At 61.4% G+C, this 50,104-nt stretch carries 57 protein-coding genes and 3 pseudogenes; 29 read left to right on the forward strand and 31 right to left on the reverse strand.

Annotated features, from left to right (window positions below; translation table 11 throughout):
• A pseudogene (locus ACIQU6_RS33945) lies at positions 1-84 on the forward strand (transposase); the annotation flags it as partial.
• A 184-nt stretch (positions 85-268) separates the two neighbouring features.
• On the opposite strand, the gene ACIQU6_RS33950 reads toward ACIQU6_RS33945, so the two are convergent.
• Genes ACIQU6_RS33950 through ACIQU6_RS33960 form a run of 3 tightly spaced genes read right to left on the reverse strand, consistent with a single transcriptional unit; the run spans position 269 to position 827 of the window.
• Positions 269-448 (reverse strand): hypothetical protein, encoded by a 180-nt coding sequence (locus ACIQU6_RS33950; RefSeq protein ID WP_403485584.1) that lies wholly within the window; start codon positions 446-448, stop codon positions 269-271.
• Positions 449-498: 50 nt separating this feature from the next.
• Positions 499-621 carry a hypothetical protein gene (locus tag ACIQU6_RS33955; protein WP_403485585.1) on the reverse strand — a complete coding sequence of 41 codons (123 nt, stop codon included), beginning with the start codon at positions 619-621 and terminating at the stop codon, positions 499-501.
• Entirely contained in the window at positions 618-827 is a 210-nt protein-coding gene (locus ACIQU6_RS33960; protein ID WP_403485586.1) for a hypothetical protein, read from the reverse strand. Before ACIQU6_RS33960 ends, ACIQU6_RS33955 begins: the two co-directional genes overlap by 4 nt.
• A gap of 84 nt (positions 828-911) precedes the next feature.
• Here ACIQU6_RS33960 and ACIQU6_RS33965 point away from each other — a divergent pair, with 84 nt between their 5' ends.
• A complete protein-coding gene (locus ACIQU6_RS33965; protein ID WP_403485639.1) occupies positions 912-1,766 on the forward strand; it encodes a Scr1 family TA system antitoxin-like transcriptional regulator in 855 nt (284 codons plus the stop codon).
• On the forward strand, positions 1,763-1,951 hold the full coding sequence (locus tag ACIQU6_RS33970) for a DUF397 domain-containing protein (protein WP_403485587.1): 189 nt from the start codon (positions 1,763-1,765) through the stop codon (positions 1,949-1,951). The genes ACIQU6_RS33965 and ACIQU6_RS33970 overlap by 4 nt, the downstream gene beginning before the upstream one ends.
• A 101-nt stretch (positions 1,952-2,052) precedes the next feature.
• Here ACIQU6_RS33970 and ACIQU6_RS33975 read toward each other — a convergent pair whose 3' ends face one another.
• Positions 2,053-3,015: a hypothetical protein gene (locus ACIQU6_RS33975; RefSeq protein WP_403485588.1), complete on the reverse strand. Its 963-nt coding sequence runs from the start codon at positions 3,013-3,015 to the stop codon at positions 2,053-2,055.
• A gap of 166 nt (positions 3,016-3,181) precedes the next feature.
• Here ACIQU6_RS33975 and ACIQU6_RS33980 point away from each other — a divergent pair, with 166 nt between their 5' ends.
• Positions 3,182-3,523, forward strand: a complete 342-nt coding sequence (locus tag ACIQU6_RS33980; RefSeq protein WP_403485589.1) for an Lsr2 family protein — start codon at positions 3,182-3,184, stop codon at positions 3,521-3,523.
• A 352-nt stretch (positions 3,524-3,875) separates the two neighbouring features.
• On the opposite strand, the gene ACIQU6_RS33985 is transcribed toward ACIQU6_RS33980, so the two are convergent.
• Both ACIQU6_RS33985 and ACIQU6_RS33990 read right to left on the reverse strand, forming a co-directional pair.
• A complete protein-coding gene (locus tag ACIQU6_RS33985; protein WP_403485590.1) occupies positions 3,876-4,178 on the reverse strand; it encodes a hypothetical protein in 303 nt (100 codons plus the stop codon).
• Positions 4,179-4,219: 41 nt separating this feature from the next.
• The gene (locus ACIQU6_RS33990; RefSeq protein WP_403485591.1) at positions 4,220-4,465 is read right to left on the reverse strand and encodes a hypothetical protein; all 246 of its coding nucleotides are present in this window, start codon (positions 4,463-4,465) and stop codon (positions 4,220-4,222) included.
• A 2,650-nt stretch (positions 4,466-7,115) separates the two neighbouring features.
• Between ACIQU6_RS33990 and ACIQU6_RS33995 the strand changes: the two genes are divergently transcribed.
• From ACIQU6_RS33995 to ACIQU6_RS34025, 7 genes are all read left to right on the forward strand, one after another.
• Positions 7,116-7,466: a hypothetical protein gene (locus tag ACIQU6_RS33995; RefSeq protein ID WP_403485592.1), complete on the forward strand. Its 351-nt coding sequence runs from the start codon at positions 7,116-7,118 to the stop codon at positions 7,464-7,466.
• A gap of 405 nt (positions 7,467-7,871) precedes the next feature.
• Positions 7,872-8,354: a hypothetical protein gene (locus tag ACIQU6_RS34000; RefSeq protein ID WP_403485593.1), complete on the forward strand. Its 483-nt coding sequence runs from the start codon at positions 7,872-7,874 to the stop codon at positions 8,352-8,354.
• 336 nt (positions 8,355-8,690) lie between these two features.
• A complete protein-coding gene (locus tag ACIQU6_RS34005; RefSeq protein ID WP_403485594.1) occupies positions 8,691-8,870 on the forward strand; it encodes a hypothetical protein in 180 nt (59 codons plus the stop codon).
• Positions 8,871-9,109: 239 nt separating this feature from the next.
• Complete coding sequence (locus ACIQU6_RS34010) at positions 9,110-10,150, forward strand: DUF3987 domain-containing protein (protein ID WP_403485595.1); 1,041 nt, start codon at positions 9,110-9,112, stop codon at positions 10,148-10,150.
• A gap of 71 nt (positions 10,151-10,221) precedes the next feature.
• A complete protein-coding gene (locus tag ACIQU6_RS34015) occupies positions 10,222-10,827 on the forward strand; it encodes a hypothetical protein (protein WP_403485596.1) in 606 nt (201 codons plus the stop codon).
• 98 nt (positions 10,828-10,925) lie between these two features.
• A complete protein-coding gene (locus tag ACIQU6_RS34020; RefSeq protein WP_403485597.1) occupies positions 10,926-11,312 on the forward strand; it encodes a histone-like nucleoid-structuring protein Lsr2 in 387 nt (128 codons plus the stop codon).
• Positions 11,313-11,417: 105 nt separating this feature from the next.
• Positions 11,418-11,723 carry a hypothetical protein gene (locus tag ACIQU6_RS34025; RefSeq protein WP_403485598.1) on the forward strand — a complete coding sequence of 102 codons (306 nt, stop codon included), beginning with the start codon at positions 11,418-11,420 and terminating at the stop codon, positions 11,721-11,723.
• Positions 11,724-12,289: 566 nt separating this feature from the next.
• Here the strand turns inward: ACIQU6_RS34025 and ACIQU6_RS34030 are convergent.
• The 24 genes from ACIQU6_RS34030 to ACIQU6_RS34145 form a co-directional block, all read right to left on the reverse strand.
• Positions 12,290-12,553, reverse strand: a complete 264-nt coding sequence (locus tag ACIQU6_RS34030; protein ID WP_403485599.1) for a hypothetical protein — start codon at positions 12,551-12,553, stop codon at positions 12,290-12,292.
• A 9-nt stretch (positions 12,554-12,562) separates the two neighbouring features.
• Positions 12,563-13,534: a peptidoglycan-binding protein gene (locus tag ACIQU6_RS34035; protein ID WP_403485600.1), complete on the reverse strand. Its 972-nt coding sequence runs from the start codon at positions 13,532-13,534 to the stop codon at positions 12,563-12,565.
• 67 nt (positions 13,535-13,601) lie between these two features.
• The gene (locus ACIQU6_RS34040) at positions 13,602-13,817 is read right to left on the reverse strand and encodes a hypothetical protein (RefSeq protein WP_403485601.1); all 216 of its coding nucleotides are present in this window, start codon (positions 13,815-13,817) and stop codon (positions 13,602-13,604) included.
• 29 nt (positions 13,818-13,846) lie between these two features.
• The gene (locus ACIQU6_RS34045; RefSeq protein WP_403485602.1) at positions 13,847-14,407 is read right to left on the reverse strand and encodes a hypothetical protein; all 561 of its coding nucleotides are present in this window, start codon (positions 14,405-14,407) and stop codon (positions 13,847-13,849) included.
• 2 nt (positions 14,408-14,409) lie between these two features.
• On the reverse strand, positions 14,410-15,534 hold the full coding sequence (locus ACIQU6_RS34050; RefSeq protein WP_403485603.1) for a hypothetical protein: 1,125 nt from the start codon (positions 15,532-15,534) through the stop codon (positions 14,410-14,412).
• A gap of 1 nt (position 15,535) precedes the next feature.
• A complete protein-coding gene (locus ACIQU6_RS34055) occupies positions 15,536-16,432 on the reverse strand; it encodes a hypothetical protein (RefSeq protein WP_403485604.1) in 897 nt (298 codons plus the stop codon).
• Positions 16,422-17,183, reverse strand: a complete 762-nt coding sequence (locus ACIQU6_RS34060; RefSeq protein WP_403485605.1) for a hypothetical protein — start codon at positions 17,181-17,183, stop codon at positions 16,422-16,424. The genes ACIQU6_RS34055 and ACIQU6_RS34060 overlap by 11 nt, the downstream gene beginning before the upstream one ends.
• The gene (locus ACIQU6_RS34065) at positions 17,183-18,088 is read right to left on the reverse strand and encodes a hypothetical protein (protein WP_403485606.1); all 906 of its coding nucleotides are present in this window, start codon (positions 18,086-18,088) and stop codon (positions 17,183-17,185) included. The genes ACIQU6_RS34060 and ACIQU6_RS34065 overlap by 1 nt, the downstream gene beginning before the upstream one ends.
• A gap of 141 nt (positions 18,089-18,229) precedes the next feature.
• On the reverse strand, positions 18,230-19,237 hold the full coding sequence (locus tag ACIQU6_RS34070) for a phage distal tail protein (RefSeq protein ID WP_403485607.1): 1,008 nt from the start codon (positions 19,235-19,237) through the stop codon (positions 18,230-18,232).
• 4 nt (positions 19,238-19,241) lie between these two features.
• On the reverse strand, positions 19,242-20,480 hold the full coding sequence (locus ACIQU6_RS34075) for a siphovirus ReqiPepy6 Gp37-like family protein (protein WP_403485608.1): 1,239 nt from the start codon (positions 20,478-20,480) through the stop codon (positions 19,242-19,244).
• Positions 20,481-20,491: 11 nt separating this feature from the next.
• A complete protein-coding gene (locus ACIQU6_RS34080) occupies positions 20,492-20,989 on the reverse strand; it encodes a hypothetical protein (RefSeq protein WP_403485609.1) in 498 nt (165 codons plus the stop codon).
• 85 nt (positions 20,990-21,074) lie between these two features.
• A complete protein-coding gene (locus ACIQU6_RS34085) occupies positions 21,075-27,761 on the reverse strand; it encodes a CHAP domain-containing protein (protein WP_403485610.1) in 6,687 nt (2,228 codons plus the stop codon).
• A gap of 18 nt (positions 27,762-27,779) precedes the next feature.
• On the reverse strand, positions 27,780-28,172 hold the full coding sequence (locus ACIQU6_RS34090) for a hypothetical protein (RefSeq protein ID WP_403485611.1): 393 nt from the start codon (positions 28,170-28,172) through the stop codon (positions 27,780-27,782).
• 17 nt (positions 28,173-28,189) lie between these two features.
• Positions 28,190-28,489, reverse strand: a complete 300-nt coding sequence (locus ACIQU6_RS34095) for a hypothetical protein (protein WP_403485612.1) — start codon at positions 28,487-28,489, stop codon at positions 28,190-28,192.
• Between the two features lie 85 nt (positions 28,490-28,574).
• A complete protein-coding gene (locus tag ACIQU6_RS34100) occupies positions 28,575-28,904 on the reverse strand; it encodes a hypothetical protein (protein ID WP_403485613.1) in 330 nt (109 codons plus the stop codon).
• Between the two features lie 8 nt (positions 28,905-28,912).
• On the reverse strand, positions 28,913-29,659 hold the full coding sequence (locus tag ACIQU6_RS34105; RefSeq protein ID WP_403485614.1) for a hypothetical protein: 747 nt from the start codon (positions 29,657-29,659) through the stop codon (positions 28,913-28,915).
• Positions 29,660-29,722: 63 nt separating this feature from the next.
• Positions 29,723-30,109, reverse strand: coding sequence for a hypothetical protein (locus ACIQU6_RS34110; RefSeq protein WP_403485615.1), 387 nt, complete (start codon positions 30,107-30,109; stop codon positions 29,723-29,725).
• Positions 30,099-30,455 carry a hypothetical protein gene (locus tag ACIQU6_RS34115; protein WP_403485616.1) on the reverse strand — a complete coding sequence of 119 codons (357 nt, stop codon included), beginning with the start codon at positions 30,453-30,455 and terminating at the stop codon, positions 30,099-30,101. The genes ACIQU6_RS34110 and ACIQU6_RS34115 overlap by 11 nt, the downstream gene beginning before the upstream one ends.
• A gap of 896 nt (positions 30,456-31,351) precedes the next feature.
• Complete coding sequence (locus tag ACIQU6_RS34120) at positions 31,352-32,401, reverse strand: hypothetical protein (protein WP_403485617.1); 1,050 nt, start codon at positions 32,399-32,401, stop codon at positions 31,352-31,354.
• 21 nt (positions 32,402-32,422) lie between these two features.
• Positions 32,423-32,992, reverse strand: a complete 570-nt coding sequence (locus ACIQU6_RS34125) for a hypothetical protein (RefSeq protein ID WP_403485618.1) — start codon at positions 32,990-32,992, stop codon at positions 32,423-32,425.
• A gap of 79 nt (positions 32,993-33,071) precedes the next feature.
• The gene (locus ACIQU6_RS34130) at positions 33,072-34,508 is read right to left on the reverse strand and encodes a phage portal protein (protein WP_403485619.1); all 1,437 of its coding nucleotides are present in this window, start codon (positions 34,506-34,508) and stop codon (positions 33,072-33,074) included.
• On the reverse strand, positions 34,495-36,063 hold the full coding sequence (locus ACIQU6_RS34135) for a terminase TerL endonuclease subunit (RefSeq protein ID WP_403485620.1): 1,569 nt from the start codon (positions 36,061-36,063) through the stop codon (positions 34,495-34,497). Before ACIQU6_RS34135 ends, ACIQU6_RS34130 begins: the two co-directional genes overlap by 14 nt.
• A gap of 16 nt (positions 36,064-36,079) precedes the next feature.
• Positions 36,080-36,382, reverse strand: coding sequence for a hypothetical protein (locus ACIQU6_RS34140; RefSeq protein ID WP_403485621.1), 303 nt, complete (start codon positions 36,380-36,382; stop codon positions 36,080-36,082).
• Between the two features lie 113 nt (positions 36,383-36,495).
• Positions 36,496-36,849 carry an HNH endonuclease gene (locus ACIQU6_RS34145; RefSeq protein ID WP_403485622.1) on the reverse strand — a complete coding sequence of 118 codons (354 nt, stop codon included), beginning with the start codon at positions 36,847-36,849 and terminating at the stop codon, positions 36,496-36,498.
• Between the two features lie 906 nt (positions 36,850-37,755).
• Here ACIQU6_RS34145 and ACIQU6_RS34150 point away from each other — a divergent pair.
• From ACIQU6_RS34150 to ACIQU6_RS34225, 16 genes and pseudogenes are all read left to right on the forward strand, one after another.
• Positions 37,756-38,430, forward strand: coding sequence for a hypothetical protein (locus ACIQU6_RS34150; RefSeq protein WP_403485623.1), 675 nt, complete (start codon positions 37,756-37,758; stop codon positions 38,428-38,430).
• A gap of 55 nt (positions 38,431-38,485) precedes the next feature.
• Positions 38,486-38,944, forward strand: coding sequence for a hypothetical protein (locus ACIQU6_RS34155; protein ID WP_403485624.1), 459 nt, complete (start codon positions 38,486-38,488; stop codon positions 38,942-38,944).
• Between the two features lie 783 nt (positions 38,945-39,727).
• The gene (locus tag ACIQU6_RS34160; RefSeq protein ID WP_403485640.1) at positions 39,728-39,955 is read left to right on the forward strand and encodes a hypothetical protein; all 228 of its coding nucleotides are present in this window, start codon (positions 39,728-39,730) and stop codon (positions 39,953-39,955) included.
• The gene (locus ACIQU6_RS34165; RefSeq protein WP_403485625.1) at positions 39,921-40,736 is read left to right on the forward strand and encodes a PD-(D/E)XK nuclease family protein; all 816 of its coding nucleotides are present in this window, start codon (positions 39,921-39,923) and stop codon (positions 40,734-40,736) included. The genes ACIQU6_RS34160 and ACIQU6_RS34165 overlap by 35 nt, the downstream gene beginning before the upstream one ends.
• A gap of 82 nt (positions 40,737-40,818) precedes the next feature.
• On the forward strand, positions 40,819-40,944 hold the full coding sequence (locus ACIQU6_RS34170) for a hypothetical protein (RefSeq protein ID WP_403485626.1): 126 nt from the start codon (positions 40,819-40,821) through the stop codon (positions 40,942-40,944).
• Positions 40,945-40,960: 16 nt separating this feature from the next.
• Complete coding sequence (locus ACIQU6_RS34175; RefSeq protein WP_403485627.1) at positions 40,961-41,479, forward strand: hypothetical protein; 519 nt, start codon at positions 40,961-40,963, stop codon at positions 41,477-41,479.
• Positions 41,480-41,513: 34 nt separating this feature from the next.
• Positions 41,514-42,347, forward strand: coding sequence for an AAA family ATPase (locus ACIQU6_RS34180; RefSeq protein ID WP_403485628.1), 834 nt, complete (start codon positions 41,514-41,516; stop codon positions 42,345-42,347).
• Positions 42,340-42,717, forward strand: a complete 378-nt coding sequence (locus tag ACIQU6_RS34185) for a hypothetical protein (protein WP_403485629.1) — start codon at positions 42,340-42,342, stop codon at positions 42,715-42,717. The genes ACIQU6_RS34180 and ACIQU6_RS34185 overlap by 8 nt, the downstream gene beginning before the upstream one ends.
• A 10-nt stretch (positions 42,718-42,727) precedes the next feature.
• Complete coding sequence (locus tag ACIQU6_RS34190; protein WP_403485630.1) at positions 42,728-43,498, forward strand: BRO family protein; 771 nt, start codon at positions 42,728-42,730, stop codon at positions 43,496-43,498.
• A 12-nt stretch (positions 43,499-43,510) separates the two neighbouring features.
• Positions 43,511-43,714, forward strand: a pseudogene (locus tag ACIQU6_RS34195) (CHC2 zinc finger domain-containing protein); the annotation flags it as partial.
• Positions 43,715-43,739: 25 nt separating this feature from the next.
• Positions 43,740-44,390 carry a toprim domain-containing protein gene (locus tag ACIQU6_RS34200; RefSeq protein WP_403485631.1) on the forward strand — a complete coding sequence of 217 codons (651 nt, stop codon included), beginning with the start codon at positions 43,740-43,742 and terminating at the stop codon, positions 44,388-44,390.
• 1 nt (position 44,391) lies between these two features.
• A complete protein-coding gene (locus ACIQU6_RS34205; protein WP_403485632.1) occupies positions 44,392-44,838 on the forward strand; it encodes a DUF3310 domain-containing protein in 447 nt (148 codons plus the stop codon).
• A complete protein-coding gene (locus ACIQU6_RS34210) occupies positions 44,835-45,596 on the forward strand; it encodes a metallophosphoesterase (protein ID WP_403485633.1) in 762 nt (253 codons plus the stop codon). The genes ACIQU6_RS34205 and ACIQU6_RS34210 overlap by 4 nt, the downstream gene beginning before the upstream one ends.
• Positions 45,593-46,195, forward strand: coding sequence for a hypothetical protein (locus ACIQU6_RS34215; protein WP_403485634.1), 603 nt, complete (start codon positions 45,593-45,595; stop codon positions 46,193-46,195). The genes ACIQU6_RS34210 and ACIQU6_RS34215 overlap by 4 nt, the downstream gene beginning before the upstream one ends.
• A 9-nt stretch (positions 46,196-46,204) precedes the next feature.
• Positions 46,205-46,357 carry a hypothetical protein gene (locus ACIQU6_RS34220; protein ID WP_403485635.1) on the forward strand — a complete coding sequence of 51 codons (153 nt, stop codon included), beginning with the start codon at positions 46,205-46,207 and terminating at the stop codon, positions 46,355-46,357.
• The gene (locus tag ACIQU6_RS34225) at positions 46,347-46,592 is read left to right on the forward strand and encodes a hypothetical protein (RefSeq protein WP_403485636.1); all 246 of its coding nucleotides are present in this window, start codon (positions 46,347-46,349) and stop codon (positions 46,590-46,592) included. The genes ACIQU6_RS34220 and ACIQU6_RS34225 overlap by 11 nt, the downstream gene beginning before the upstream one ends.
• A gap of 475 nt (positions 46,593-47,067) precedes the next feature.
• Here the strand turns inward: ACIQU6_RS34225 and ACIQU6_RS34230 are convergent, their stop codons facing one another.
• The gene (locus ACIQU6_RS34230) at positions 47,068-48,663 is read right to left on the reverse strand and encodes a recombinase family protein (protein WP_403485637.1); all 1,596 of its coding nucleotides are present in this window, start codon (positions 48,661-48,663) and stop codon (positions 47,068-47,070) included.
• A gap of 50 nt (positions 48,664-48,713) precedes the next feature.
• Between ACIQU6_RS34230 and ACIQU6_RS34235 the strand changes: the two are divergent.
• Together ACIQU6_RS34235 and ACIQU6_RS34240 are read left to right on the forward strand one after the other, a co-directional pair.
• Positions 48,714-49,277, forward strand: a pseudogene (locus ACIQU6_RS34235) (fructose-specific PTS transporter subunit EIIC); the annotation flags it as partial.
• A 234-nt stretch (positions 49,278-49,511) separates the two neighbouring features.
• Positions 49,512-50,104: NAD(P)-dependent oxidoreductase (locus ACIQU6_RS34240; RefSeq protein ID WP_403485638.1), on the forward strand; the 593-nt coding region annotated here is incomplete at its 3' end.

Consider the following 50,104-nt stretch of genomic DNA (forward strand, 5'->3'; position numbering starts at 1 on the left):
ATCCGCCGCTACATCATCTGGCGAAACAAGCATGCCAACGACCAGCGGCTACGAGCCGTGGTCGACAGGGCGAATGTTGCCTGATGCGGCACTAGCTCGTAGACCCAGCCGGTGTCAGCCATCCGGCACCCTCCCGCGGCTGTCTTGGCGGCCCCGTTCGACGCACAGTTGGCACTGCTGGGGACACGGCGGGGGCGGTGCCGAGCGGGGGACGTACGTGACGCCAGGCAGGGTGTAGCTGGCCAACGGCCTTTCAAGCTGCTGGTGTTCAGTCATGGCTGCCCCACTTGATGTGCTGGCGGATGATCATGGATGCGCGGACGGCGTCGGCCAGGCGGCCCTGGTCGCGCGCCTCGTTGCGTTTCTGGGCCCAGTCGGCGCACTGGTTGCAGCCGGTGACGGGACCGGGGTCGAGGTCGCGGTCAGGGTAGGGGCACGGCAGGTGCACGGGGGGTTCCTGGCCGCGAATGCGGTCGGGGAAGTGGCGGGGCACGACGGCTACCACTTCCGGCCGGTGTTCTTGCCGGTGTCCGAGCCGTACGAGGAACGGCGGTTCTCCTCGGCGGCCCGCGCACGCAGGTCTTTGGTGGAGCCCTTTTCCTGCTTCGGCTTGTCGCTCACGGTCGCGCCTCTTCCAGGATGCGGCAGAGTTGCGCGAGTTGGGACGGGGTGACCAGCGGGAGGGAGAGCAGTTGGCTCTCGGCACCGCCACCCCCGTAGGTGGCAGGCCGGGTACAGCCGACATCGAACCCAGCGGCTTTGAACGCATCGTCCGAACGCCTGCACAACTCGTCGATCGTGAGCCCGTACACGGGGGTGTTGCCCATGCTCAACTCCTAGCCTTGGGGGGCGGCTTGGGGTTTCACGATGGCTTCACCGTCGCTACGGTCGCTAGTAGTTCGTTGTCTGAAGTGGACGGAGACAACCGGCATATGCCAAAAGTGCGAGACGTTGACCCCGGCGAAGGGTTACCGCAGTACATCGGCGCCCTGGTCAAGGAAGCGCGGATTCGGAAGGCGCGGGCGGCCACACCACAGGAGAAGGCCAAAGGCGAGACGTGGTCTCAGTCGTACGTAGCGACACGGGTGTTCGTTGGCGCACACTCGCGTATCTCCGACGTTGAGACGGGCGAAGTGCCACCGGACATGGGTCTAGCCCATAAGTTGGAGGTGACGTTAGACCTGCCACCCGGGACGCTGACTCACTTGGTGCGGATCATGCATCAGGGAACTGTTCAGGACTACGCGCAGGGCTACCTGAAACGCCAAGAAGAAGCCGAGATAATCCATACGGCTTCCTTCATCGTTCCTGGTCTGTTGCAGACCCCCGACTACGCTCGCGCGCTGCTGGCCACTGGCGAGACCAGCCCGAAAGCCATCGAGCTGTACGTAGAGCAACGGATGGAGCGACAGCGGGTGCTGGAGCGTGAGCACCCGCCTTGGTTGTCGTTCGTGCTGGACGAGTCGGCGCTGCACCATGCATCAACCACGCAGCTACAACGGCTGCTTGACGCTCAGGAGCGCCCCAACATCTCTATCCAGATCCTTCCGTACGGCGCTGGGCACATGATGGGGCTGGTGTCCGTTCTGACGATGCCCGACGGGGTAAGAGCTGCTTACACGGAAGGGTTCCGCACGGGTGCCTACACCGAGGAAACGACGGAAGTGATCCGCTATCAGCGGGTCTATGATCGGTATGCCGCATGCGCGCTGACGGTAGATGCGTCCACCCAATTGATCGCTGAAGCACTGAAGAGGTCAACGTGAGCAAGTCCCCGAACTGGCACAAGTCGTCGTACAGCTCCGGCGGCGCGAACGACTGCGTAGAGGTAGCTACCAACATGCCCCGGGTCCTGGTGCGGGACACGAAGCTGACGGAAAGCCCGGTTATCGGCACGTCGCAGGCTGCATGGGCCGGCCTGGTGGAGTTCGCCCGCCAGTCTGACGTCTGAGCCAGCGAACTGAAACGGCTCCCGCAAGGTTCGCAATGCGGGAGCCGTCCATGTCTGACTCCGTACCTCCAGGAGCCAGCCGGCGCTGCGCTGAGACGTGACTACTCCACTGGGACGGTGTACCAGGTGTACCAATCCTCAGGGGCGATGTCCGCCTTGTCGCGGCGACGGCTGAGCCGTGTTCCCGCATCAGGCAGTTCAACACGGCCTCCATGCTCCGCGGCCGCGTCAATGCGAGCATCCTGCAAGGATGCAGACAGCACGCTTGCTGCCACGTCGCACCAGTAGGCCCACTGGGCCGGCGAGCAGTTGGCCAAGCGATCACGATCCGTGACGCGCAGTGTGCCTCCCACGCGTTGGAGGCCGCTGGGCCTGACTCTCCTCAACAGGTTGCGTTGCTCGGTGTCTTCCAGCATCTCAAGCGGAGCGGTAAGCGGGAGAGTCTGAAGGTCGGCCGTCGAGGCAGCGTAGCCGTACTCGTAGAGCGCGAGTCCGAGGACGACCATCACCATGTGGGCGTCAAGGGCTAGTTGCTCCCGCTTGACCATGGCCCAGGTCACCGGGTCTCGTGGGAAAGCCCAAGTAAGCAAGGCTCGCGCCCAGTACATGGCCTGTGTAAGCGGGGGCTGGTCCGGCTCGCCCAGGGCGCCATCTATGGTCCACTGAAGCCTTGCGGCAGAGATGGACGCGTCATCGTCAGGCGCGACGGCGTCCCTGGGTTCGGAGAGCAGGGGCACGACCCAACTGGGAGATGCGCCAGCATCACGATCAAGTCCCCGAAGCTCGTCGTGATGCGGCCCCGGCTGACCAATCTTCCTGACGCGAGCGTAGAGAAGTCGGATCCCGAACGCCTTCGCGGCTGGGTCTCGCCAGGCATGCCCTTGGGGGCATATCAGCAGCCCCCAAGTGTCCCGGGTTCGAAGCACTAGGTCCTCAACTGCCCCACATCGGGCGCACCTAAGGTCGCGGAGGTAGCGGCCGTAGGTGAGCGGATCCGTATCCCAGACGGACACAGACCCCCGCACCGGTAGCTCGACTTCGCATCGCTCCTCGCGCTGCTTCATGGCCCTCCGCTCCGCCCGTAGGGTGACATCAGTGGGAGCATATGCCTGACGCCTATGCTCCCGAGCGGTCGGACTCTCGCCCTGGACCTGCATCGACTTCCCCATGTCCGTACAAAGAACCGTCGTGAGGTGAAAACCCTCCAACGATGGCTCCTAGAATTGCAGCATGGCACAGAAGATCGTCACCATCTATACGGATGACCTCACGGGCGAGGAAAGCTCAGAGGCCACGACGCACGTCCTTGCCTTGGACGGCGTGGAGTACGAAATCGATTTGGCTCCCGACAGCTACGACCAACTGTTGGAAGCCGTAGCACCGTTCACGAAGGCAGGTCGCCGGACCCGCAAGACCGGTAAGGCTGGGAAGCCCCGCAAGACCTCGGCTACGACAGGCGGCCGTGAGGACAGTGCAGCGATCCGGGCGTGGGCCCAGGAGGCCGGCTACGAGATTTCGGCCCGCGGCCGAGTGCCCGCAGATGTGCGCGAGGCGTACGACAAGGCCCACTGATCCGCTCAAGCGCTGAGGAAGGCCCCTCAATGAGAGGGGCCTTCCTCATACCCGTCGACATGCGAGCGACCACATATAGACGGATCCTGCTCGTATGGCTGCCCCCATCGTCGTCCATCCTCCTGAGCGCACAGGCGGGCGATGGGTTACGGGTGGGGACCGCCGCCTGGGGCTTGCCCATCGACCAGAGGATGTCAAAGAGTTCATCAGGCGAGCCGGTATGCATCCTGACGACATCGACGTGAACGATCCCGGCCTGGTCGAATGGCGTGGGGGAGGGCCCGAGGTCTGGGAATGATGGAGACTCACATCCGCTTGTAGGGCCCCCGCAGTTCTTGAAATGCTCGGTTAGCTACACGGCTTTCCCGGACGTGACTTCGCTCTTCCTGACCAGTTCCACCGCGGCACGATGCTGCTCCAGGGCCTCGTCCTCTGTCAGCGCGCCATCCCGCAGCGTGCGCCAGCTCCTTCCGGCATCTGAGGAAACCCCAGTCGCGAACACCGCCCCAACCACGTCCTCGATGCCCTCCCACACCGTCCGCACTAGGACGTTGTTGACCTCGTCCTGGACGACAACGCAGTAGGCCGTGTCCTTCCGCAGTCTTGTCCACTCCGTCACATCGATGGCAACTCCGTGCCGGTCCTTGTAAGCCATGACGTCATCATTCCACTCATGCCCGGTACGCGGCAGCCTCCTTACTCTTCGTACGCCTCGCCTGAAAGGAGGTCCCGCGCCATATTTGCAATCACAGGTTCGCAGTCCCATAGCTCGGCACTACGCAACGGATAATCGGCCGGTAGACGATCTACGACCAGCCGGACGACATCATCAATCTGGAAAGACACCTCAGTGTCGATGGCCAGGTGGGCAACGTCTTCTAGCGCCGACTCGGTGCGTCGCATCAAGTCCACGGTCCAAAGCTCTAGATCCATTTCGGTCACAGCCCACATGCTAGGCGACAAGCCAGACACGTGAGGCCGATTTGAAAATCTCACTGGAAAGAGCTACGGCTTCACGGAGGTGCTGGACGGCCCAACGGTACGTCGCGAGGTTGATGGTTCCTACTCATCCGTTGAATCAGTAAGGTCGGGGAGACGCCTCAGGATTGAGTAAATGATCCGTGACCGGCAATCGCCAGATACGTACGTAGGCGGAGGAACGGCCTCGGCTGGCGGTTCCGACTGAGATACGCAACCATTACCCCGCCTAATGATCCACTTATTTAACCATTCAGGCTGTCATTATTCCGAAGCCTAATTGCATTGACTAATCATTCAGGGCTCAAGCGTCTATCTCGTTGGATTAAATCGATCGGGCCGCACTGTTGCACCCTTCCTTGTTCCGCCTTTCGGTGCCGAATGGGCCCGGATGAGGCTTCGAGTATTCGAGCCCCGGGAGGGTGTCTAGCTGGCGTTCTGGCCGCCTTGCAGTGTAGTTGCGGGCAACAGTTCACACCTCACGTCGAACGCTTCCCATGGGCGCTTCTGTGGCTTTTCAGGATTCGCCATCTTGGGGTTTCTTAACTGTGCACAGTGGTGTTATAGTTAGGTCATCGCCAAGCGGGAAGGGCGAAAACCGGAGCCGAAAGGCTCGGGGAATCAAACTCCCGTGAGGTGTGCCTAGCTGAATGATGATGGCGCCCGGAGGGTGACCACGTGTAGAGCCTGAGACGTGCTAGAAAAGGCGACTCGCTAAGGTCAATCAAATCGTGGGTGAACCAAAGGAAGCGTGCGTACATTGAGAACTAAATAGTGTAGCTATGTTCGCGGGAGGGTTACTTTTACCTGCGAAACTATGCATAGGCAGATGGGGTGCGCGTGTGGCGTGTTCTCTGACTAGCCTCTACTGGAGTGACTACCTATGCATAAGTCAAGGGTACGGCGTTTCGTCGTGACGGTATGAGCGTTCAATCCCTGCGAACTTTCTCCAATCTCTTTCTTTCTCTCTATGCGCTTCGGCGCAGCGTGAGGGGCAGGTCGAGGTGTGCTGTAATGGCCTGCCTCACATGCAAGTCCTGTCCCTTGCGCTGCCCTTGCAGGTTGTTCTGCCTGTAGGGCCTACCGAATGCGGAGGGGTGAGGAGTGTTGTTTTGCGCAATAAGTTAAGCGTGCACAACTATGCTCCTAGGGAAAGGCGATTTCATGGATTGCTGGGATTGCGAAGATGGTCGCTTCCAGTGCCTGGATGACAGGGCGGACTCATGGCGACTTCCGGCACGGCAATGCACCTACATTGCCCCGGGGAGTATGACGGATCAAGCAATGGGCATGTTGGCGCCGGATGTGGATTATCCGTCGGGCGCTGCATGGTGACTAAGGGTCGAGTCCTGCTGTTTTTGCGAGCAATTAGTTAAGCGTGCACGAGAGGTGATTCGTGATTGATTGGGAAACTGACAAGGTCATCTTGGCGAAAGTGGTTCGCCATAAGACCTTCGTCCTCGGACTGTCCACTGTTCTTGAATGGCGTGCTATAGCCGTTTTCGACTCGGGTGAGACGAGGACGATTTCGATGCGCAGGGATGGAAGCTGTGTTTCCTCCTGCCTGTTTACGGACTTCGATCTCTCGGTGGAGCGTATGCGGTTCTTTGAGAGTCGGTACATGACTGAAGAACTGCCCGAGTGGAGGAGTTCCTAGCAAGTGTCCCCGTGGCGAGAGAGGTCTCGCTTGACCGGTTCGATTCCGGCATGGGGAGCCATGGCGGCCATTTGGCTGCCAGAGCAGAGAAGAGGGGAGATAGGTGTGAATGTGATGCGAGTCCATCGCAATGTCTTGAGGAATCGCTACGGGGCACAGTTGTCCCGTCGTGAGGTCATCAAGAGGTTGCAGCACGGGCCTCTCCGGCCTGTCACGAATATGGATAAGCGGCGCGTTGATCACGTCAACAAGTGCGTGAGCTCCATGCTGTACCACTTCGGTGATGTGCAGTACGGGTGGACCATATTCCGGTTGTCGAATGACAGTGGGCCGGGGTTCAAGGTCTCAGCCTACTGGCCTGGACGACACGATTCCGCTGTTAGTCGGGCGTTCATCTATCGCAAAAGGATCGACGCGATACGCGCAGTTCAGCACCGTGTGGCGCAAGAGTCCACCTACATGGCCGGAAGATCCCGCAAGCGGAAGTTGGACGACATGCCCTTCTCGCGGACGGTCCAATGGCATGACAGTCAGGAATGGTGACGCTGCATTACGCAGCTAGTGCGATTCAGCCTCAGATCAATTTTCGTCATTGAACTGGATCATGTGCGGGTTCGATTCCCGTCTGAGGCGCTACAGCCAAAAACGGCTGTGTAGAGGGAATGGGGAAGAATGGAATATCGAAACATAGCCTACGGGTACGTTCAGGGGGCTGGCTTTGTCCAGCTTGAATGGAACCCGGACGGCGCAGTTCAGGCTACCCAGGTTTTCAGTGGAAGGGTGGCGAGGTCATGCAGTGCATGTACTCAACCGATCCACTCTGAGGTACCGCCGGCGCACGTCCTCTATCGGCTGGCGAGGTGTAACGATCACCTGCTCTTTGGGCAGGATGACGGGCTTCACTTCGCCACCTGGGGCACCGATTCGATGTATCGACGCGCCCGTCACGGTGCAGACATGCGCCTGACGGACGATGAGCTCCTGGCCGTGCTTCTGATCGCTGTCCGCTCGCGGACCTGGTGCATCCATCTGATCCATCACGTTGCCCCGGTGGCGTGGGAGGCCAACGTCTGGCCTGCCAGGCCGGCCCGAGGAATGCGCGTCGTCAAGCTCGACGCGGGCCAGGTGCGCACGATGCTGCGTACCGCGGACCATCTGATGCCGCCTGAGAGTGAAGGCGCGGAGGTTGTAGGGCGACTGCTCAATAACGACCGAGCCACGGCTTCTGAGGCTGTCGAGCAATTGACGCCACAGATAGCAGACCGGGTCATGCGGTACGCGGCCTATGGGCGCGAGGCACTGTCGTGAGGTGCGAAGCGTATGACCGAGACAGCCCCGTAAGTGCTCCGTTGCACGATGAGTGGGCTACACACCACGTTGAAACCGAGCTGAGGATGGAAAACCCTCCTCCGCCGATGGTTTGGCATATGTGCGAAGAGCACACGACTTGGCCGCGTGATCACGTGCTTCTTTGCAGCGGCCCGTGTACCGCGAAGGTGGCAATGATGGATGCGGACTGCCATCCCGATGGGATTTGCGGCACGGTCCGTGGCCGCGAGATCAGCGTGACTGTGTCGGCGGCCGACTTAATTACCTAATGCTCGATCGATAGATAAGTAGGTAACCCCCCTAGCTTGGGTCAATCTCGGTGCAAATCCGGGGAGGGGTGCTGTGCTGCCTAAAACAGGCAGCATGAGGGAGGATGGAGAACGAATGAGTGACGTTAAGCCTGTGAGGGCGGAAGGCGTGCAGACATGCTGGAGTGAAGCCACTCCCGGAGAAAAGCATGCAACGTTTTCAGGTCACCGCACGGTATGTGGAGAGTCAGTGATTGAGGCTAAGCCCATACCTGACTCTCGACTCACGGATATCACTTGCGCCAAGTGTGGGGGTGCCGTCGTGTTCAACACGGACATAGCGGCGCAGCGCGCACAGGGCGTCGTGGATAAGTGGGTTAAGTCAGGGAAGGCTTCACGTGAAGACGCAATGTCTGTGGCTGAACTTGCTGTGTCCACGATCCCTGGGAAGACGTTCAATTCGCGCCGGGAAGGGGACTCTTGGAACAAGATCTGCACGGACTTTCTCGTGATCACGGGTGCCGCCACCGAGAAGGACAATACCTCTAGGTTTGTGGGTGAACTCGGCCTCGCAGTCCTCGGCGGCCTTGAAGAGTCCGAATATGACGGCAGGTACTGAGCTGTGAAGAACGCTGCCATGTATTTGAAGTGCGGAATAGTCGTAAGTGAGAGCGGTCGGGAGCGTTGCCGTAGTGAGGCTCCGACCGTGGTTCGCTGGTGTGTCTGTACGGCAATGGTATGCGAGAAGTCGAGGATGCGGACAATTCGCATCTGCCGTGATCACGAGGATTACGTGAACTTCTGGTATCGCGGACAGCACGCAGCGCACACCCTAACGGTAGAACGCGAAAGTTAAGCGCGACAGCCCCCCTAGGTGGATCAGGCCGGTTGCAAATGCCGGCCGGGGCGCAATGCTGCCTGAAAACAGGCAGCAGGAGAGAAAAGGAGAACGGTCATGACGGAATGCGGGCCCTGCGCAATGGAGGGCACTGCTTCTACTGCCGTGGGTCTGCTTTCCATGACCTTCGGCAGTGTGGCTGAAGTCGGACTCTGCCAAAAACATGGAAAAGCCCTGTGGGGCTTCTTCATGGAGGCATTCGACTCAGTCGCCGTGATCGACGGAGAGGAATCATGAACGGCAGTCGGGATGTAGAACTCTATGGTCCTATCGGTCGTGCGGTGGAGCAAGTATCTCCGTACGTTGAATCGGATCCCGTCGGCATCTATGCGGCATGTCTGTCCATGTGGTCAATGGCCATCGGTGACAGGGTGTTCATGGATGCTGGCCGCCGGCGGAGTCCCCTTGTGTCAACGGCCATCGTTGCCGATACGGGCACAGGTAAGGGTGTTTCGCTAGACGGAGCTCGTCACATCATGGCCGATTCAATCGGTCGTGATGTGGAGCTTCGGGAGACCTCGGGCCTGACGTCTGGTGCCGCTTTGGTGGACCACGTGTACAGGCAGATGGTTAAGACCGAAGAGGCATACGGGGTAGCGGACACTCGCGTCCTGGTCGTGGAAGAGGAGTGGCGGGAGATCCTTGAAAGGAGTTCCCGTGACACATCTTTCACTTCTAAAATTAGGCATTGCTGGGACTGTGCTGTTCTGCGGAACACGACGAAGAAGAAGTCTGAGAATGACGCGCCACAGGAAGTGCGTAATGCGCGAGTGGTCTTCCACACGCACATCACGCCTTCCGACTGGAGAAAGTACGTGTCTTTCGCGGATGCGGCAGGAGGATCCTTCAACCGGATCCTTCCTATTGCCCTAGATGATGTGCCGCTGCTGAGGAAGCGAAGTCTTCCCACAGTAGATACGCAAGGGCTAGTCGACGCGTTCGACTGGGCTTCGAGTGAGCGTCACGTCATGCGGCTCACGCACGGTGCGGACCAACTGAGTTGGGTGCTGAGGCGTGCCGAGCGGGTACTTGTCCGGAGTCTGCCGACTCATCAGGCGGACTTCGTCGCCCGGACCGCAGAACAGACGCTCAGGGTCGCGGCGTTGCTGGCCACGACAGAGGCCAGTGACCGGATTACTCGGACGCATCTGGATGCTGCTGTGTCTTTTGTCCGGCACAGCGTGAGGACGGTACTCACCCTCACAAAGGACGGGCCGGGGAAGAAGGCTCGATCGACGCCGGAGGAGCGCGTCATGAGCGCGCTGGCCAGGCACCCCGGAGGGGTCCGGGCCTCTGTTCTACAGCAGGCATCCGGCGCCCTCGCGGCCGACCTGGAGCACATGCAGGAGCGCGGACTGATCACACATCAGGTGATCAAGGACGGCCCTGGCCGACCGGTGAAGCTGTACCGCCTGGCTGGTAAGGCAGCACCGCGGCCCAGCACGCCATCTGTCGATAGCTCACCCAGATCAAGCGGGCAGGCGAACCCGTTCCTTATGGCACTGCAAAACGCCTAACCCACCTCTCCGTTACAGACAGCGCACGTCATCGGGCGTGCGCGGACCCCAAGAAAGAATGGTGAAAAAGAATGTTGTTCAAGGCGCCTACGGGAAAGACCCACTCAACACTCGTGGATCACGACCGATGCGTATTCATCCGGAACAACGCGAAGACGGAGTTTGCCGCACTTACCGAGCTGCCGGTATCGGACTACGAGCCTGGTGACGACTGCGTCAACTGCGCCGCAGCTATCGCCGAGGAGATTTCCCGAGTCGGGGCTGGCGGCGAATCGACGGTGGTCGACAGCAGTCATTCCAGCAGTGATGCTGACTCCGTAGATGACTGGGAAGACGAAGACGAATTCGTCGTCGACCCAGAAAAGAAGGCCGCCGAGGAATCGCGACTCGGAATCCGGGACGCCGAGAAGGCTATTGACGCCTGGGAGTATCTCGCCGAGCGCGCAACGTCTCTCCACGGTCGCAAGTTCTGGAGCGAAAAGGCGCAAAAGTTGCGTGTTGCCATCGAATTCGTTCCCGTATCTGAGTCGCCCGAGAAGAAGACCGAAGAGGAGTCGACTACGCCTGAGCAGGAGGCAGTCACTGAGCTCACCCTCGAAAACGTGGAGCCTGATCCGGAGAAGCCTGCCAGTCGCCGCAAGACGGTAAAGAAGACAACCGCAACCAGCAGTAATTAGAGAAAAAGGCCCGCCTAGTGGGATAGCCGTGGTGCAAATCCACGGCCGGGCGCCATGCCGGCATAAGTCGGCAGGAGAGAAACAGCAAGGGAGAAATAATGGCGCGCGTAACTCGCACAGTCACCGACTACACGGATGACATGACGGGCCTGCCAGTAAGTGAGGCAGACGTTGATGGTGCGTTCAGGTTCACCATCGATGGCATTTCCTTCAAGATGGACACGCATTCCGACACGGCGAACGAGATCCGGGAGCTTCTGGCCCGGGCTGTCGCCAATGCGGAGGTTGACCAGATTCGACCGCAGGCACCCGCCTCGAAGGCGAAGCGCGGTAACTCGGAGCGCAGCCGCCTCCTTAAGAAGATCCGATTCTGGGCAAAGGAAAACGACTACCAGGTAGCAGACCAGGGACGGATCTCGGAGGACATAGTGGAAGCGTTCCGCCAGTCTAACCCTGGCATCGACATGACTCCCTACTACGGCTGAAGTAGGAGCCGCAGATAGATAGCCCGCGCCAGAGAGGTGGACGCCAAGTGCGGTGTCCGCCCCTCTGTGTGGTGCTCTGGCAAGAGTAGGAAAGCAGGGGAAGCGATGGCTATACAGCGACACCACTACCTGTCCAAGCCCCAGGTGTGGGGCGACGAACGGCCCGCAGGATCCCGAGAGGTGTTCATTCCTGTGGAGTCCGTCAAGGTCGGGGACCTGGTCGTATTCGCGAGAGATCACCGAAACGCCTATGAGGTCAAGTCGATTGATCACCTGACGCTCATGGAAGGTACTCCCAACGCCTTCCCATTCATACGGCTCAACTGCGGGGAGACAGGCGCGAATGGTGCCGGGTTCGACCCTGGCGAGACCGTGACAGTCCTGCAACTCCCGCCAGAAAGCGATGACTGATAGTTAGCCTCGTTAGAAGGCGCGGACCTGAAGTGGGTTCGCGCCCTCTTTCGTGGCTGCCTATCTGACAGCCGTACGGAGCATCATGGAAGACGGATTTTGACCATGAATGAGAACCACGAACACGACCCTGTCACCGTTCGAGCCTGGACCGTGGCACAAGGACTGGCATTCCCAGGCGACAACGTGCCTGTGAGCCCGCCTGAGTATCGCGCATATGCCTTATGGCTGGGGCGCCAAGAGCGACTTGCTGAGCTGGAGATTGCGATCAAGGCCCGCCGAGAGCGGCAAGAGCGAGAGGCGGCGATACGCGAGGCCAACCGATGGACTCCGGGCAAGGAACGCCACTGGGCGCGCGAGTGGGGCCGGGCCAATGGGTGGACCGTAGGCACCCGTGGCCGGGTGTCAGCCGCACTCATGAAGGCATACAGAGACGCGAACGCGCAGACCAAGACCAACCCACAAAAACCCGAATAGCCGCCAACGAGCCCCTTTCCAGCGGGTGTTAGCCCATACGCAGAAAGGCCCCCAGGCGCACCATGTGGTGTGCCTGGGGGCATCCTGGGTCAGCTCTTGCTGTCGGTCTCAGCATCACGGGTCTTGGCGTTCTCACACCGCTGTACTGCGTCGCCACCCCACAGGAGGGCAGCGAGCACGGCCAGAATCGCGTCCTGGCGCTCCTGGACGAAGTTGGGGAGGTACACGGCCAGGAGCGCCACGACGGACACGGCGACGCTGTACACGCGCGCCGGATGCGTGCGGATGAAGGCCCACAGTCCCCGATCGTCGCGGCGGCCAGCATGGCGGCCGGCCTTTTTCACGAGAGCCACGACGTCCCCCTACGGCAGGTTGAGGACCTGGCCCGCGTAGATGCGATCCGGGTCCGTGATCGCCGGGTTGGCCTTCGTGAGCGCCGCCACGGTGGTGCCGTGGGTGGCTGCGATGGCCGAGAGGCTGTCGCCAGCCTTCACGGTGTAGGTCCGCTTACCGCCGTACTCGCGCTTGAGGCGGGCCAACTGCTCGGGGCCTGGGATCCCGTCAGCGTCCGCGCCGGCATCGCCAATCTTGACCTGGTACCGGCGCATCGACTCGCGATCTGCGTTGCTCCACTTCGGGCCTGGGCCCTCGGTGTAGGCAGAGCATCCAGCGGCGACGAGCATGCGGCCCAGCTCGGCCACGTGGTCGCCCTCAGCACCCGGCCCGTACGCCTTACCGTCGATCGTGACAGCCACACTCGGGGGCGAAGTAGTGCCGGCGCCCTGAGGCAGGTCCTCGATGCTCGCTTCCTGGCCGAAGTACACGACACCTCGCCGGCCGCGCCATGCCGGATCGGCAAGGACAACACCCTCCGGGTAGTCCGGGATGCCGTACCCGTAGACGTACGAGCTCTTCCGCGGCCGGGTCTTGAGATAGACCCCATCGCCCTCAGCGCTCCCAGACGAGTTGGTGTTGCCCTCCACGGTGGTGATCGTCGACGACGTGTAGGCAATGCAGATGCCCACGTGACTACCGCCGCCGGATCCGAAATAGACGGGGCCGCCGATTACGGGGTACTCCGTGACGCGTCCACGCTGGCGATACCACGCAACGCCCGTCGCGCAGGAAGCGGTTCGAGGGAACAGATCGGCGTTTCCGGACTTCATCGCCGCCCACGACACGAATGTGGAGCACCACGGTTGATTCTGGCTCCACTCCAGCCCGGGCACGGCCGGAGAGTAGCGCTGCCAGTTGTTCCAGTGGCCGTTTGAATAGCCTTCGCGGTAGCCGACTTCAGCCTTAGCGATTCGTATGAGCTCGCGTGCGCCCGACATGGGGTGTCTCCTTCTTTGGGCATGAAAAAGGCCCGCCGAAGCGGGCCGTAACTGTGTGAGTCGTTGTCTATTTGTGGGTCATCTGCACGAGGGCAACGATCGCGGATGCAGTCGAAGTCACGACCGATGCTGAGATGGCGTACTTCCACCGCTCGACGCCACGGATACGAGACTCGTGGTCATCGAGGCGCCTAGCGTTGCTGTCCATGGTCTGACCGATGCGCTGTACCTCGGCAGACAGCATCCGCAGCTCGGCATAGATGTCGCGTGCAGTGATGGTCACGATGCCGTCATCGTCAGGCAGTGCGCCTCCTATGGGTGTGTAGCTCCTGGCGCGATGAGGACGGCCGAGAACCGGTTGAGCTGCGTTGATGGGCGAGGTGACGGAGAGACCTCCCACGCGCCGACTCCCTTGGGTGCCGCGGCTCGTAGCGAGAGGCGGTCGCCCTTGTCGGCATAGCCGATGCCCCGTAGCGAGCAAGTGACGTACGTGCTGGGCACCATGGTGGCGCAGTCGTTGCGAATCCACTCGTACTCGCGATCCGTGCCGATGTTCACGCACAGCAGGCGAAGAGCCGGCTTGGCGGCAGTGTCCTTCGGTGACAGTGCAACCAGATCAGCAGTAATGGCGTAGTAGCCACTCGCGGGCACCGCAAAGGACGTCGCGTCATCGCTCTTCCAACTCCCGTGCGCCTGAACCTCATCCCATCTGAGCGGTAGATAGGTGTCCGAGTCCGGAATCTTACTGATCTTATTCAGGCCCATTGCCGACATGCGCAGAGGATTGGATAGTTCACTGTAGACATCCCTAATGCGGGTATTGAGCTTCTTTGCGTCAGCGAGCTCTCGTGTCTTCCATGAAGTGAGATCCATCCTTATTCTCCTAGTCCGCTAGCCGACGCGCCCAGCATGACGGCAGCAAGCGTCCCCCAACGTGTCGACGCATCGTCGCTAGGGGCCTTCCACGTCAGACCCGTTCCAGTGCCAAGAAACTCAACTGATAGCCGATCACCGGCAGTTAGATAGATAACGCCTGTTGCCGCGATAGACGCCTGGTAGTCAGAGCGCGTGTTCTGGCCCTGATGCAAGGAGACCAGCGCCTCATTGCGCATCAGGTTCAACTGGTAGGAACCAAAGGGACCTTGTGGTCCGGTGCGCATGGTCGCAGCACACAGGCTCACCAAGTAGAGGCCAGACGCTGGAGCAGTAACCGCGGTGCCGTTGGTGGTCCAGCCGCCGGACTCCTCAAAGGCGCCGGCCCTCCAGGGCACGATCCGCCGTTCTCCCGAGGCGGCACTGTACGGGGCCATGGCACGGCAGGCGAACCGCGAGGGGCTGTACAGCGTTTGGAGGGGCTGAGTTATCCGCCGTGTCATCACCTCCGCGTCAATGTGCTCTCCATCCGTCCAGGGCTCTGCGTCAATCAACTGCGCGGCGGACGCACTGAACGACAACGCAGGGGCGACCATGACGACGGAGAGGGCCCCGAAGGCGCCTCCATCCTGCACGGCGTACGGTGCCTTGGCCCCAGAGTCCAGATAGGCAGCGACGCCGATGGCGTCTCCGGCCACGAGGTGCACGATGCTGCATGCAGTGACTGCCTGAGAAGTCTGCGACTGTTGGACGATCGTGCGGACAGTGACGATGTTGGATTGCGCGCCGGACGGTGCGCGTTTCTGGATGAACAACATGACGCCGTCCCCGGTTACCTGAACTTGCCCCGGTCGCACCGTGAGTTGGGCATTGATCAGGTAGATACCGCTGTCGGACGCAGTGAACCACCGACCATCAGAATCTGCGGAGAAGTCATTGACGCTGCTCGCGGTGTAGCGAAGGTACGTCCTTGCGCCGCCGGGGTTGAGCGTCTGCCCCGATGCGTAGCCTCGACATGCCAGGCGCGGCATGTCCGCCAGATACGCATATGACGCACGGACTTCGTTGAGCTTGGTGGCCGTAACCACCTCGCGCTCTGTCCAGGTAGGCAACAGGGGCACAGTCATATCACTCCAGGTAGGTCGTGGTGCCGAGGGTGGAGGCGACGGAGTCACCCAGGATCCACACGCCATGGCCATCGGAATTCACGCGGCCGGGAACGGTGATCAGCGCTACGCCCAGCTCGGGCACGGTGGCATCGAGCTGAAGCAGGCCAGGGGAAGAGGGGGCGCCCACGGTATGGGCGGCCAGCATGTGAACCTGCATGTCGCCGAAGGCTCCAAACACGTCAATAGGGTTGGTGAAACCAGCCGGCCATCGGGCACCAGTCAGCTCGCGCGAAAGGGCGACTGCGATGTAGAGCGATTGGTGATCAGTGCCGGGCTGGAGCTGATGCCGATCCACTCCCATAGCCGTTGAGTAGTCAACGAGGGGATCTGCGGGCAGTCGTGCCGTCTCCGCCTGCCGGTAGACGAGATTCATGACGACCGCGTTGGTGTCCTTGGCGCCGGACACACGCCACGTCACCGACTCGCCCTTGTCGGGTGTCCACTCGAACATCGAGACCTTTAAATGCAGCTTGGTTGGGTCAAGCGTCATCGCGTATCCCATCCGCAGCGGATCGAACTCCGTCTCAACACTCCCTCCCAACGGCGTCGCCCTGGGCCGGCGGGCCACCTCCGGCGTTGGCTCGGCATCCCCGTACGAGGCACACACGGACACGACGACATCGCCCAGGAGCACGCCGGCCGGGAGGGCGAGCGTGGCCGTGTCCGTGGCGGTGAACGATGCTGCGACACCGCCGACATGCGGGGGAAACTCGGCTGGCCTGGGGCGGGCTTGGCGCCACTGCGAGCCGTCGAAGATGGCCGGCACGCCGGGCGCGGCTTGGTCCTGGTGCTCGAAGATACCGAGGCGGCCTGAACGCCACTCCTGCCCGTCCCACACGCGCACCTCATTCGCCATACATCACCCACACATCTCCAACCTGCGGATTCTCGGGAGGAGTTGGGCCCGAATAGACTCGCGCACCACCAATGTTCTTGGCGGTGACCGTCCCGGAGGAGATGACGCTGCCATCGCCCTTGACGGTGAACGAGGAGCCTTCCGAATAGGCGGATGCCCGCCCGTTGTGGCAAGTGATGTAGTTTCCACCCGGGGGAAGGGGAGCCCCAATGGCTAGCGGTGTATGGGTGCCCACGGTATCGATGTAGACGGCGCCGTGGTTGACGATGCGCGTGTAGGCGGTTGTCCCATCAGAGAGCCGAAGAACTGAGCCTCTACTGTCACCGGCGTCGCCAGGCACTTCGAGAGTTAGCCAGTTGGAACCCGCCTCGGAAACAACGGTCCCGCCGGCCTTCGGCACAGCTTGATCGAAGAGGGAATTCGCGTAGTTACGATCTCCATGCGGATCGCTGCCCTGTACGTGCTCTTCCAACCTGCGCACCGTATCTGTCGGCAACATCATGTATCGACCTGCACCGAAGTCGACCCAGACATAGGCGTAGCCGTCGGGCCCGTAGAACGCCGGGATCATGCCGTTCTGGTCTGCGGTGAGCATCGACACGGGATTGCCGTTCATGTCCACCAGGTCGAGGAGCTGCTCAGCATCAGCGGCCCCCGAACTCCACACCGTTCCTGTGGCACCTGGGAGACGAGCACCCGAAGCAGTCTCGGCGGCGGTGTCAGTCGTACCGCCGAAGATGTATCGGGACATCAGTTCCCCTCGTGGAAGTAGTCGGCCTCATAGGTGCCGGAGACGATGAGAGTGGCGCTCTTAGGGAATCTCTCCCACCAGTCGCCGCCGTTGACGGCGTTCTTCGAGTACGTCTGGAAGACGGGCTGGCATGTCGATCCGCCAGACATGTAGGCGTTGCCGATGACGTAGTTCGGCACGCCCTCGTAAGGGTCGCCGGTTGTGTTGTTCAGGAGGGTGGCGGTAGCCAACTGCCATATGCCGCCTCGGGACTTCGTGGGAAGGGACACGTTCATCTGAGTCCCGGACCACGTACGGCCGGAGGTGTTCGTGATGTTCGCTGTGAACTGGATGACGTTCGATGCGACCCACTGATAGCGCCCCTTGGCGCTGTACGAGCCGTTGTTCCAACTGAGCCGCGGCGTGTAGGTGCGCGCCTTGCCGATCGCGGACACGATGGACCAGCCGCCATTGGCTGCGTACATGTGCAGCTCCTCGGCTCCCGTCGCCCCGCTCTTGTAGTAGCGAAGGTCTCCCGGGGTGGCAGTGACGGGAACATTGGTGTCCTGCACGGCTGGCGGGCGTCCGGCATCGTGCAACGTGCGCACATCACGGATGCTCTCCACTGCCGTGACGCCTCGCTTCACCACCACTTCAGCGAGCGGGTATTGCCACACACCGCCTTGAACTTGGCGCACGCCTGGTGGGACCGGAGCGGCGGCCGGCTGGCCCTTGAGCATGCGTGCCCGCACGGCACCCGCCGCCATGTCGAGCTCCAGGACCACGAGATCGACACGGGGGGACTGCGAGGTCTGCACGCTCAAAGGCAGTGTCACCGGCTGGTCAGCCTGGTAGGCGAAGCCGCGCACGATGGCTGTGCCGGGGGCCACGTCAATTGCTGCGGCCTGCGAGGTGGAGACGGACACCGACAGCGCCGAATCCCCCCATCGCCCGATGACGCCTGACGGGGCACTCGGCGAGGTGAGCGTCTGCCATCGCTGTGCGTCTACACGCTGCCCGTCACCTTGGTCATGCGGCCATGATGCTTCCGTCAAACGAATCTCCTATCAGCCACCGACATATGAGAGGTAGCGCGGTACGTAGTGAAGCCGGACAAGGGTGGTGGCATTGGTGCCTCCCGCTGTAACCCGTACAAGGTTGCGGCCAGACTCCAACCTCCAGAGAGTCGAATCTGCTTTCATCTGCGGCCAGAGATTCGCGCCGTCCGCCGCCGTTACTGATTTAATCCCTGGCCTGGTGTCGATCCTGACTGTCTGGCCGGATTGAATAATAAAGTCGTCTAGCATCCGGAACGTTTTGCCCGTCGTGACGTTTTCCAGCGTGAGCCCTTCCGCGTGGCCGGAGCACGTCCAGATAGGCCAGGAGCCGACAGACGAGTCGTTATCAACTTGCATCAGGCCATCGGGGGAGAAGGACGACGAGGAGACACGCATGGGGAAGAATGCTGGATAGTCCTTGTTGGACAGGAACGGCCTTGCTGCTCCCTTTGCTATGTGCCAGTCATGTTGACGCTCGGCGTTCGAGTACCAATAGGGATCCATAGCGCGGAAGACGAGCGCGTACTTGATGCGTGTGAAGCCGCCGCCGTCCTGGGACTCAGCACCCTCGGCCCCTGAGACATAGCGGCACTCAAGATGCCGTGCGATACCGTCGCCCTCGGCCACGGTGATCCAGCCAGAGCCGCGGTGCGGGTCGAGTGACCGCACCAATCGGTTGTGCAGTTGCAGCGTGCTTACCCGATCAACACCCCGTATCAGCACGGGAATCGTGATGTCTCGGGTGGTGGCACGCACCGACCGAAAGAGGCCACCGTCCATGTTCGGCAACTGATCGTTCTTCAGGTCGTAGGTCGGCATGCCCAGCCCCGCAGGGGAGGGGGTTACTGCGATGCCGGCGGGCGCCGAACGGCAAGTCACGTCTCCAGTCAGGGGGATGGTGTCGCCGTTGCCGCCGGTCCACGTCATGAACGTCAGAGGCCATGAGACAGGCGCGTATGAAGGGGCGGTGACTCCGCTGCCGTCCGGTGTGTAGTCGTATCTCGCCGGAATCGGCATCGCATCACATCCTTGTACTGAGCTGATTCACTCTGCGCCAAAGGGCCTTGATCTCCCCAAAGACATTGGTCGGGTTGTCGGTGCCTTGATTGCCGATGTTGGGCGTGATGGTCGAGCCATCTGCCGTATCCGAGATGGTGACCTGACGGACGATGTCCCGATGGACGGTGCCATCCACCACGCATGTCACGGTGTCGCCCAACCACCAGTCGCGGCCGAACGTGCAATGTGGGGTGTCGATCGGATAGAGCTGGAGGTTTCCGGTCGCCTGGCCTTGGTCGAGGGCTTCGCGGCCTCGCTGATCAAGCACAGCCATGGCACTCTGAACGGTGGTGCCAGCGTCTGTCTCCCCGGCAAGGATGGGCTCACCGCTTGCCCCCTTCTTCAGGGGAACGTCGCGGGCATCAACGAAGGTCTCGGCCTTGATGCCCCAGTAGGCTTCGGCATCCTTGTCCACGTACGCCTTGATGTAGCGCTCGCGACCCTCGCCCTGCGCTGCCACGATGGCACGAGTGGCTTTCGGGGCGGTCATGCTGTAGACGACCTCTTTGAGGTTCCCCAGGTCGGGGGAGAAGCGGACAGAATCGCTACGATCTCGCACTTGATAGGTCTCAAGTCGAATGGTGCGGCTATCGGGATCGTAGAGGTTCCGCCACCCAAGTCCGCCAGCCTCTGCAATGGCCTTTACGCCGTCTCGCAGATTATCGAAACGAAGCGAGTACGGGGTTATAGGGCCGTACTCGTCATACTTCCAGTCACCGTCATAGGTGGGTGTGACGTAACCGTACGGTCGACGATCGTCTAGGGATTGAGTACCACAATTGCGGTTGATCACCGCTTGTAGAGCGTGGGACGCCTTGAGATTGCTCTGTGCGTCTGCGGTGCGGGCTTGCTTGTCGAGCGGTGCGAAGGTGTCAGGATAGGCAATGTGGGACTGGACGATGGCGTTATCGTCTGAGCCGGTGAAGAAGAACGCCCCATCGCCACTGTCTGTGTCGACGGTCCAATACTTTTGGATTCCCTGAAGCTGGCCCGACATTATGGGCCGGTCTACGCCTTCGCGGTACACGATGATGCCGTGTCCGGGCTGAAAGAGCTTGGCATGCGGAAGGCCGGCGTTCATCTTCAACGTCCACTGGCCGGTGTCGCAGTGCTTTAGGACTGCGCTGAACTCGATGTAGTCATCGACCATGCCAATTGGGGTGAGTTGACGGTTACGTACGATTATTCGATAGTCGCCCAATGGCGCCTCCTTTAAGTTCCAAGGGCTCGCCGAATGTGCATCTCCATCGTGTGCATAACGCCCTCGATGGTCCTGAAATTTTCCGATGCCTGCTCGAAGTATTCCTTATCGATGCCACAGAACTCCCGGGCCTGGGATGCGGCATCGATCAACTCAAGGATTCCCTCTGCCCAACCAAACATGAGAGTGAAGTCAAATCGATGCAGTCCCAGTACCTGCAAGGTTGCCGAGTGGCCTCGTAGGGCTTCTAGCTGGCCTGGCAGAAATTCAACCTCTTTGGGTGGATGGCCATTTCCCCACTCGTGGAAATATCGTTGTAGTGACTCGTGGAGCACCTGCCAGTCGTGAAACAAGTCCACGCACGCCTTATAGCGGTGCTTCCAGATTTCCGTCTCGGTGGAAGTTGTTACGTCCGTACTGACAACGTTGATCTGGCCAATGTCTCTCCCCTGAACTACAACGCCGTGCACTGACGAATGGGTGATCTTGTTGTGCGCGTCGGACGCCATCCGCCTTCTCCCTCACCAGCAAGGACCATCAAGGATGGCATGAGCGAGTGAGGAAGAACTGGCAGATGGCGAACCGGCGTTGGGCCTACAGCCCGTACATGAGGTGTGCTCGCTCCAGGGCGCGCAGCACGGTTTCCTCAGTCGGCACGTCCGGAGCTGCTGTGATGTTGATCGTGACGTTGCGGCCGCCCATAAGGGAGGCAGTGTCACGCGCGGTGTGTACGCGCTCGCCGCCACGCATCTCGATCAGCTCCGGCCCCTGCTCACCAACCAGGGCCAGGCCCGGCGATGCGCTCCTGGTGCCCTTGGCGTACCAGTGGTTTCGCTTCCAGAACTCCCATGCGCGCGCGGGGTCGCCGTAGCGGTCCCTGATGTAGCCGAGGCCCCATCGCTCCTGGGTGACTGGGTTGGTCAGCCAGTCACGCCCTGCCGACGCCATCTTGGACGCTGGAAGGCTCTGCGGAATGCCGTAGGCCCCGCTGGACGGGTTCTTGGCGAACTGGTTCCACCCGGACTCACGAGTCCACATGGCATCGAGGGCGTTGAACTGGTCGCCCCATCCCATCTGCTGGAGTAGTTGCCTGGCAACGGCCTTGTTCTGGGCTGGAGTTCCGCCATCCAGTCCGCCGGCAGTTGGAATGTCGACGCCGGTCGCGTACGCGCCAGGCCAACCGCTGAAGGATGCTCCGGCGATTCCGCTCCCGCGGGCACGGAAGACGTGATCAGGGTCGCCCAAGGACCGGGTCAAACGTTGGACGGTCGGGCCGACGTTGCCCTCAATGGTGTGCAACACCCCGTTGGCCAGGGACTCGACCATGCCGATGTGACCGCCGTTTCGGTAGGTCACGATGTCGCCAGGGCGAGCCTGGGAGGCGCTGATGCGGGAGCCTGCGGCCTCGGCGTTCCACGTCGATACTGACGGCCAACGGTTTGCCGGCGTTCCCTTCGGACTGTTCCAGTACGAAGCGGTGGCGCCTGCCTTGTCGATCACCCAACTGATGAAGTCCGCGCACCACTGCTCACCATTGAACTGGTTGTACTTCACCATGTCGGGGCCGGTCTCGGTGTAACCGATTTCCTGCTGAGCCTGCTTCACGGCTGCTGAGGCGCCGCCGACATGGTCATCGAGGTACCTGCCCCACTCCAGAACAGAGCCCTTGAAGTGATCAACCATGCCCGCGCTGACGCCGCCCATCGAGGCGAACGCCTCGGTGACGGCCTTCGTCATGGCCGCGATGTTCTGCGACCAACCGTGCTCCAGGGCCTCGGCATAGCCGCTGTACGGGTCGTCCTTGTGGGCACTGACCCACTGGGCACCGCTTTGGCTCTTCCAGCCGAGCGGCTTGACGATCCCGCCGGCGGCGAAGGCGTTGCCGCCGAGGCGGGCCGCGCGATTCCAGGCGTGAATCTGGTCTTCGCCCAGGGCCCTGACGACCTCGGGCCGCAGGATTCCCTCACCAGGACTCAGCACAGCCGGCACAGTGTCATTGCCTGGTGCGTAGCCCGGCACAACACCACCAAGGGCGAAATGCAGCGGCTTGAGTGGCGCAGAGGCCCCGGCCAGACCAGCCATGGCGCCAGTCATCTCCACGATGCCATGGTTGTACGGCCCGTTGATCGTGCTCCTGGTGGTCGAGTCCACATAGGACATAGACGACCGCCACGACGACTCAATGGCCGCTCCCGTAGACCTCATGTGGTCACGGAGCCCGGTCACGCCGGACCGCAGCGCGGACATCGATGACAGGGACGATGCCTTAGAACGGTCGACGGCCGATGCAGCATTTGCCCACACCGCGTCATGGGCCGTTTGGAACGTCCGCTCGGTTGGGGCGAGATCACCGAGGATCCGGGTGGTCCAGGCCGTCATCGATGGCGAAACGGTCGCCTGCCATGCAGTCTGTACCGCTCGCCCGATCGCTGCCCAGGAGGATACTGATGTATCCCGATACTTCTCCGTCGTCGGCGAAAGATCGAGCTTCACCTCTTGCGTCATGGCGACGAAGGACGGCTGAATGATCGTCTGCCACATCGCCTGAATGTGCTCGGCCAACGCCTTGAAGTTGCCGCTTCTACCTGCCTCGTTGAGGGCGTCAACACGGTCGGCGCCGATCATGCGGACTACCTCAGGACGTAGAACACCTTCGCCAGGGCTGAGCATCGCTCGGACGCTGTCGCGGCCCGGTGCGTATCCCGGAACGATACCGCCCGTCGCATAGCCCTTTGAGAAGTCCCACAGTCCGTCCAGGTTGGGCAGCGCATCGCGAAGCCCCTTCATCATCTGCTGGGCGACCTCGGCCGCGAACTCCGACGGGTCGTTCAGGATCGCCATGTAGTCATGCCACGTGTCCGACCAGCCGTTCATTGTCTTCTCAAAGGCGCCGACCACCCAGTCCTTCAGATCGGTAAGCACCCCCTTGGGGTCGGTGACGAACCGCTTAGCGAGAGCGAGCAGTTCCTTTACACCGGTCCACAGGGACTTGATCATCTCCAGCAGATTGCCGAAGACATCGCCGATAGTGTCGAGCGTAAATACCTTTCCGGCCATTCGCCCTGCACGACCGACGATGTTTCCGTGGCCGTGGTAGACCTCGCTCATGAAAGCGTCGGAAACAGTCGGCGCGACCAGGCCCATAGCGAGGCCGGCAAGCTGACTTAGAGGAGTCCCCTCAGTCTGACGCACCAAAAGGTTCGGCAGCTTCGTGGAATACCACTCAGCAAGCCGATCGGGAACCGTACGGTATCGACTGCCCGCCCACTCCGCCTTGGAGGAAGCCCAACTACGGACACCGCGGCCCATCCTTCCGAGGCCGGCACTTGCCTTGCCGATGCCTATGGAGGCCCTTGCCGTGCCGACGAGTCCGGACAGATCCATGATCCGCTGAAGCTCATCAAAGTCACCGAAAAGGCCAGCGAGACGACCACTTGCACCGCCACCCGACCGGCCGCCAGGGCTGAACGCCGCATGCGGAGCCGCCATAAGCGACATGGCCATAGGGGCGGCAGCCGGAGCCGACATAGCGCCACCGGAAGTCGACGCGCCACCTAGGCCAATGGCGCCACCGCCGAACGATGCGTGGACGCCAGTGTTTACGTACCCCCGAGCCATCAAAGGCGCCGCGGACCGCTTGGAGCGATGGCTACCACCACCCCCCTTGCTGCCACCTCCCTTAGAGCCACCACCGCCACTCGACCCACCGGTATCAGAGTTCACCTTCTTGACCTCGGCATCGAGGCCCTTGGCGGCGGTCGTAACCTCGTCGATCTTCTCCTTGAGACCTCCGAGCTTGGATTCGATCGACCGGAAGCTGACACCATTAATCTTATTCAGCGCCGGATTGAGACCGGACTTACCTGACGGGACGCCTACCGCATTCTTGGTGTCGGTGACAGCAGACTTGAGGCCCCCCGCGCCCACGAACTTCCGCTTGATCGTCTCAAAGCTGATGTCCTTGAGATTGCGGATAGCCGTAGCAAGTCGAGTAACGGCCGCCTTCGCATCCTGAACAGATGCCTTAACGGACCCCTCGGCGCCGTTGAGCTGCGCCTGTATGTGGCCCGTCGTCGCCTGGTTATTTAGATCAGTAAGAGCAGTCCGGACGCCTGAAACCTTCCGAACCGCCGCCTCGCTAGCAGACTTCAACGACGAAGTCTCACCGGAGAGTTGCCCCTGAATGCGGTCCAGAGTGGCAGCGTTCAAAGGCTCCATGCCTTGGGACCGGACCTTGCGAACAGCATCCTCGGCCTTCTTCGCGGAGCCCTCAACAGAGGCCCCCACGGCTCCGGCCAGGCGGCCCTGCGCCTGAGACAGATCGGCATTGTTGAGAGCCTGGACCCCGAGATTCTTAATGTGCTCAACAGCCTCGCGCGCCTTCACCGCCGAGTGCGAGACAGACCCGGTACTGCCGTCGAACTCGCCTCGGATGTGCTCCAGGCGGACAGCGTTGACGCGCTTGATCTCATCCGCCAGGGTCTTCAGGCGCTCGTCTACACGCTTGATGGCCTGCTCGGCCGACTGCGTTTCCAGCTCCAGGCGCTGAGGCCGCGACATCGGCACGGGCGGCAGATGATCGCCCGCTGTACGGCGAGCCTGCGCCCGACGATCCCGGCGTCGCTGTGCGTACGCATCCTCATCGCGCCGATCCAGCACATAGGGCCGGGAGTCCCGGGCCGAGCGATACGCCTCATAGTCACGGCGTCTACCGCTCTTACGGTCCTCCTTCCACTGCGCCCTGTTCGCACGCTGCGCACGCGCCATCTGGACCAGGTCGTAGGCGTTGTCCGCAGTCTGCGGAGTGCTGTTGATGCGGCCTCGAAGGCGCTTGCGCTCCTCGCGGTACCGCGTGCGTGCGGCCGCCCGACGATCCCGATCATCAAAGTCGACCAGGCCGCCGGAACCCCGCTGCACGGCCGCCCGACCATATCCGCGCAGGGCCTCTGCCTTGCTATGCCCGAAGCGGGCTCGGGCATAGTCGCGCTCCTGGCGGACGCGGTTGGTCCACCCCCACCCGTTTTCCGTGGCCTCTCGCGACCGGTCGCGGGAGCCGCGGTACCCCTCAAGGAAGGTGTTGCCCTCCCGCCGACTACGCCGACCATACTCAACGTGCTTGATGCCTCTACCAACGGCAAGAGCGCCCTTACCTGCCCCGCCAAGGAGCTTCCCGAAAGCCTTCGCTGATTGGCCAACACCACTGATCAACTTCATCGACTTGCCAAGGATCTTGGCCCCCACGCCGAACGCGATGAGGAGCGGAAGAGCCTTGACGGAAAAAGAGATCAGGGTCTTGAGGAACCCTTGGAGTGCGGGATGATCTGCGATGAACTTCGCCGCACCAGTAGCGATCGAGATCACCTTGTTCAGGCCATCTACGAACGCCTTGGCAGCAACCTTGATGCCGGGGAAAGAGATCTTCCAAAGTTCCTGAAGCCCGCCCAGGACCTTCAGCACGTTCTTATACAGGTCGGTCTGTACGTGAGTCAGCATGCCGGTATCAGGATCGCGGCGGACCATGAACTCGCCGTTCTCGTCGCGCTTGGCGAACAGGCTCATCAAGTCGCGCTGTGCTGATTCCTTCATGCTCTGGAGGCGGCCTCTGACGGTTGCGTTCTGGGCCCTCTTTGCGGCGCCCGAGACCGTCCCGCCTGACTCGATCAGCTTGTCAATGAAGGCCTTGCCGGAGGGAGCATCAGAGGCCGTCATATCCGCCATTAGCTGTGCGGACGCCGTCTGCGCCTTGCTCTTGGTGCCCTTGTCGAGGACGTAGTTCGGCTTGCCATCCTTGAAGCCCTGTTGAACGTAGCGGCCGTTGTTGTCCTTCACCCACTCGTAGTGGCCGCCGTCCTTGGCGTAGCCGCCGCGCTTGTTCCTGATGTACGCGCCGTGCTCGTCAACGACCCACCGGCCCTTGTCGTTCTTCGAGTAGTGCGTCTTGTCGGTCTGCGCTACGTACTTCCGCGTCCAGTGCTGTCCAGGATCGCGAACAATGTTGGGGCCCTTCTTGTCCTTGTAGCCGAGCATGGTCGCGATCTGCTGCATGCTCATATTCGTCGCGTTCTCGAACGGCTTCAGGTTGCGGAGCGTCAGCTTATCCGTGTCGAGAATGTACGCGATCTGTTGCATTGCCCGGGACAACTTTTCCGGGTCCGTGATACCGCCATGGGCCGCGTTGTTGGCAATCGCCTTGACCAGCGCCTCAGACTGACGCGCAGCAGCGTCAGGGGCGGTGCCGTGTGAGGTCAGGATCCGCACATACTGTGGGGCGAACTCATTCATGTCCTCCAGCGAGAACGACGAGTCGATAGCGAACTGCTGAAGATTATTGAGCAGTCGCATCGTTGCCTGGATCGATACGCCCAGACCTCCCAGGGAGTTGGCCGCCTTGTCGAAGGAGTCAGTTGCCTGAACTCCGAACTTCGTCGCCATTCCGCCCGCAACCGCCAAGGGCGTGACGACGTTTCGGGAAAGAAGGCCAGCCAACTCCCCGGATTGCGTACCCAGGTGTTCTATCTGCTGTGAGCTCTTGCGCCACCGGCGATTCGCGGCTGCCATCAGCGTTGCCTGCCGGGCAGATGCCGCCTCCTGGGCCTGTGTTGCGGCAGCCAGCTCGGAACGCAGGGCCGACAGACGATCGGTCAGCTCAGCCCTGTAGGCGAGCGTCGTCGACCGCTCCGCCTCGATCTCCTGAGTCTTGGCCGACTTGTAGTCACGCAAGCCCTCGCGGAGCGATGCCTGGAGAGCGGCATTGCGTTGCCGAAGTTCCGACTTGTACGCCGCGCCAGTCGCCTTGAAGGCTTCTTGCCGCCGCGCTTCGCCCATTTGTGATGCCCGGACCATCGACTTGACGGCCGACTCTTCCTCAAGGCCCATGGTGGACAACACGCGCTTGTGGCGGGCTGCCAGGCCCTTCATGGCGGTGTGCTTTTCGTCGGCCGCCTTGAAGGCAAGCCGGACGAGAGCAGAGGTGGTCTCGCCTTCTTGCTGGCTTACCCACTCCAGAGCCTTCGCCTGAGCCTGAGCGGCGCGGGTAGCGGATGCCTTCAGTGCCGCCTCGGAGCGCTTCCCCGCGTCCGCAGAGGCATTGACCATGCCTTCAAAGGCAGCGTTGACCTTGGGCACGAATCCGCGCTCAAAGGCCCGGCCAGACTCGTCGGCAGCTCGGCCCACGGCCTTGGCCGTCTCCTCCTGCATCCGGCGCGAAGCTGCCTGATCCAGGTGCGGAGTGACCGGGACCTGAGCCCGAGCGACAGGTATGCCCTTATCCTCGCTCGCCATCAAGGCCCCCTTATCTATCTATAGAGCGTTCATCGCGCCGAACCAATTGGATAGCTCGGCGGGTGTTGCCATTTCAGGTTTCGTCGGCTCCGGTTCAATTGGTTCGGCGCCAGGACGCCACATGGGCTGTGGCGGATCAATGTCTGTGTCTTCGGCACTGTTCGCCCGAATGAAAAGCCAGTTTGCTGCTTCAAGCGAATCCGAAATACGTGCCAGTAGGTGTGATTCATGCGACCACATAGCTGACTCGTCAATAGCGCGAACCAGAGCGCCAGAGCCTTGACGGGCAAGAAGCGAAGAGATGAGCACATGTAGGCGCCGTAGGGATAGTTCACCGCGCCACAGATCCAGGAGGTCGATTCCGAAGAACTCCAAGAGGTCGGCCTCTAGCTCTTCGGAATAATCCCTCACGACAGTGAGGGTGCGTATCAGTTTCCCGAATCACCGAACCCGGCAGCCTGGGTAACCAGGGTCGCGAACTCTTCGAAGGCGTCAATGTCAGGGTTGGTGCTCTTGAAGATGGTCCACTGATCCGGGCCGACGATGGCGCGGATAATGCTCAGCTCGCCGCGGTCATCCTCGATTGCCTCCAGCACATCGAGGGGGAGCTTGCGCTGTGACGGGATGGAGAAAGTGTGACCCTTGTACTCAATGGTGTTCGGCATACCAATAGCCTCGGCCTTCGCGGCCTTCGAGCTCTGGTTCTTCTTGGCGGGCTGAGCAGTCACAGATACTCCATGGTGTAAGGAAGAAAAGAAACGAGAGGGCCGGGGCGGTTAACGCCAGCCCCGGAAGGCGCATGGGTTAAATAGCTCAGTCAGTGGCGGAGGTGGCATTCACGGCAGCGTCGGCGTGAAAGCCCTTGCCGGTCAGCTTGACCGCCTCGCCACCCTGCGCCGTGGAGGTAGGCGTGACGGTCAACTCAGGGGTGGGCGCCGCCGTAACGGTGAGAGTGGCACTGGCGTGCACACGAGGGTTGTCGGTCTCCGTCACGGTGATGGTGTAGGTTCCGGCAGCTACAGACTCGGCGACGCTGACGGTGCCCGAGACGCGGCCATCAGCGGTGCTGCGGTCGTTGTCGAGGGACACGGTGATGCCCTCTACGGGCTTTGCATTGGCATCAAGAACGTTGATCTTCGGCATTCTGCTCCTTAGGCGGTGGTGACGAAGTCGGAATCGGTCAGAGGGTCATGGCCCGGAACTGGGCCAATGTTCCCCGAAACAACGGCGTTGCCATCGAAGCCGCCCCCGCTAATCGGAGTGTTGCCACCCGCTTCCACATTGGGAACAAAAAGTCGCGGAGTCTGCGCGATGGACGGGTCATCCGTCAGGAGGTAGCCCAGCGTGCCATCCGAATCGAGCGCGTCAAGCGTGAGCTCGTAAGACTGATTCTTGGTACGAGTCAGAGAAATACTTCCGCGGTCGCTGACCATCGCCCGTCCAATCACGGCACGGTATCGGGCGGAATTGTCGGACCACTCGACGACAAACGAGGCTTCGGCCAGATCCGGATTCGACTTGATGTCGAGCCGGTACTGATCTCGGGTCTTGCCCTCCTTGTCGGTCACGGGGACCTTCTTCCACTCCGCTCCGTAGAAGAGACGCGAGGTGTCGGCATTCACCTGCATGAGGGTTGCCTTCACCTGAAACGCGGCACTCTTCACATACCGCAGAACGGGCACACTGGCCTGCCAGACGGACAGCTCTTCCGTCTCCACCTTTGGTGTAATTTCCGTGCCATCTTCGCTCGTATAACCGAGCGGAATGAACCCCGCAGACTCCAGATCCTCGTCAACGCTCTGCGGCAGCGAGCCATTCGACAGACTGCCGAAGTGCACGAAGATGCCCCCGTTCGGGGCGAAACGAATCTGCTTAGCATCGGCGCCGTTACTGGCCAATGGCAGCCTCCTCAAGGCATGAAAAAAGCGGCTCGAAGGCCGCGAAAAGTTGAATAAGTCGGATCACGCATCGGTCAGGTAGGCCGCGATGCTGTGCACGTACCGATACTCACCGGTCATCGAGTCCGGCAGGAACAAGGGCGCATGCACCTCTGCGACGTCGAGGACCAGGGCGCCCGCCACGACCTGGCCGGGCAAGTCTTCCAGGAGAGCGGAGCGCAGGTCATAGGACATACCGGCCGCCAGCGTCATGGACTGGTGATAGACGTGGGTGACCAGCTCGGCGCGGTCGGCGCGGTCCCGCACGACGCGGTACCCGCCTGCGTGCTCCAGAACGATCGTTGGCTGGCCCTTGCTCCGGTCAACGCGCGTCCCAGACACCATGACACCCCGCATCACTGGCAGGCTCGCAATGTAGGAGTGCAGTACGGCGGCCGGGTCAATGCGCATCCGGCCGCCTCTCTCGCAACACCGCGTTGCGTAGGTAGTGGCTGCCAGATGTCTTGTGGGTGCCGTACTCCAGGTGCATGGCATGTGCGGCGCCAGAGGGCACGTCTGCATCTGGGACGACCGCGCCGACGGGCTTGCCGTTCAGCCACACCATTGCCGTACGCACGTTGATTGCGGCGGCCGTACGGTTTCCCCTCGGTCGACGGCGATTGTGGCGGGACAGCATGGCCCGGTATCGGCGGGCGATCCGCAACGTGGCCTTCTCCACCTCAACCGCGGCCTGGGTACTGCCCTCAAGGCGTAGAAGTGCCCGCTGATCCCACTCGATCTTGAACCGGTCGCTCATGCCGCGACTCCCCACAGGCGTACCACCACATGACGCAGTGCCCCACGGTCCCACCGCTGCGGCTCCGACAGCACGTCGTACCAACGTCCTTGATACCGGACGCGATCAGCACTGTCCGGCTCAGCGGAGACCGGCAGGTAAGCAAGGAGCATCGTGGATGCGGACTCGTTCGACGGATCGCGATCCTCAAACGCCCGGTACGGCTGGACGTTTGCTGGCCCTGACCAAACCCGGGCCGCGTTGTCCCAGTCACGACGACGCGTGTAACCGTCCTCCACGATAGGAGCCCGCCAAATCTCCAAGTGCTCATCAAACGACAGGAGCAGGTCTCCTCACCTCCCGAGAAACGACAGAACGGCGGTAGCGGCGCAGACCCTCGCGAGCCGCAGGGGATAGCCCTTGGGACGGAGCGGTAGCGCCGTAGGACACCTCCAGCTCGCCCACGCGCTCAGACATGACGCCAGGCTGCACCGTCAGCCACCGAATGACCTCAGCACACACCACAGAGACCACGCTCGGGGGCACGGCCGGATAGCCGTACGTGGCGCGCACGGTAATGCGTCGAGAGGCACCCTGTGGAGGACTCCAACCGTATGGACGCCACAGGGCCAGGCCGTCATGCGTCCACCCGTCGACTGGATCGCCGGACGCCCACCGCACCTCGGCGATGTCCGAGAGCGGCAACATGAAGCGGGGTAGGGCGAGTTCGGCCCCGGCCGCCGTCGCGTCGAGCTGCACCAGGGCGCCGTCATGCCGACGGAAGTCGGTACCGCAGTAGTCGGCAACTAGGGCCGATACGTCGTCCAGGAAGGCCGCTATGCGCGGTTCCTCATCGTCGGTGACGGCCCGGCCCAGGCGCGCCACTACATCAGCGACCGACGCCAGTGGTTCCCATGTCACGCAGTCGCCTTGGATACCTTCGTCGTCTTCGGCGGAGCCGGATCAGCGGCCTTGGACGGGACAATGAGCATCTGCTCGGGCCTCAGAACCTTCGCGTCGTAGAAGAGCCGGCTCTTTACGGCGTGAGTGAACTTCTTCTCCGGCTGGTACGTCTCCATCTGCGCGTAAGGCGTCACGACGGAAACGGCGTTGGTAGCGCCCATCACCATGTCGATGCCGGCGCCCTCGGCGTGAGCAGGGTTGATCAGCGGATGCCGCTGGCGATCCGGGCGAGCGTGATTGCCCAGCGCACTCGTCACGTAGACCGGCACGCCGAGGATGGAGCCGATCTGTCCGGTCGGAATCACGGCGCTACCGAACTTGCTGGCGTCGATGAACATCTCGGACTTGAGCAGCGAACTGCGGACCTTCGGGCTGACCATCAGCCATCGATCCTCCGGAACACTGCGGATGTCCAGCTCCTCCAGCATCTCGACCACACTGTTGTACACGGCCTTTGGGTCCGCCAGGTCGATGGAGTCGAGGGCGTCGATAGGGCCGGTCTCAATGTCCGTCATCTGTGCGGCCTTGGACTCGTCCTCCACCGAGTTGAAGTCCTTGCCGGCCGTGGCGTGGTTGATCGTTCGCGCAACGAGTTTGTCCAGTGCGTGAGCGGTCTTACGGGCTCGCTGTCGGATGAGGTTGGCGAACTTGTCGATGCCGGGCTGTGTGAAGAACTGGTCCAGGGAATCGATCTCCAGGTGGAAAGAGCTGCCCTTCTGGACGGTCATGCGCATGTACTCAAGCTGCGCATGGTCGGCATCGCCGATCGACCCGTAAGCCTTCACCAGGCCCTTGTCCTCGACCGTGTCCACGAAGTGGGGGATGCGTACGGTGTCGCCGCCCTTGTGGAACTCGCCCTCGTACTGCGTGTTGACGATCCGCGGGGACGCGAAGACCGTCTGCTCTTCGAGGTCCTGGAGAAGCTGCGCCTCCCAGATCTCCGGGGTGAACGTCCCCTTGACGCCCTCGGTAAGGCGTGCGCCGCTGTCGGCGTAAAAAACCATAGATGCCTCTCGGTTGGTCGGTTAGATCTCCCCACGCATGAGCGCATCCAGCCGCCCATCAGCGCGAGCCTGGTTGATGTCCTTCGCCGTCATGCGGGACAGGTCGGAGCGGGTGAGCTGACCTGCCTTGCCGGACGGCTGCCGCCCTAGTCCGAGGTCCTGCCGGTACACCGGTGCTGCCTTGCCAGGCAGGGTGCCGATGAACGCGCTGACGGCCTCGGTGTCCGTCTCGCCGTCGGCGCCGATGAAGCGGGTCACGTTCAGAAACTCATCGGCCGGAAGCGTCGCGCCCTCCTGGGCGGCCTTGGCCCGAAGCTCCGCAAGCGCCAGGCGTCGACCGGCCTCCGTCAGGGCCTCGGTGCGCGCCTCCTGGCGGGCCTGGTCAATGGCGCGCTCCTGGTCGCTCATGGCGGCCTGTCGCGCCTGGTCGAGCTGCCGAGCGGCCTCCTTGAACGACTTCTCGTTCTTGCGGCTCATGGCCTTCCAACGGGCAACCTCGGCGCGCAACTCGTCGACGCTCACGTCCTGGTGCTCGTTGACGTCAGCATCGAGGCCCTGTTCATCGGGGGAGGGCTGACCGTCGTTGGTCATGGCAGTGTCAGTCATCGGTGTCCCATCCATTTCGGAGTACGAGAAAGCCCTCATTGCGGGGGCCGTTGTGAGCCGTGCTTCAGCGACGGCTGGCGTCGTCGCCTGCCCGCTTACGCGAGTCATTCGAGGCGTTGCCCTGTGGGGGCCGCTCTGCCATGTCGTGTGCCGTCGGTGCAGAGGCCCCAGCAACAGCCGTCGGGTAGCAATGGATCAGGTTCTCCTGCTCAGCCAGGAGCGCGGGGAACCGCGCGATCTGCGCAGGCGTGAACCCCGCTCGCTCCCAGAGCACTTCAACAGGCACGCCCAACGCCTTGAGCTTGATCAGGGCGTCCATGTGCTGAGCCTCAGACCTGTTCTCAACGTCCGCCCAGATGACCTCGGCCGTGTGGCAGTCGGCACGCGAATCGCCCTTCACAAGGAACGCGAGTCGCATGACCTCGACCCAGGCCCGGCCGAAATGCAGGATCCGCTCACGGGACTTGGCGATGAGCCCGTATTCGGCAGCCTCGGCGCCCTCACCAGTAGCCGGCTGGCCTCCAGAGTCGAGCATGTAGTGATAGGGCACCCGCGCAAGGCTGGCGAGGTGCTGCGTCAACAGGTCAATAAGCACGCGGTAGTTGGAAAGATCCGCGGCGGCGAACTGGCCGAACCGGGCCTGTGGATCTTCAGCCTGCAACACCTTGTCGATGGCAATCCGGAACGGCTCGATCGGCCGCCCATCCCCGTCTTCAACGATCTCCAGCCCAGTCACGAAGCGTGCGGGGAAGGCTGCCATCTCAGACGCCACCAGGGCGTCAGTAGCCGTCTTGTTGATCGCGTCCTGCAGAGGCACGATCGACTGAAGGTCGGAGACTGGATCCCCTGTCAGCCGGGCTCGGTTGGAGATCGGCACCACCGGAACAACGCCCAGAGGGTTGGGGTCCTGAACCGGCTCGTACCACTGACGTCCGTCACTAAACGAGGTGTACGTGTAGTCCGCAGTCCAAAGCGATACGTACTCGCGACCGAAGTCGTCGCGGTAGAACTTCGCGGCTGCCTCGATCTCGGTACGGCTGCCGGGGCGGTACTGCACGACGACCTGTTCGGCTGACTCGCACGAGATGACTGGTTCGTTGTCGACGCCGGCCCACACGATGGCGTACGCCTCGCCATGCACCATGGCGTCCAGGTGAGCCGCGGAAGACTGCACCGGCATGTTGTTGCGCATCCATATGTCGTGCGCATCGGCATCCGCGTCAGGGTCGTCCGTGAGCCGGAAGCCCACGACTGACAGGCGCTCCAGGACGGCATCAATGACGAGGGCGCAAAAGTTGTCCGACCACTCGCGAAAGGCGTCACCGAAGGCTGTGCTGTAGAGGTTCTGCGAGAACGGCATGGTTGCCTGGCGGCCCTCGTAGTAGTCCGCGTACTTGCGGATCGAAGGCAGACGCTTGCCTAGCTTGCCGTGCAGGTAGTCAATCCACTCGATCGCCGTAGACGGAGACGAGAACGGGCTACCTATCCTATCCAAAGCCAACCACACGCCTCCTCTTCTCTTTCAGTCGTCCATCAGCAATGGCATCAGCGCGTGCCTCAAAAGACAGGATCGCCGCCACGGCCAAATCAATCTTCCGTTTCGACCTTGGACTGTCCTTGCGGATCAGGACCCCTTGAGGAACCTCCCGCCTCACCGCGTTCAGCACATGACGAGTCAACGTCGTCTCGTCGGAGTGGCTAAGATCCCCTGTGGCCACTGCGGTTCGGAAGCGTTCGTTGGCATTGACCATGCGCGTTGCCTTCGATGTCCAGAACTCGAATACGCGGTCATCGCCATAAGCAAGAGCCCATCTTCCAATCGCCTCTTGCCAGTGTGGGGGATCACAGTAGACCCATGCCACGTCGTAGGTATCGAATGCCTTGCCCATGGCCGCTTCGACAGCTAGAACGTCAACCTCCCAGTCAGGGCCGGCCTTCTCAGGCTTCTCCCAAACCCCCAGAGTGAACAGCCGCCCATCTCGCAGCCGGCAACCCACAATCCCAGTTGAGTCGTTGAACAAGCTCCCATCAAACCCGATAGCGATTTTGTCGCCGGGTTGAATTGGATCCTCATGCGAAGCGCAGGCATCCCACTCGACCTTACTCATCCAACCATCGGCCGACTCGGCGATGTTGTTCAAGTAAAATCGATAGTCATGCGCAGCGTTGTCGCCGTACACGATGACGTTGACGAGCTGGTCAATCGGCGCCCACCACGAGTCTCCGTACGCCTCAACGAGACCAGCCCGGACCGCGTCAGGGTCCTTGAGATCGATGTTCGGCGGAGCCTCGCGGCAGTCGTAGAGGATGAATGGGTTTCCGTTGAGCACCTTCTCGTGTGTGCTCTGGGCTACGGAATTCTCGTTCGGGTCATACGCGTTCGTGGTTTGAATGCAGCGAGCGCCTTGGGAAAGTGACTTGTTGGTATTGCGCTGCAACGTGTCATAGAAAGCAGGGCCTCCAGTGGAGTCCACCCAATGGTGCGACTCGTCGCACACGATCATGGTCGGTCGCGCACCTTCGTTTCCGCGGCTACTCGACGTGACCGGAGTGATCTTTCCAGGGCGATTGCCCTTGAACTGGATCAAAGTCTTGCTGATGTCGATGTCGTACTCATTCGCGGCTGGCGACTCGGCCAGCATCGCGCGAATCATGTCCATCGTCTGGGCAGTCTGGTCAAGGCTGGTTGCTGCAAGTTGAACCAAGGGCAGGCGCACCGATGCCCCAACGACAATGCGTCTGCCGTCCTTGGCGGTCTTGATGACGCCGGTCCACCGGCATGGGCCAATGAACTCAATGATCGCGATAGCGGCCAGCAACGGTGTCTTGCCAAATCCCTTGGCGCGACGCAGCGTTGCCTCGGTATAGATCCATGTGCCATCGGCGTTGAGTGCATAGAGCCACTTGATAAAGTGACGTTGCTCATCGGTGAAACGCCATGGAGCACCAGCGTTCTCGCCATCCGGCTGAACGATGAAGCGCTCAGCCCAGGCAAGAATGTGATGACCCAAAGTGAGGTCAGGCTCATGTGAGGGGAGATTGCCGGTCTGTGGCACGACACCTCCCGATCAATTAGCCAAGCAGGTCGCCCAGGACGTCATCACTGGTCGACTCGGTTTCCTTCTTCACCTTCATGCGTAGGCGCTGCCGATCCAGCACCGTTCCGCCCAACAGGCTCTCCTGCTGCCGGAGTTCGGCATACGCCTTGAGGTCAGCACCCTCCATCTCATAGATGCGCTGCACCAGAAGCACCAGGACCTTCAGGCGCTGCACGTCCGTTGGTAGAAATGCTTCGGCCTGTGCGGAGGTGCGCCAGGTCTCCCACCACTCTCGAACCTCCGGCAAGTACCGATCGGCCTGCGGGAGTTCGGGCACTATGGTGGCTCCGTGGCCGCTCAGTGGGGCCTCCGGATGCCTGTTGCGTCGTACTGGACTGTCTTTCGGCGGGACGCCCCTGCCTGCCATGTCACCACCTTGAGTTAAATAAGTCAGCCGCCGTAGCGACCCTGTCTCGATTCCTCGGCCGTCTTCGTTCTGTGGCACGAACGGCAGATAGCAGCGAGGTTCACCAAGTCATCCGAGCCGCCTCGGGCCACGGGGACAATGTGATCAACCTCAGTCGCTTGAGGGCTGCCGCATCGATAGCAGCGACGCCTATCGCGGTGAAGCACATGCAGTCGGCGCTGTGTCCAGCCCGCTCCGCGGGCCTGATTGCGCTTTGAACGGTTGGACCACGGTTGACGGTGATCAACGGGCTTCGGAGCGTGTTCCTTGCAAGCCCCGGCTTTGATGGCGACTTGAGGGCATCCGGATCGGAAGCACGTTTGGCGTGCTCTAGGCACTTACGTTCCTTTGGTTTGATTCCCGGGCAGGACCAGACCGCACAGTCTCAATTCAACGTGATGAAATCCTGCCCGGGAACGGTTTCCCCGTAGGGGAGCTCAAACAATGAAGGAGCTCAACCCTACGGGGCGTCTAATGCTTCAGACTCTTATTGAGTCTGAAAGAGATATGGGTTCTGAGAGATTTAGAAGACTTTTTGTTTCTCTGTATTTGAAGTGTTCTAAAGTTACCTCTCATCCTTATAGGCAGTGTCTCGCCTCCGAAGCGAGACACCTAATGGGTGGTGACGCTCATCACACCTCTTGGACTTGCAGGCGTGTGCACGCTTAACTAACGTAGTCGGAGTCAACGCACCTCAGTGCCTGAGACGCCCCTCATGGGTTTGACAACCACATACACCCGGAGGCCACCCCGAGAGCGAGGGAGGCCCCACCCAAGCAAAGGCGTCGGTACATCCGACGTCACCATCGGCTGTCCGTGCACCCTGGTGCTGCGCGAGCTCTCCGATCTGTCGATCAAGACCCGTTTCCGCCGGTTTGCCGGAGGCCCAGTGCGAGCGCTTCCAGCGCACCGGAGGCAGGGAGCAGAGCGGAGCAGGCTGGCCCCCAGACCACGGATGCGCGGACACCCGATGAGCGTCAGTACGTGAGACGCCAGCAGGAACCCTTACCTGGGGGTTTCCGCTGACGTCTCAAAACAGACGGAAGGAGTCGTGTGAGCAGCAAGCAGCGCGAGCGCCAGAAGTGGCGAGCCATGCGCCGGCAACGTCGGGAAGAGCAACGAGTGTTCTCCTCGGGCAGGCCAACTACCCATCCGGCCCAAGACCGCATACGGCACACCCATGACGACTGGGGAGTCATCGATGCAGGCGTCTTCCGGCGCAACAACATGAGTTTCATTCCTCATTGCGACGGGAGGTCAAGGACTTCCGTAACGACAAGAGCCTGAATGAAATCACTGTAGATGGCGACGAGTTCGCCAGGGCCGCACATAATGCCCTGGTGTTCACGCCCGCCAGATCATGTGTACCAGCGGCCATGCTGTACGTGACTGAGCACGAGCTTTACTTCCTTGCAACAGACACTTACACCATCGGCCGTCCCAGCCTCGGCCCCACACGAGGTGCCAAGCCCCTGCACATTGAGCTCACCCGGAGCGATCTTCAGAACCTGGACAAGCTCGGGCGAGCCTGTAAAGGTGAACTGAGAATCGCTTTCCCCGACGATCGAGGGCTCATTGCCACGGGGGTACAGACGCAAGTTCAGGAAGCCATCCCCAATAGGGCTGGCACTCTGAACTACGACCGGAAGATCTGGAACCTATGTGACGACCTCCTGAGGCAGATGGAACGTCGTGACCCACAGATTCCCGAACTCCTAGCCCTGGATCCTGCGCTGCTGTCACGGTTCGGGAGGATCAAGACCCCCAAGGGCAGCAGCCCTATGCTGGACATGAGGATTACGTCGGCTACAGAGCCGATTCTCATCAAGTGCGGCCCTCGCTTCATGGGAGTTCTTATGCCGGTGGATAGGGGAGGAGCCGGTCAGTCGACTACTCGGGGCAACGAGTTTCTCTGGTGAGGGAAGAGGCTGTGAACGAGCAATCAGACAAGACCGATCATCAAGGAGAACCCCCATGGGTCGCCCCAGCACTCTGCCCACCCCAAGCGAGTTGTTCGCCCTACTGGCGAAGGGGACGTACAGGAATCAGAAGGAAATCGCAGACGCCTACGGCGTGAGCGAAGCTGCCGTCAGCCAGCGCCTGGCCCCGTACAAGGAGAGCCCAATCGACTACCGGGCGCTCATGCCGTGGGAAACCCTCTCCAAGCACAGGACAGCGCGCCCCGCGCGCGCCCTTCGCCTGCATCTGCGCGCCCAGCTCCAGCCGCACACCCTCACTGTCGAGGAAGAGCGCGAACACCAGCGCTGGTTGGCCAGCCTTCAGACGAAGATCGTGGACTACACGCCAGAGGACGGCTGGACCTATCGCACTCGCCAGACTGACCATGAGGACCTGGTGGCCATCCTCCCCAACGACGTAGACCTCCCCACAGAGACGATCGATCGTCTCTACCGGCTCCGGAACGTCGGCTGATAGGCGGCCAAGCCGCTGCCCTCGGGGAGATGACGGCACAGCCGCTTGGGCACCACTCTGATGCTGGTGAGGGCGCTGCCGCAGCGTTGACCGGCCATGCGCGCAGCGCCCCTTGACTGTCAGTGGTCTATGGCAGGCTGCTGACTATGAGCTACGACCTTGCTGCCTGGGAGGGGAGCCACCCAACTGGTGGCCACGAAATCGAGGACGCGTGGTGTCCTGGCAGCGGTACCGATGCCACGGGGATCGTGGCGAGCCAGGCCGCTCTAAGGCGCGCACCGGAACAACGCTCAGAACGCGGGATCTGCTGAAGCAGCGCCAACGCTTCATCTGAACGGCGTTGATGCGGCCTATAGCCAACAAGCCCATGTAAGCGGCGAGTTCGTAGACGAATCATGATTGTGCGCGCCCATGCGCTTCGCAATCGTTCGCAGTAAATCACCAGGGTTCCCTAACGCCCAATAGGGCAAGGCAAGCCCATATTCGACATGCCCAAAAACGGGTAGCAATGGGGGCTGACTTGTGCCAGATGGATTCTTAAGAGAGGCCCTTTCCCTGACTGACGCATACAGATCGGCGGGGTTTCCGAAAATTGACGTGATCTTTAGGCCCAATATAAAATATCGTCAGATTCCGGACGGCGGTTCCCTCGCCTCCGGTTCACCCCAGGTTCCCTCAGGGGCCGTAACCGAAAGGCGAGTAGTGACTACGACCGCGACGGTTGCCGCACGATATGACGCTCTGCTCAACCAGGGCCCTACTGTGACGCGAGTCCTGGGCGGCATGACCTCCCGCCCGGGCATGGTCCTGCTCTTCGAGGCAACCGAAGGCGACCACATCGTTCACTACTACTGCGAAGCCACGGACATCCGCCAGATGAAGCACCATCGCGCAGCAATCCCGTCCGGCTTCGAGCTCGCTGGGACCACTCGCATCAACGGGTTTGAGTATACGCCCGAGAACGGAGGCAAGAGATTTGCCGACCTGTACCGCAGGTCCAACTCCTCGTAGCCACAGTCAATATACCGCCTACGCGCGATGTGGTGAGGCATACCGACTGGCCAGGGTCGAGCACATTCCCGCTGACCCGGCCGGATGGTTGACCCAGGGCGTGGCTGTCCACAGCGCGATCGAAGTGTACGAGCGGTCGGGGCGATCGATGTCCCGAGCCGACGTCACAACCCATTACCACAAGGCATGGCATGACGAAATTCGCGCCGGTCTAGCTATTCAGCCCGACATTGACCAGTGGATGACGGGCGGGTTCAAGTCTGGCTCCAAGGATCTCGTGGACCGACAAGACCTCGGTGAGCACCAGGTAGCCGACTACATCGACTACGCAGAGCAGTCCGGCGAAACCATATGGACAGCCCCTGATGGCCGCCTGGCGGTCGAACTGCCCTTCAGTGTCACCATCGGAGAAGTCCCAGTCCGCGGCTACATCGACCAAGTAGTCGTCACTCCCTACGGCCTGTCCGTCCGAGACATCAAGACTGGAACCAAGAAGCAAAGTTCCGCCCTCCAACTCGCCCTCTATCGAAGGGCTTTGTGGGAGACCTACGGCGTCGATGTTCTCTGGGGCGACTACTTCACATGCGCCCGCAAGGGGCGCTCGCCTAAGCCTGGCGCTCCTACTGATCCCATTGCCCTATCTGCCATCGACCAGCGATGGCTCGACGCCCAGTACGCGGCCATGGATGCCGCTGAACGGCATGGCATCTACCTCGCCAACCCTGGCGACCACTGTGCAACATGCGGCGTCAGTAAGCACTGCAAAGCGAAGGGACGCTGAACTGCACACCGAACAACCCGGCTTCATCCTCAAGTTCCACCTCACACCTGATACCGAGGTCACCTTTCAAGGCGACAGTCCCATGGCCGTCGGTCCGCAGGTCGAGGCGTTTACCCAGGCTGCTTCACGCTTCGCAGACCTCATCCATCAGGCGCAAGCTGTCTTCAACATCGGACAGCTTGGCGCAACTGTCGTCACCAGCAAGTAACCACAAGGAGCACCCCTTGGCCAACTACATTTCCACCTCATCCCCCAAGCTGTTCGCGCGATTCGCCAACCCCGGAGACAGCATCGCTGGCTACGTAGACGACGTCCAGGAAGTCCCTGACCTGGACTACGAAACGAGGGTTCAGAAGAAGGACAAGAAGAGCGGAGAACCGCTCTGCAAGACGCGCATCACCCTTGCCACAGACCAGAGCAACGGCGAGGGTGACGACGGCCGGCGGAACCTGGATATCGACTCCTATGGCAAGGGCAGGGCGATGGGGGACGCACTCAAGGCCGCTGGCGTGAGCGTCAATGTGGAGGAGGGCCTGGAGCGAGGCGGGTTCCTGAAGTTCGCCTTCGCGCGCACCCGGCCCTCGAAGTCCGGCTACCCTGCCAAGGTCTACATCGCCGAGTACACCAAGCCCGCCAAGGCGATGCCCCAGCAGCAGTCCACTGAGCAGGCCGCGGCCCCCCGACAGGTCATCCCTCAGGCATGGGGGAGTCCGCAGCAGACCAATGCCCCCGCACCCTGGTAGGCCGGCAGCTTTTTATTTAACCAATTAGTTAAGCGTGCACAAGGGGTGGTGTCTGCTGGGCGCCACCCCGTTAGGGGGTCTCATCCTCACAATCACCCAGGCGCTACAGCAAAAAGGCAGCGCAGGCGAGCCCATCCCTGGCATTTTCCAGGCCCTTCAGGCCCTCGGCGTTGCTATCCGGCAGGGTCAACTGCACCTCATAGCCGCAGGGCCAGGGACCGGCAAGAGCGCCCTCGCCCTGAATCTCGTCATCCGGAGCGGCGTTCCGACCATGTACTTCAGCGCAGATTCTGATGCGTTCACGCAGTACGTGCGCAGCGCCGCCCGAATCAGTGGCTGGACTACAGCGCAGGTCGAGGAGGCCGTTCGCAACCAACAAACCACCACCATCGACGCGGCCCTAACCAGCCTTGACGCCCGGTGGAACTTCGACGCCTCGCCGAGCCTCGACGAGATCGAGCAGTCCCTCATGGCCTACGCCATGATCTACGGCTGGCCAGCCCTCACGATCATCGACAACGTAACCAATGTCGACGCCCCAGAGATGGGGGAGGGGCATGCCGGCCTTGACGAACTCTGTGGATTTTTCCACGACTTGGCGCGGCGTACTGGTAGCGCAATCATCCTCCTCCATCACGTGACCGGCATCTACAACGACGGAAACAACCCCATCCCCCTTTCGGGGATCAAGGGGCAGATTGGCCGTGTTCCGGAGGTGATCCTCACTCTCCATCGCGGCGGCACCGAGTTCGAGGGTTACGACCTGCGTGTAAGCAACGTCAAGAACAGGGGCGGCAAGGCTGACCCGAGCGGATTTACCTTTGCTCGGCTCGGCTGGCAGCCTGAAAGGATGCTGATCGATGGCTAACCCCAAGCCCCGCAAGCTGGCCAGACCCAACGGAGCAGCCGTCAAGGCGCGCGGACGCAACTGGGAAAACGAGCTTGTCCGCATCTTCCATGGGCTCGGATACACCGAAGCTAAACGCAACGGCGCCATCTACGGAACCCACGATCGCGGCGACATAGGCAACATCCCACTCACCGTCCAGGCCAAGGCAGTTGACCGCATCCAGCTCTGGAAGCACCTCGACGATGCTCTTGCTCAAGCCGCCAACAACGGGACCGGTGCTGAGACATGCGTGGTCTACAAGCGGCACAACGCCGCGAGCAAAGACGCTGCATGGGTGCTTCCCGGGGCGTTCGCTCAACGACTCATCCACTCCTACTACAACAACTGAGAGGAACGAAGTGTTCAACAAGATCTTCAAGCGCAACGACGGTGAGCAGGTCCCTCTTCGGACCCAAGTCGACAGCGATGGCGAGCCGTGGTTCGTAGCGGCCGATGTAGCGAAGGCGGTGGGGATCGGCAACGTAGGCATGGCGCTGACCAGGGTGAATGCGGCTGACATCAGTAGTGCTGATGTCAGCTCCACGGGCCAGCGGCGCCGGATGAAGTGCGTGAATGAGTCTGGCCTCTATGACTTGGTGTTGGACAGTCGCAAGCCGGAGGCAAAGCAGTTCCGACGCTGGATCACCTCGGAGGTTCTGCCATCCATTCGTAGGACAGGCGGCTACCAGGCCGACGATGTTCTCAGAGCTGCCATGCAGCAGCTCGTCTCTGACCCGGCAGCCGGCCTGTTGAAGATGGCCGAGCTGACCAAGCGAGCCGAGCAGGCCGAGGCCCTGGTGGAAGAGCAGGCGCCCAAGGCGGGCGTCTTCGACCAGATCATGGCGTCCGAAGGTGACTACGACGTGGACCAGGCCGCGAAGGTCCTTGAGCCTCTATTCGGTGGAGAGATGGGGCGCAATCGCCTCCTTGCTCTCCTCGTAGACGAAGCCATCCTCATGAAGAACACAAAGGGGTACCGACCTTACCAGTGGGCGGCACGGCACTTCCGAACGCTCTCCTACTCCGTCGAATTCGACAACAGATCATTCATCAAGACCCGAGTGAAGATCAAGCCGTCTGGCCTCGTATGGCTTTTCAAGCGCTTCGAGGCAAAGGGAGCACTGGCATGAGTGGGTGAGTGGATGGTGGCAAGTAGTAGCGAGAAGCCTCCCATCGTCGAGGTATTGAAGCACTACCACCCCGACTGGCAACCCCCTCGGCGCGACAGCGGCTCATGGCAACCATGCGAATGCCCATCCCACGAGGATCGCAACCCCAGCGCATCAATCAACATCGACGAAAACGTCATCCACTGCCACGGCTGCGACTACAGCCACGACAGTTGGGGCGTCATCATGGAAGAGGAGCGCTGTGAATTTCTCGCCGCCGTCGAGACAGCGAATCGCCTTTTTGGATCAGGCGGCTACGGCCTATCACAAGCAACTAACGGACACTTCCCCCGCCGCAGAGTATTTGAAGAAGCGGGGCCTATCCCAGGACAGCGCTCAATACTTTCAACTCGGCTACGTCGCAAACCCACTATCGGGACATGAGCGATACGCCGGCATGCTCGCCATTCCCTACGTCAATCGTCAAGGCACTGTAGCCATCCGATACCGATGCATAGCCGAGCACAAGTGCAAGGAACATGGCCACGGAAAATACCTCAGAGAACCCGGAGACGACGCCAAGATCTTCAACATTCTCACCCTCACCCTAAACACCCCACGCATCGCCATCTGCGAAGGCGAGATGGACGCCATCACCGCATGGCAATGCGGCATACCTGCCATCGGCGTTGCCGGAGCCCAGAACTGGAACAAAATATTTAACCGCCTCATCCGCGGATACAGAGAAGTCGTCATCCTTGCCGACGGAGACGGAGCCGGCCTCAAGCTCGCCGACACCATCTCCGAAAAGAATGAACACGCAACCACGGCGCAGGTGCCGCCCGAGTTTGACGTCAACAGCTACTACCTGGAGTGCGGTAAGGATGCGCTCCTAGAAAAGGCGAGGTTCTGACATGTCTGAATTCACCGTCGGTGACTGGATCGAAATCCAAGGTGTCAAAACGAAGAGCCACCAGAAATATAACGGCAAGCTCGGCTGCATCCACGCGAAGGCATTCACCAGCAAGGAAGGCCAGGCGTGGGACGTAAGGATCAATGATCCCATCACGCCAGCCATCGTCGTCTTCGAAAGCGAGATGCAACTCATCGACTGGAACGTCGACAAGAGGCCCAAGGCTCCAAACGACACCGCAGACGCATCCATCATCAGTCCCGCCCACTACACGGGATTCTCCAACGGCGCGGAAGTCATAGACCTGACGGAACACCTAAATTTCAATCGCGGATGCGCAGTCAAGTACCTCTGCCGCGCCGGTCGGAAAGACAACGAGCGTCAAGACCTACTCAAAGCCCTCTACTACATCAAGCGCGAAATAGCGCGCATGGAGGTCGCCAGTTGAAGCGCATCGTCCTGATCTCCGACCTTCAGATGCCCCTAGAGCACCGCAAGGCCAATCAGACCCTCATCCAGTTCATTCACGAATACCAGCCCGACGAAGTCATCAACATCGGTGACATCACCGACTACACCGCGCCGTCTCGATGGTCGGCTGGCAAGCGCGCTGAGTACGGCATGAGTGTGCGCCAGGAGGCCGACTACACCCGCAAACACCACCTGGAGCCGCTACGCCAGGGCTACACAGGCAAGTACACCTTGCTGGGCTCCAACCACGGCGAACGACCCTTGCGGTACCTCGCAGAGCGGGCGCCGGCCCTGTACGACGAGACGCTGTTCCGTGAGGACAAGTTGCTGGGCCTCGACGACTACGGGATCAACTACGAACCCACCAGCTACGACTTCGCGCCCGGCTGGACTGCCCTCCACGGCCATGCCCGCGGAATCCCCCTGTCCCGGTACGCAGGCGGCACCGCCATTAACGCGGCCCGCAAGCTCCAGCGCAACGCCGTCATCGGCCACACCCACCGAGCGGGCATCGTCTCGGAAACCAGCGGCATCGGCGCCACCCGAACCCTGACCGGCGTCGAGCTCGGCCACCTCATGGACATCCGCAAGGCCACCTACCTCGGTCCGGCCCAACTCGCCAACTGGCAAATGGCCTTCGGCCTGTTCTACGCCGCCGGCAAGGCCGTCACACCCCACATCATCCCCGTGCAGCGCAACGGTTCTTTCGTCGTGGAGGGCGAAAACTACAAGTGACCCAGATCAACCCCCAGATCATCGACACCGCAAAGAAGGCCGCAGCTCGCCTGGCCCGAGAAAACTCGTACTGCGAAGTCGACGACATTGAACAGTTCATCCTCCTCAAGTATTGGGAAAGTCGAGACCGGTTCGCTGGATACGCTCCGGAAGCCCTGTACTCCATTTTTCGCAACATCGGCCTAGAGCACTGCAAGGCCGAAAGACTCCACTACACCTACAACACAGCCGAGTGGATCTACACGCCCCGCGAGATCCGTAACATCCTCAAAAACGCCTACTACTGCGAAGACGGACGGGAACTCATCCCTAACCGAAAGGACGACCTGCTACGGGTCGCCAACGACCCCAAGAGCGTCGCGGTAGTCATCTGGGATATAGACGAAGCGATGGCCGACCTGGCCGAAGAATATCAAGCCTCTATCGAGCGAGCCTATCTGCATGGAGATAATCCGCAGCATGGAAGTGCCGAACAGAAGCGTCTCCAGAGGGCAATCGACCGGCTGACCGAACGGCTCAATACCAAAGTGGATATCAAGGGAAAGGAGCGTGCCCAGTCTCGGAGTCGGATGCGCCAACCCTCCGTCAGCTCTATCTAGTGGAAAGTCATGCTCGACGAAATCAAACTCTGGTTCCTCTTCAATCGTGACGCCATTTTGTTCACCCTCTACGGAGGAGGCATCACCCTTATCGCCTGGACATGCGGACTCATCACCCGCAACGTAATCGAGACCTTCGTAAAGGAAGACTGTGACTGCTGACTCCAACGCCATGCCTGACCCTGACGACTTTGCCGCCTACCTTTCCAGCCTGGAAAGCGTGAATGGTGGAATGCGCGAGGATGCCTACCGAAGCGCAGTCAATGAAGCCATATCGGTCATCAAGCACGCAGGGAAGGTGCGCAAGTCCGCCGTTGAAGCAGGCTTTTCTCCCGAAACTTCCGAGAGTATGGCGCTCGACTTTTGGAACATTGCCTCTGGACTCGGTGTCGAATGAGTAGAGACGCGCGCGAATACTTCTTTTGTCTTGGCTGTCACGATCACGAACCGGTAGATGACAGCAGTCTCATCACCACCAAGGAGCGGAGGGAGGTTCGCATCTGCTGGGGATGTGAGGAGGTCCTAGACAACCTTGGCTTCTCTGACGACTGAACTTACTCAAAGCTCGACCATGCAGCAGTCGTGATATTGCGGGTAGTTGTCGTCAGCCCTGGTCAGCGGTCGGCGTGGCGAGCTTATTTATTCTTCGAAGTGGTTAACGTCCCTGGAGTAGAGAGACTTGAACGGTAGAGACGCTGAGGCGATAAAGCGTGACTGGATGGCGCGCCAGCTTGCACAGATGCCTCAGAGGAGTGAGGCGTTCCGGCGTGACCTGATGAAGCGATGGAATCTCGTTCCTGGTAAGCAGTGATCAGAAGAGGCCCCCAGGCTATCTATTGTAGATAGCCTGGGGGCCTCTTCTGTGTTATGCGCTAGCCGACTTCCTCTTTCCTCCAGACAATCTCGACATCATTGGGGTTGAACCAGCGCCCTTTGGCTGATTTATTGACGATCACGGCCCGGATCTGATTGGTCAGCTCCAGCCGCTTCCGATCGTCACTGTAGGAGCTCCATTCTTCCACCAGGTCAGGTGTCTGCCCGGTGGCAACGGCTCTCTCGGCTTGCAATTTGTGCACATTCTTACGCAGCTCTACTTGTTCTTCTTCGAGCTCGGAGACCAGATCCAATGCGCGAGTGGTCGTGATCTGCTTCGGGTGGCCCTTCTTTCTGCGTGCCATCACCTCGCGGATCTCGTCCTCAATCTCGGCTAGGCGCGCTTCATCTAGCGCGATCTTTCCGTCGTAGTCGTCGACTTCTTTCTGTGCATTTCCGATGATCTCTGCCATCGCGTCCAGGAAGAGGTCTTCCACCAGGGCATCTAGTGGTGCCCCGGAGCGCGAGACCTTTCCGCACCCACGATTGGTTGTAGCGCATCGATAGAACGGCTTCTTTATTCCTCGGATGGTGCGCGCCGAGCCGGTCATTCGGTTGCCGCACTCACCGCAGCGCACGAGGCCAGCTAGCTTCCTTTTCCTCTTTCCGGGTTGCGTTGCGGCTTTTCCCTGGGATACCCATTCATCGCGACGCTGTTCGAGTACCGCGATGGCCTTCCAGTAGATGTCCGGCTCGACGCAGCGGTCCCAAGCCCCGATGACGGGTTTGCCCTTCTTGTCGTACATGATCACGTCTGGCCCCCACGGGGAACGCTTGCCGCGTCGCTCTTGGGCTGACTGGTAGATGCGGTATCCGGCGTTACGTGGATTGGCAATACGGTTCTTGACCGTCTGGTAGAGGAGTGGGCCGCCATCTTGGCCAGTGACGTCATTGTCTTCCCAATACCGGATGACGTCAGGGATCGTGTGCCCGTTCGCGACCATGGCTATGCCTTCCGCGCGAAGTTTCGCTTCCTTGGGGTTCAAGGTGCCGTCCTTGTTCCATCCCCAGTTTGTTGCTCCTGGGTGGGGAACTCCGCGTTCGGCCTTGTCCTTGTTGGCGCTTGCCTTGCGTCGCTTGGTTGCAGAGACCTCCATGCCGCCCATGACGGCCTGCATCATGAACATGGATCGCCCCTCATCAGTCGAGAGGTCTGTTCCGCCGTGATACGCGCGGCCGACGAGGTTGGGGTTCTTGCGGTACTCGTGGCAGACGCGGGCAGCATCGAACTCTAGGCGTGCCACACGGTCGGCGTGGTAGAAGACGAACCCATCGATGACGCCGTCTGCGAGATCCTTGAGCAGCGCCTCGAAGTCGGGACGGACTATGAACGGGTCCGCTGCGGTGAGGTCGTTGTCGTCGTAGACGCGAACGATGGTTCCGCCCATGTCCCCTGCGAGGATCTTGCAGTCCTTGAGCTGGCGGGTCACCCCCTCGCGCGTCAACTGCCCGTTCTCGTCGCGATCGTCGTCAGAGATGCGGATGTACGCGCCCAGGCGCAGGACGCCCGGCTCCGTTGGTTCGGGACCGATGGCGACTCTCGTTGTGTCGCCGTTGGTGGCGCGGCGGGCGGTGTCAGTGCTGGTCAGCACCATGTTGCGTGTCACTTTGCGTAGCTCTCCCCAATGATGTGCTTTTACGCTACCTGGGCGGCCCGCTCAACAAGGTCGCCTACGCCTTCGCCGTCGGCGGACTGGCCAACCCCAACCCGGGCAGCCTGAAGGTGATGGCCGCGGTGATGGCGGCCGGCATGGTCCCGCCGCTGGCGATGGCGCTGGCCACGACCGTGCGGGGGCGCCTGTTCACCCGTGCCGAACGCGAGAACGGCAAGGCGGCCTGGGTGCTGGGCGCGTCCTTCATCACCGAGGGCGCCATCCCGTTCGCCGCCGCCGACCCGCTGCGGGTCATCCCCTCCGCGATGGCCGGCGGCGCGGTCACCGGCGGGCTGTCGATGGCCTTCGGCTGCACCCTGCGCGCCCCGCACGGCGGCGTCTTCGTCGTCCCGCTGATCGGCCAGCCGCTGCTCTACCTCCTGGCCGTCGCCGCCGGCACCGTCGTCAGCGCCGCCCTGGTCATCCTCCTCAAGCGCTTCCGGACACCGTCCCCGACGAGCCCCGCCGCGGACGTGCCGCCGAGCGCCGACCCGGCACCCCGCGCAGCGCACACGCCCCGCACGGAACACCCGCACCGCGAGGTAACCACCCACTAAAGAGTGGGTACTTGTTCGGAATCGCGCCCCCGCCAAGACTGATCAGCACGTGAGCAACGGCTGGTCGACACGCGATCAGCGTTATCGAGGCGGGAGCGCGATTTCGTCATGACGGAGAAGAGCGAGGCGGCAGCCGCACCACGGGAATCGACCCGGGAAAGACCCGGGCCGGCACCCCGGAAAACACCCCTGGAATCGCCCCGGAAAAGCGTCACGGTCCTCGGCCTGGGCGATATGGGCACGGCCCTGGCGACGTCCCTCCTCGCCGCCGGCCACCGGGTGACGGTCTGGAACCGCACGCCCCACAAAGCCGCCGCCCTCGCGGAAAAGGGAGCCCGGCCGGCACCCTCCCCGGCCGAGGCGATCCGCGACAGTCCGCTGGTCCTCGTCTGCATCCTGGACTACGCGGACATCGGGCCGCTGTTGACGGACGACGGGGCCGGCGAGGCGCTGCGAGGCCGGGCCGTGGTCAATGTGACCAACGGTTCGCCGGACGAGGCGCGGGCCCTGGCGGAGCGGGTGACGGCGCTCGGGGCGGACTATCTCGACGGCGGCGTCATGGCCGTACCGGAAATCATCGGAAAACCGCAGGCGTTCGTCCTCTACAGCGGCGCCGAGGACGCCTTCGAGGCGCACCGCGGGCTCTTGGACGCCTTCGCCCGCAGCGTTTATCTGGGGCCGGACCCCGGGCTGGCGCCGCTCAACGACCTCGCCCTGCTGAGCGGGATGTACGGAGCCTTTTCCATCTGTAGCTCTGGAGGGTTGGGTGTGGCTATGAGGTTGACGCAGGGGAGAACGCGCGGGGCACCTCCGTGGTTGGGCAGGTC

Origin of the sequence: Streptomyces sp. NPDC090442, assembly GCF_044769405.1 — a bacterium.
Classification (GTDB): Bacteria; Actinomycetota; Actinomycetes; order Streptomycetales; family Streptomycetaceae; genus Streptomyces.

Excerpts from the sequence above, each read along its gene's own strand:
- ACIQU6_RS34070 (WP_403485607.1), bottom strand. The coding sequence starts at position 19,237 with ATGCCGATTCCGGCGAGATACGACTACACACCGGACGGCAGCGGAGTC.
- ACIQU6_RS33995 (WP_403485592.1), top strand. The coding sequence starts at position 7,116 with ATGCGCCTGACGGACGATGAGCTCCTGGCCGTGCTTCTGATCGCTGTC.
- ACIQU6_RS34080 (WP_403485609.1), bottom strand. The coding sequence starts at position 20,989 with ATGGCGTCCGACGCGCACAACAAGATCACCCATTCGTCAGTGCACGGC.
- ACIQU6_RS34055 (WP_403485604.1), bottom strand. The coding sequence starts at position 16,432 with ATGGCGAATGAGGTGCGCGTGTGGGACGGGCAGGAGTGGCGTTCAGGC.
- ACIQU6_RS34000 (WP_403485593.1), top strand. The coding sequence starts at position 7,872 with ATGAGTGACGTTAAGCCTGTGAGGGCGGAAGGCGTGCAGACATGCTGG.
- ACIQU6_RS34160 (WP_403485640.1), top strand. The coding sequence starts at position 39,728 with ATGACCTCCCGCCCGGGCATGGTCCTGCTCTTCGAGGCAACCGAAGGC.
- ACIQU6_RS33975 (WP_403485588.1), bottom strand. The coding sequence starts at position 3,015 with ATGAAGCAGCGCGAGGAGCGATGCGAAGTCGAGCTACCGGTGCGGGGG.
- ACIQU6_RS34035 (WP_403485600.1), bottom strand. The coding sequence starts at position 13,534 with ATGTCGGGCGCACGCGAGCTCATACGAATCGCTAAGGCTGAAGTCGGC.
- ACIQU6_RS34110 (WP_403485615.1), bottom strand. The coding sequence starts at position 30,109 with ATGCGCATTGACCCGGCCGCCGTACTGCACTCCTACATTGCGAGCCTG.
- ACIQU6_RS34115 (WP_403485616.1), bottom strand. The coding sequence starts at position 30,455 with ATGAGCGACCGGTTCAAGATCGAGTGGGATCAGCGGGCACTTCTACGC.
- ACIQU6_RS34220 (WP_403485635.1), top strand. The coding sequence starts at position 46,205 with ATGCTCGACGAAATCAAACTCTGGTTCCTCTTCAATCGTGACGCCATT.
- ACIQU6_RS34020 (WP_403485597.1), top strand. The coding sequence starts at position 10,926 with ATGGCGCGCGTAACTCGCACAGTCACCGACTACACGGATGACATGACG.
- ACIQU6_RS34025 (WP_403485598.1), top strand. The coding sequence starts at position 11,418 with ATGGCTATACAGCGACACCACTACCTGTCCAAGCCCCAGGTGTGGGGC.
- ACIQU6_RS34230 (WP_403485637.1), bottom strand. The coding sequence starts at position 48,663 with ATGGTGCTGACCAGCACTGACACCGCCCGCCGCGCCACCAACGGCGAC.
- ACIQU6_RS33985 (WP_403485590.1), bottom strand. The coding sequence starts at position 4,178 with ATGGCTTACAAGGACCGGCACGGAGTTGCCATCGATGTGACGGAGTGG.
- ACIQU6_RS34060 (WP_403485605.1), bottom strand. The coding sequence starts at position 17,183 with ATGTCCCGATACATCTTCGGCGGTACGACTGACACCGCCGCCGAGACT.
- ACIQU6_RS34125 (WP_403485618.1), bottom strand. The coding sequence starts at position 32,992 with ATGACCAACGACGGTCAGCCCTCCCCCGATGAACAGGGCCTCGATGCT.
- ACIQU6_RS34015 (WP_403485596.1), top strand. The coding sequence starts at position 10,222 with ATGTTGTTCAAGGCGCCTACGGGAAAGACCCACTCAACACTCGTGGAT.
- ACIQU6_RS33960 (WP_403485586.1), bottom strand. The coding sequence starts at position 827 with ATGGGCAACACCCCCGTGTACGGGCTCACGATCGACGAGTTGTGCAGG.
- ACIQU6_RS34010 (WP_403485595.1), top strand. The coding sequence starts at position 9,110 with ATGGCCGATTCAATCGGTCGTGATGTGGAGCTTCGGGAGACCTCGGGC.
- ACIQU6_RS34100 (WP_403485613.1), bottom strand. The coding sequence starts at position 28,904 with ATGCCGAAGATCAACGTTCTTGATGCCAATGCAAAGCCCGTAGAGGGC.
- ACIQU6_RS34085 (WP_403485610.1), bottom strand. The coding sequence starts at position 27,761 with ATGGCGAGCGAGGATAAGGGCATACCTGTCGCTCGGGCTCAGGTCCCG.
- ACIQU6_RS34045 (WP_403485602.1), bottom strand. The coding sequence starts at position 14,407 with ATGGATCTCACTTCATGGAAGACACGAGAGCTCGCTGACGCAAAGAAG.
- ACIQU6_RS34205 (WP_403485632.1), top strand. The coding sequence starts at position 44,392 with ATGTCTGAATTCACCGTCGGTGACTGGATCGAAATCCAAGGTGTCAAA.
- ACIQU6_RS34120 (WP_403485617.1), bottom strand. The coding sequence starts at position 32,401 with ATGGTTTTTTACGCCGACAGCGGCGCACGCCTTACCGAGGGCGTCAAG.
- ACIQU6_RS34005 (WP_403485594.1), top strand. The coding sequence starts at position 8,691 with ATGACGGAATGCGGGCCCTGCGCAATGGAGGGCACTGCTTCTACTGCC.
- ACIQU6_RS34185 (WP_403485629.1), top strand. The coding sequence starts at position 42,340 with ATGGCTAACCCCAAGCCCCGCAAGCTGGCCAGACCCAACGGAGCAGCC.
- ACIQU6_RS34170 (WP_403485626.1), top strand. The coding sequence starts at position 40,819 with ATGGCCGTCGGTCCGCAGGTCGAGGCGTTTACCCAGGCTGCTTCACGC.
- ACIQU6_RS34050 (WP_403485603.1), bottom strand. The coding sequence starts at position 15,534 with ATGACTGTGCCCCTGTTGCCTACCTGGACAGAGCGCGAGGTGGTTACG.
- ACIQU6_RS33980 (WP_403485589.1), top strand. The coding sequence starts at position 3,182 with ATGGCACAGAAGATCGTCACCATCTATACGGATGACCTCACGGGCGAG.
- ACIQU6_RS34155 (WP_403485624.1), top strand. The coding sequence starts at position 38,486 with ATGGGTCGCCCCAGCACTCTGCCCACCCCAAGCGAGTTGTTCGCCCTA.